This is a genomic window from Pandoraea sp. (genome assembly GCF_004297875.1).
In the GTDB taxonomy this organism is placed as follows: Bacteria; Pseudomonadota; Gammaproteobacteria; order Burkholderiales; family Burkholderiaceae; genus Pandoraea.
In genome coordinates this window covers 113106-168079 of record NZ_SCSK01000001.1, presented here as the reverse complement: position 1 = coordinate 168079, position 54974 = coordinate 113106, and the positions used below count along the sequence as shown (strand labels likewise).

Genomic DNA, 54974 nt, shown 5'->3' with positions numbered 1-54974 from the left:
TTCCGAACGATGGGTGCTGAGCCTACCTGCTGGAGGCGACATCGGAATATGATCGCGATCATGTCGATTGGGCCTGAACTTCCCTTGTCGACGCGGAGCGGCCACCATGGATAGCCTGCGCAACCCGGACCCGTTTTCGCGGTCGACGGCGGACAATCCTATGGTGGGCTGGCCCTCAGATCTCGCCTGCCTCGGCGTGCGATCACGGCTTGGGGTGGGCGAAAACCTGTTTCTTCGGGGTCGCGTACCGACGCACGTCTTCTGGGTCGAGTCTGGCGAGGTCCAGTTGCAGCGGACATCGCCCCATGGTCACAACGTCATCCTGCAGCGCGTGCGCGAGGGGTTCGTGGCGGAGGCGAGCCTGCAGGCCACACGCTATCACTGCGATGCGGTCGCGGCAGAGCCGTCCACGGTCTGGAGTTTTCCCCGAGGGCGCGTTTTGAAGGCATTGCGCAGTTCCCCGGACCTGGCGCTATGGTGGGCAACCCGCCTGGCCGAGCAGCTTCGCTCCGCACGGCTACGCCTTGAGCGCCTCAGCCTCAAGGGCGCATGCGACCGCATCCTGCACGCGATCGAGACGGAGGGCTCCGACGGCCTACTGTCGCTGGCCTCTACCCGCCGGGAATGGGCAGCGGAGCTCGGGCTCACGCCAGAGGCGCTCTACCGCAGTCTCGCGCGGTTGCGGCGCAACGGCTTGGTGCAGATTTGTGGCGATGAACTGAAACTTCTCCCAAATCCCACCGTCCCTCCTAATGCCGGCAGCTTAGGCGAGACACCGAGAGGTGCCTGCCAGCTATAGGCAGCGGCCGCATCGCGCGGCATTGCGGCCATTGCCAAAATCTGTGCCCAATGCATGCTTCGGCCGAGGTGCCGACGCCCGCCAGTCGCCTTATCTCGTGTAGGACGGCGTTGGCGGACTGGACTCTTCACGCAAGGAGGACTGGCTTACGCCGAGGATCAACGCGTACACGGGCGCTGAGTGTTGCAGTCTGGCCAGCCGTGGCGGCACACGCGAGCGTGCCGCCCAGCAGGACGCACGGAACCTGCCTGGTAAGAGATTTTGTTTCCTTCCGGGCTCGGCCCGGTCAGCAACTATATTTCCCAGTCAGCGACTTTATTTTCAGTAAACGACTTTATTTCCCGCGCACACGTTACTTGACCGTTACTTCGCCGTCACTCCACCGTCACCGACTTCGCCAGGTTGCGTGGCTTGTCGACGTCGGTGCCGCGCGCGCAGGCGGTGTGGTAGGCCAGCAGCTGCAGCGGCACGACGTGCAGGATCGGCGAGAGCGGGCCGTAATGCTCGGGCATGCGGATGACATGGATGCCGTCGCCATTGCCGATGTGGGTGTCGGCGTCGGCGAATACGTAGAGCTGGCCGCCGCGCGCGCGCACTTCCTGCATGTTGGACTTGAGCTTTTCGACCAGCGCGTCGTTGGGCGCCACCGTGACCACCGGCATGGCTTCCGTGACCAGCGCCAGCGGACCGTGCTTGAGTTCGCCGGCCGGATAGGCCTCGGCGTGGATGTACGAGATTTCCTTGAGCTTGAGCGCGCCTTCGAGCGCGATCGGGTAGTGCAGCCCGCGGCCGAGGAACAGCGCGTTGTCCTTGCGGGCGAATTCGTCGGCCCAGGCGATGATTTGCGGCTCCAGCGCCAGCACGCTGTTGAGCGCCGCCGGCAGGTGGCGCAGCCGGGTCAGATAGCTTTCTTCCTGCGCCGCGTCGAGATGGCCGCGCAGCTTGGCCAGCGTGAGCGTGAGCAGGAACAGCGCCGCGAGTTGCGTGGTGAAGGCCTTGGTCGAAGCCACGCCGATTTCGGTGCCGGCGCGCGTCAGGTAGTGCAGCGCGGTTTGCCGCACCATCGCGCTGGTGGCCACGTTGCATACGGCCAGGGTGTGTTGGTGCCCGAGCGACTGCGCATGCTGCAGCGCGGCCATGGTGTCGGCGGTTTCGCCCGATTGCGAGATCACCACCACCAGCGCGTTGGGGTTCGGCACGCTGTCCCGATAGCGGTATTCGCTGGCGACTTCGACCTGCGTGGGAATCCGGGCGATCGATTCGAGCCAGTACTTGGCCGTCAGCCCGGAGTAGTAGCTGGTGCCGCAGGCGAGAATCAGCAGCGAGTCGACCCGCCCGAGGGTGCCGGCCGCGTTCGCGCCAAACAGCTCGGGCGTGATCGCGGCCACGCCCTCCATGGTGTCGGCGATGGCACGCGGTTGTTCGAAGATTTCCTTTTGCATGTAATGGCGGTACGGGCCGAGATCGACCGCGCCGCTGTAGGCGGTCACGGTGCGCACTTCGCGCTGGGCCGGGGCGTCGTCGCGATCGACGATATTCACGCCGTCCAGGGTCAGCTCGGCGACGTCGCCTTCTTCGAGGTAGATGAACTGGTCGGTCGTGCCCGCCAGCGCAAGCGCGTCGGAGGCGAGGAAGTTCTCGCCGTTGCCGAGCCCGACCACCAGCGGCGAGCCGACGCGCGCGCCGACCACGTGATGCGGCTCCTGCTTGCGGAACACGGCAATCGCGTACGCGCCGTGCAGACGCTTGGTGGCCAGGCGCACCGCCTTGAAGAGGTCGTCCGCGGCGTGGTTCTTGAGCAGCAGATGTACCAGGTGGGCGATCACCTCGGTGTCGGTCTGCGAGACGAACTCGTAACCCTGGCCGCGCAGCTCCTCGCGTAGCGCCTCGTGGTTCTCGATGATGCCGTTATGCACCAGCGCGATTTCGTCGCATGAAAAAATCGGGTGCGCGTTGACGGTCACGGGCGCGCCGTGCGTGGCCCAGCGGGTATGCGCGATAGCCGTCTCGCCGGCCAGCCCGCTCTGCTCGACTTGCGCAGCCAGGTCGGCCACGCGCGCCACGCTGCGCGCGCGCTCGAGCCGATCGCCGGCCAGCGCGGCGACGCCGCACGAATCGTAACCGCGGTATTCGAGGCGCCGCAGGCCTTCGACCAGAATCGATACGACGTTACGTTGCGCCACCGCGCCGACAATGCCACACATGATTTGTCCTTTTAAGTGTTCTCGGTAAGCCGCCTGCCCGGCAGCATCATTGCTTCTTGGCCGGGCGCGTGTAATCGGCCCGGCTGACCTGCCGCTTTTCGTTCAGGACCAGCGCGCCCGCCTCGACGTTCTGCCACACCGTCGTGCCGGCCGCGATGGTCGCGCCCTTGCCTACCGTGACGGGCGCCACCAGTTGGGTATCCGAACCAATGAAAACGTCGTCTTCGATGACCGTGCGATGCTTGTTGGCGCCATCGTAATTGCAGGTGATGGTGCCTGCGCCCACATTCACGCGCGCGCCGACCGTCGAGTCGCCCACATAGGCCAGATGGTTGGCCTTCGCGCCGGCGGCCAGCGTGCTGTTCTTGACTTCGACGAAGTTGCCGATGTGCACCTCGTCGGCCAGCGCCGCGCCCGGACGCAGACGGGCATACGGCCCGATGCGCGCCTGCGCGCCGATGCGCGCGCCGTCGAGATGGCTGAATGCATCGACGTGCGTACCGGCGCCGATCTCGCTGTCGCGGATCACGCAGTGCGGGCCGATCACCACGCCGTCGGCCAGGCTGACCTGCCCCTCGAACACGCAACCGACGTCGATCGTCACGTCGTTGCCGCAGGTGAGCGTGCCGCGCACGTCGAGCCGCGCCGGGTCGAGCACCGTCACGCCGGCGTCGGTCAGCGCCAATGCCACGTTGCGCTGATGAATGCGTTCGAGCTCGGCCAGTTGCGTCTTGCTGTTCACGCCCAGGGTTTCCCACGCGGCGTCCGGCTGCGCGGTGACCACGTCCATGCCGTCGGCGACGGCACGCTCGACCACGTCGGTCAGATAGTATTCGCCCTGCGCGTTGCTGTTGGACAACGTGCCGAGCCACGCCTTGAGCCGGCGCGTCGGAGCCACGATGATGCCGGTGTTGATCTCGTGAATCGCCAATTGCTCCGGAGTGGCGTCTTTCTGCTCGACGATGCGCTGCACGCGCCCGGCCGCGTCGCGCACGATGCGTCCGTAGCCGCTCGGGTCGTCGAGCGAGACGGTGAGCACGCCGAGCTTGCGGTCGCCGGCGGCCTGCACCAGTTGCCGCAGGGTTTGCGCGCGCGTGAGCGGCACATCCCCGTACAGCACCAGCGTCGGCACCGATTCGTCGAGCTGCGCCGCGGCCTGCTGCACCGCATGTCCGGTGCCGAGCTGTTCGGCCTGCTCGGCAAAAAGAATGTCGGGCGCGCCCAGCGCCTCGCGCACCCGGCCGGCGCCGTGACCGATCACCACCACCAGCCGGCCCGGCGACAGCGCGCGCGCGGTGTCGATCACGTGCCCCAGCAATGGCCGGCCAGCCAGCGGGTGCAGCACTTTGGGCAGCGAGGAGCGCATGCGCTTGCCGAGCCCCGCGGCGAGAATGACGATATTCATGGCAATACCTGAGTCACGATGAAAATAATTGTAGTCAGAACGCTCAGTCGTCGAAGTGAACAAATGTAACCGCCGTTTCTGACATTGCCGTGGCGCCGCAGGCTTCGTCGGGCGCTTCGTCGAACGCGATGTCGCCGTTCGGGTCGGCGCGGCCGGTGGCGCGCAGCCCCTTGAAGTCATGCAACTGCGGATCCATCAGGTGCGACGGCACGACATTGCCCAGCGCGTTGAAGATCGACTCGATGCGCCCGGGAAACCTGCGCTCCCAGTCGCGGATCATCGCCTTCATCTCGGCGCGCTTGAGATTGGGCTGGCTGCCGCACAGGTTGCACGGGATGATCGGGAACGCCTTGAACTCCGCGTAGCGCTCCAGATCGCGCTCCTTCACGTAGGCCAGCGGGCGAATCACGATGTGGCGGCCGTCGTCCGATTGCAGCTTGGGCGGCATACCCTTGAATTTGCCGCCGTAGAACATGTTCAGGAACAGTGTCTCGAGGATGTCGTCGCGGTGGTGGCCCAGCGCGATCCTGGTCGCACCCAGCTCGCCCGCCACACGGTACAGGATGCCGCGCCGCAGTCGCGAGCACAGCGAGCAGGTGGTCTTGCCCTCGGGCACCAGTCGCTTGACGATGCTGTAGGTATCCTGCGTTTCGATATGAAACGGCACGCCCAGGCCGCTCAGGTAATCGGGCAGCACATGCGCGGGAAAGCCCGGCTGCTTCTGGTCGAGATTGACGGCCACCAGATCGAAGTGGATCGGCGCGCGCTCGCGCAGCTTGAGCAGGATGTCGAGCAGCGCATAGCTGTCCTTGCCGCCGGACAGGCATACCATGACCTTGTCGCCGTCCTCGATCATGTTGTAGTCGCCGATCGCCTTGCCGACCAGGCGCGCCAGCCGCTTCTCGAGCTTGTTGTTCTCGAAGGCGAGCTTTTGCGCCGCCTTGGTGTCCGGCGCGCTCGCCGCGTCATGCATGACCGCGCTCATGCTCAGGCATCCTTGATGAGAAACACTTCGATGCCGACCGATTCGCAGTCCGGATACACATCGGGCTTTTCGGTCGAAACCCGTACCGCGCGCACGCGGGGGTGCGCCAGCATGATTTTGGCGACGTCGTCGCACAGCGTTTCCTGCAGGTGGATATGGCCCTGGGCGACGCGGTTGGCAATGGTCTCGCGCATGAAGTCGTAATCGACGACTTCATCGAGCTTGTCCTGCTGCGGCGTCGATTGCGCCAGCGGAACGAATAATTCGACGTTGATCAGCACGCGCTGCTCGCCGCGTTTTTCGAACTCGTGCACGCCGATATTGATGTTCACCTCATAGTCGCGCAAAAACATGCGGCGGCAATCGGCGAGGCGGGAGTGAAACAGGGCGCTATACATGGTGGGGGTTCTCTTATGGGGATTCGATCGCGAACATCACGTCGCGCAGCGAGGGTTGCAGGTGCTGGCCGCCGTCGACCATCAGCACCGTGCCGGTCACGGCCGGCGCCTGTGCCAGATAAGCCACCGCCTGGGCAATGTCGTCCGGCGTGGAAGAGCGGCCCAGCGGCGTTTGCCGGTGAGCCACGGCGAAGTTCTCGGCGCTCTGGCTGCCCGAGACCAGCGTGATGCCCGGCGCCACCCCCACCACCCGCAGCTTCGGCGCGAAGGCCTGGGCCAGCGCTACCGTCGCGGCCTGCAGGGCGGCTTTCGACAGGGTGTACGACAGATAGTCGGGATTCATGTTGACCAGTTTCTGGTCGAGCAGGTTGATGATCACCGCGCGGCCGTCGTCGGGCAGCGCCCGGTGCAGTTCGCGGGCCAGCACCAGCGGGGCGCCGGTGTTGATCGCGGCATGCCGCGCCAGTGCCGCGTAGCCGAAGGTCTCGGGCGTGTCATAGGCGAACAGCGAGGCGTTGTTGACCACGCAATCGGGCAGCCCCAGCGCCTGCCGGCAGCGCTCGATCAGGCCGGCGGCGGCGGCCTCGTCGGCCAGATCGGCGGGCAGCACCGCGGCGCGGCGCCCCAGCGCCTCGATCTCGCCGGCCACCGCCCGCGCCTCGTCCAGCGAGGCGCCGCAATGCACGGCGATGTCCCAGCCGCCGCGCGCCAGGGCGAGCGCGATGCTGCGCCCGATGCGCCGCGCCGCGCCCGTCACCAGGGCAATGCGCGGCCCGGCACCGGCTTGCGCCGGCTCGGCCGGCAAGGGGGTCAGGGGGGAAGAAGAATCAGTCATGTGCTTTACTTGCGCCCATCAGGCACCACATCGCGCACCGCGCCCGAGCCACTCCGCTACAATGCCGGGATGAATCAGGCCGCACCAAAACCCCCTAGTTTACCCGTTCCGGAGCCCGTCGCGCTGGAACATTCGCGCCAATTGTCGCGCCACATCGCGTCGGCCATCGCCGCCGCGCGCGGCTGGGTGCCGTTCGATCGCTATATGGCGCTGGCGCTCTACGCGCCCGGCCTGGGCTATTACAGCGCCGGCGCGGCCAAGTTCGGCAAGCTGGCCAGCGACGGCAGCGATTTCGTCACCGCGCCGGAGCTCACGCCGCTGTTCGCCCGCACGCTGGCGCGCCAGGCCGCCGAGGTTTTCGAGGCCAGCGGCGCGGCGCACATCCTGGAGTTCGGCGCCGGCTCCGGGCGTCTGGCCGCCGACCTGCTGCTCGAACTCGAGGCGCTCGGCCGGCCCTGCGCCCAGTACGCGATCCTGGAATTGTCGGGCGAGCTGCGCGAGCGGCAACGCGCGACGCTGAGCGCCGCCGCGCCGCACCTGGTCGATCGCGTGATCTGGCTGGACGCCCTGCCGGCCGCTTTCAGCGGCCTGATGATCGGCAACGAAGTGCTCGACGCGATGCCGGTACGCCTGCACGTGCGGCGCGATGGGCAGTGGCTCGAGCGCGGCGTGACAGTGCGCGACGGCAGCTTCGCTTTCGTCGACCAGGCCGGCGCGACGCCCGCCGCGCTGCGCGATCTGGCGCCGGACGACGGCTATGTGACCGAGAGCCACGAGGCGGCCCAGGCGTTCGTGCGCAGCGTCGCGCCGGTGCTGGTGCGCGGCGCGCTGCTGTTGATCGACTATGGCTTTCCGGCACGCGAGTACTACCACCCGCAGCGAGCGCAAGGCACGCTGATGTGCCACTACCGGCACCATGCGCACGACGACCCGTTCTACTACCCGGGCCTGCAGGACATCACCGCGCACGTCGAATTCACCGGCATTGCCGAGGCCGGGATCGAGGCCGGCCTCGAGTTGCTCGGCTTTACCTCGCAGGCGCGCTTTCTGCTCAACGGCGGCCTGCTCGACCTGGTAGGCACGCTCGACGCGACCGACCCGCTGACCTACCTGCCCGCCGTCAACGGCGTGCAGAAGCTGCTCTCGGAAGCGGAAATGGGCGAGCTGTTCAAGGTCATCGGCTTCGCCAGACAGATCGACGGCACGCTCTCCGGTTTCGCCGGCGGCGACCGCTCCCATACGCTGTAACGCCATGTTCCGCTGGATGTTTACCGTCTTCGTGGCCGTCACGATCCTGTCGTCGGCCCAGCCCTGGCTGAGCCGCCTGGGCGTCGGCCGCCTGCCGGGCGACCTGCGCCTGCGCTGGCGCGGCAAGGAATACGTCTTTCCGTTTGCCTCGACGGTGGTGCTGTCGGTACTGGGCATGCTGTTGATGCGCTTTCTGTAAATTCCCACGCGACGCCGTCACAAACCCGCGCAGCGGCTCAAATAAGCCCGGCTCTTGGGTTAACCCCAGATGACTCAATTGTTTCATTTTTAATATTATGAAACAATTGAGTCAATTCGGATGCTCGCCCCCGTGATGAATTACGACCAGCTGATCGCGCTGCTGCGCGACAAAGCCGCTACGCTGTCGCCCCAGTTGCGCCGCGCCGCGATGGCGCTCGAGGCGCATCGGGACGATGTCGCTCTATTGTCGATGCGCGAACTGGCCAGGCAGTGCGAGCTGCCGCCCGCCACCTTCTCCCGCCTGGCCCGCACGCTGGGCTTCGACGACTTCGCGGCAGTGCGCGCGATTTGCGTCGAACACGTACGGGCCCAGGCCGACGGCTTTGCGCAGCGCGCCAGCACGCTCGCGCCGGGCGATGCCAACACACCCGACGAGGTCGAGCCGGCTGGCGACATGCGCCGCATCGGTCAGGCCATCGCCGCTCATCTCGATGCGGCATTCTCGGCCGACCATGCGCCGTCGCTCGAGCGGGCCGCCCAGGCGCTGCATGGGGCCCGCCGCGTGGTGCTGCTGGGCGCGCGCAGTTGCCTGGCGCTGACGCACTTCCTGGGCTACGCGACGCATTTGTTCGACGACAAGGTGATCGTGTCGTATGGCGCGGGGCACACGATGGCCGATCCGCTGCGCTTTGTCGAAGCGGGCGACGCAGTGCTGGCCGTGACCTTCGACCCTTACACGCGAGAAATCATCGAGAGCATGGCCTATGCGCGAGCGCGCGGCGCCACGCTGATTTTTCTGACCGACAGCACCCTGGCGCCCGGTGCCGACGCAGCCGACGTCGTACTGCTCGCGCCGGTGGCGATTCCATCGTTCTTTCATTCACTGGCCGCGCCGCTGGCATTGCTCGACGCGCTTGTGCTGCGCTGGTTCCGGCTGGCCGGTCCGGCCGCGCTCGAGCGGCTGGCGCAGACCGATATGCAACTCCGGCAGGCGCGCGCCTACGTGCGCGCGCCCCGGCGTGGCGCGCTCAGTGACTGATATGACCGCACGCTCTCCCGGAACCCCGACATGACGCATGTATTTCATCGCAACCCGCGCCTGCCGCTGCCCACGGCCATCGGCGGCGAGGGTATCTATCTGATCGACAGCGAGGGCAAGCGCTATCTCGATGCCTCGGGCGGCGCCGCGGTGTCGTGCCTGGGGCACGGCCACGCGCGCGTCATCGCGGCGATCCAGCGCCAGGCACAGTCGCTGGCCTATGCGCACACCTCGTTCTTCACCAGCGAGCCGGCCGAGGCGCTTGCCACGCGCCTGGTACAAAGCGCGCCGGCCGGACTCAATCACGTGTACTTCGTCTCGGGCGGCTCGGAAGCCATCGAAGCCGCGCTGAAGCTGGCGCGCCAGTATTTCGTCGAAAGCGGCGCGCCGCAACGGCAGTATTTCATCGCTCGGCGCCAGAGCTACCACGGCAATACGCTGGGCGCACTGGCCATCGGCGGCAACGCCTGGCGGCGCGAACCATTCCTGCCGATCCTCGTGCCGGCGCACCATGTATCACCCTGCTACGCTTACCGCGACCAATTACCCGGCGAGACCGAGCAACAGTATGCGCAGCGGCTGGCCGACGAGCTTGAAGCGAAGATCGTCGAGCTGGGTGCCGAGCGCGTGGCGGCGTTCGTGGCCGAGACAGTGGTCGGCGCCACCGCCGGCGCGGTCCCGCCCGTGGCGCAATATCTGAAGAAGATTCGGGCCGTGTGCGACAAATACGGCGTGCTGCTGATTCTCGACGAAATCATGTCGGGCATGGGGCGCACCGGTCATTTGTTCGCCTGCAACGAAGACGGCGTGGTGCCCGACATTCTCGCCATCGCCAAGGGACTCGGCGCCGGCTATCAGCCGATCGGCGCGACGCTCGCGCACGACAGGGTGTATGACGCGATCGTCGGCGGATCGGGTTTTTTCCAGCATGGCCACACCTATCTCGGGCACGCGACCGCTTGCGCGGCCGCGCTCGAAGTGCAGAACGTCATCGCCGAAGAGAAGCTGCTCGATAACGTGCTGGCGCGCGGCGAACAACTGCGCTCGCAACTGCGCACCCGCTTCGCCGAGCATCCGCATATCGGCGACGTGCGCGGACGCGGCCTGTTCGTCGGCGTGGAGCTGGTGGCCGAGCGCGCCAGCAAGGCGCCGTTCGACCCGGCGCGCCGGCTGCATGCCAGGATCAAGCGCGAGGCGATGCGCCTGGGCATGCTGACCTACCCGATGGGCGGCACCATCGACGGCGTAAGCGGCGACCACGTGCTGCTGGCGCCGCCATTCATTTGCGACGCTGCCGCCATCGAACAGATCGTCGAGCGCCTGGCGCTCGCCATCGACGCTGCCTTAACCCTTGAGTGAGACTGCCATGACCAGCACAGCCACCCCGCCCCTGCCCGAGCGCGCCCCCATCGCCGTGGCCAGCGCCCCCAACGGCGCGCGCAAGACCCACGCCGACCACCCGGCGCTGCCGATCACGCCCGACGAACTCGCGGCCACCGCGCGCGCCTGCCTGGACGCCGGCGCGGCGATGCTGCATCTGCATGTGCGACACGCCGATGGCACTCATAGCCTGGAAGCGGCCGACTATCGGCCGGCCATCGAGCGGGTGCGCCAGGCGGTCGGCCAGCGGCTGGTGCTGCAGGTGACGACCGAGGCGGTCGGCCGATATACGCCGGCCCAGCAAATGGCCGTGGTGCGGGAACTGCGGCCCGAGGCAGTGTCGGCCGCGCTACGCGAGCTGGTGCCCGATGCCGCGCATGAGAGCGAGGCCACCGCATTCTTCGGCTGGCTGGCGGCCGAGCACATCGTGCCGCAATACATCCTCTACGACGCGGCCGATGTCGGCCGCTACTTCGATTTGCGCCGGCGCGGCCTGATTCCCCCGGGCGGTCATTGGGTGCTGTTCGTGCTGGGACGCTACAGCGCGGGCCAAACCTCGTCGCCCGACGACCTGCTGCCGTTCCTGCACGCCTGGCACGCCGAGACCGCGCTCAGCGCCGGCGTGCGCTGGGCGGTTTGCGCGTTCGGCGCGCGCGAGGCCGAATGCGCGCTGGCCGCGGCGCTGCTCGGCGGTCATGCGCGGCTCGGTTTCGAAAACAATATGCTGCTGGCCCAGGGTGAGTTGGCGCCGGATAACGCGGCTCTGATCCGTCAATTCGCCAGCGCTGCCGGCGTGCTGCACCGGCCGCTTGCCGATGCCGAGCAATTGCGCAGCTGGTTCGCTTGAACCCTGCGGCAAGGCGACGCTAGACGCCAAGGCCGGCCACGGCGGCCGGCCTGTTCAATGACAAGCGTCATGCCGACGCACGTGAGCGCCGGGCCTGGCCAAGCGACTCGCCACGCGGCCGGCGCCAGGGTTGACGGCCAAACCATGCCGCACCGCCGGCCCACACCCACAGCAGCGCAACGCCACCGCCATTGACCAGCAGATTCGGCAGTACGCCCATGCCGAGACGGTCGAACACGATGCCGCCGATGAACGACATCATCACGCCCAGCACAAACACCGGCAGCGAGTGCTGGCCGATCAGCACGACCTGGCGCGCCAGGCCCGAAGCCGGGAAAGTCGGCACCAGCCTCAGCAGCGCCACCACGACGTAGGCCTGCGCGAAGAAATACAGCAGGCGCAGCACGCCCAGGTCGGTCTTGCGGGCCAGCACCGCCAGCATGTCGCGCGCATCGGCCAGCAGTCCGGGATGAAGCGGCCAGCGCATCGCGAACACCAGCCACGACCCCAGCGCAAGCACTGCCGCGGCCAGCGCCAGGCGCCTGACGGTAACCCGCGGTATGGCGAACCATCCGGCCCCGAAACCGTAACCGATCACGAACAGAATCTGCCACGCGAACGGATCGAAGAACCAGGGCCGGCCGGTGGTCGGGTCCGCCACCGGATTCCAGCGGTTCGCGGTGCCGACCACATACAGGGCGACCGACAGTGCGATGACCAGCCTGGGCGAGAGCCGCGCGCATAGCACCATCAGCGGTACGCCGGCCAGAAAAAACATGTAGAGCGGCAGGATATCGAACAGATTGGGCAAATATCCCAGCGACAGCAGCTTGACCAGCGAGGTGCCGGGGTCGGCCAGCACTTGGGTCAGATTGAGGCTGGCCACATAACGCCCGCCGCCAAAGTGCTGGTCGGCCGCCACCGCGATGGCAAACACCGCGACGAACAGGCCGATATGCGCGCGGTACAACTGCCAGACGCGCTGCGCCACGCGGCCCAGGCCGGCGAACCAGCCGGCCCGTTCGAAACTGCGGCCGAAGGCCAGTGCCGATGACACGCCGGCCAGAAAAATAAAGGTTTCCGCCGAGTCGCTCAGGCCGAACATGCGTGGCGTGAAATTGCCGAGCAGATTGTTCGGCGTATGGTCGATGAAGATGATGACAAGCGCCAGACCACGAAAAAAATCGATCCGCAGGTCGCGCGAGGAGGGGGGCTGATTCATGATGGCTCTCCTGCTACGCCAGGACGCGTAGAAATGGAGGCACAGAATACTCTGAAATCAAATCGTCCGTAATGTCCCAGATCACACCTTGCGGCTATGGCGCAGCGGACGGCCCGCCTGCCCCGAGCGCCGCATCCACCGCCTCGATGCGGGCGGCTTGCACGGCCTCGCGGATGGCGCCGGGCTGGCTGCAGGCTTGCGCCACGGCCCCGGCGTCGACGCCTTGCGCCGCGGCCAGCGCCGCCAGCAGTCGCTCGGCCTGCGGGTAGGGCGTATCCACCAGCCCCAGGCGGCCGCGCGCGTCGGCTTCGCACGCCTGCAGGATTTCCCTGAAGCGCGCCGGCTTGCGCAACGCGTCGCAACGCTCGAGCAGGCGCACCAGCGGCGCCGCGCCGAACTCGCCGCAGCGATGTATGTTGCCATGCTCGCGCGCGACGACCAGGGCCAGCTCACGGCAGTCGTTGGGCACGCGCAGCCGGCCGCACAGCGGTCCGAGCAAGTCGACGCTGCGCCCCTCGTGCCCGAGGTGGCGCGGCAGGATATCGGCCGGCGTGGTGCCCTTGCCCAGATCGTGCGTGAGCGCGGCGAATCGTACCGGCAGGCTGAAGCCTTGCGAGGCGGCGTAATCGAGCACCATCATGATGTGCAGGCCGGTGTCGATCTCCGGGTGATAATCGGCGCGCTGAGGCACTCCCCACAGGCGATTCACTTCGGGCAGCACAGGGGCCAGCGCGCCGCACTCGCGCAGCACCGCGAACATGCGCGACGGCCGGTGTTCCATCAGGCCGCGCGCGAGTTCCTGCCAGACGCGCTCGGGCACCAGTGCATCGACCTCGCCGTTGTCGACCATCTCTCGCATCAGGCCGAGCGTGGACGGCGCCACGGAAAACGTGTGAAAACGCGCGGCAAAACGGGCGCATCGCAGAATCCGTACCGGGTCCTCGGCGAATGCCGCGCCGACGTGCCGGAACACGCCCATGTGCAAATCGTCGCGCCCGCCGTATGGATCGATCACCAGGGCATCGATGGTGCCGTCGGGCAGCACCTCGCGCGCCATTGCATTGATGGTGAAGTCGCGCCGCGCGAGATCCTCTTCCAGCGTGACATCCGGTGCGTAATGGAAGTCGAAGCCGTGATAGCCGCGCGCGGTCTTGCGCTCGGTACGGGCCAGCGCATATTCGGCATGCGTGAGCGGATGCAGGAAGACCGGAAAATCGCGACCGACCGGGCGAAAGCCGCGCGCGACCATTTCTTCGGGCGTCGCGCCCACCACCACGAAATCGCGATCCTTGACCGTCAGGCCAAGCAGCTCATCGCGCACCGCGCCGCCCACTTCGTAGATTTTCATGAATGGCTGTCGTACTTGGAGATCGCCTCGGTTTCCTGGCGGGCTGCCCTCACCCAGTCCTGCACGGCGGGCAACGCGCCGAGGCGTTCGGCATAGGCCTGTGCGACGGCGGAAAGCGGCGGCCGGTAAGTGTTGAAGCGCATGACCACCGGCGCATACATCGCATCGGCGATCGTGAATTCGCCGAACAGGAACGGACCGCGGTAGCGCGTCAGGCAGTCTTCCCAGAGCGCGACGATGCGCTCGATGTCGGCCGCCACGCCGGGCGTGAGGCCCTTGCCGGAGAAATCGGCACGGATATTCATCCACATATGCGTGCGCAGCTCGCCAAACCCGGAATGCATCTCGGCGCTCACGCTGCGGGCGTGGGCGCGTGCGGCCACATCGCCCGGCCACAATGCCAGTGCCGGGAATTTTTCGGCGAGGTATTCGCAGATCGCCAGCGAATCCCACACCGTCACCGCGCCGTCGACCAGGCCGGGCACGCGCCCGGAGGGCGAGTAGCGCACGATGTTTTCATGGCTGTCGGGCTGGTCGAGCAGGATCCTGATTTCCTCGAACGGAATGCGGAAATGCTGCAGCACCAGCCACGGCCGCATCGACCAGGACGAATAGTTTTTGTTGGCAATCACCAGTTTCACGCGAACTCCATCGGACAAGGTTGAGAATCGAGGCCGGCCTGCGCCGGGTGAGGCCGCCCCTGGTCAATGCCACGCGGCTGGGTCGGTGCGCGAGCGGCGCGGCACAGGGGCCGCGCACGTTCGCCCGGTCGTCAACGACCGGCGTGAGTGCGATAGGCGGACAGGCGCTCCTGAAAAAGCCGACCGAGCAGATAGTCGATCGCGCTGTCGAGATGGCGCGGCACCAGCCCGAGCTCGGGCGAGATGGGGCCGCTGAGGACGTTGTCCACGCGCATCGAGTCGAGGTTGTCGCGAGTGAGGAGCGGTCCGCCCGGCGCGTGTTCGAGCATGGCCGCCTGCAAGCGGCCCAGGCCATCCGGCAGCGCAATGATCGGGCGCGGATGATCGCTGGCGAGACCGGCAATCCGCACCAACTCGGCCAGCGTATAGACTTGCGGCCCGCCCAGCTCATAAGTGCGTCCCACCGTGTCGGCCAGCGGCAGCGCGTTGACAAAGGCCTGCGCCACATCGGCGACATGAATCGGCTGGAAGCGCGCCCCGGCGCATGCCAGCGGCACGCACGGCAGGTGGCGCTGCATGCGCGCGAACATGTTGAGAAAATTGTCGCCGGGGCCGAACACCACCGACGGGCGAAACACGGTGACCGCCAGTCCGGGACGCGAGCGCACCGCCGCTTCGCCGTCCCCCTTGGAGCGCAGATACATGCTGGGGCCGTTCGGATCGGCCCCCAGCGCGCTCATGTGCAGCAAGCGCCCGATGCCGGCCGCCTCGCAGGCCGCCGCGATGGCGCCCGGCAGGCCCACGTGCGCGGCGGCGAATTCGGGGCCATACGGCGTGCCGCGCCGGCCGTGCAGAATGCCGACCAGATTGACCGCCGCGTCGCAGCCGCGCAGTGCGCGCGCCAAGCCGTCGGGCTGATTCACATTACATTCGATCAGCTCGACGCCCGGCAACATGGCGAGCGCCTTGGCCGCCTCGGCGCGCCGCGTCGGCACCCTGACGCGGTAACCCTGCTCGATGAGTTTATTGACGAGGCTGGCCCCGATGAACCCGGACCCGCCGATGACGCAAATTCCCGTATATCGCATCATTCGCTCCGTGCAATGAAAGACTCCAGACACGCCCCGGCGACAAGCGCGCACTTAGAAACGCCATCAAAATGCAGCGAAGCGGTTCTTACTGCGGGAAGATGATCCCCAGCCGCGCCTTGAGCGATTGCGGCTTGCCGCTGATCAGGGCGGCATAGTAAGTCGTGTTCGACAAAACGTTTTCCACATAGATGCGCGTCTCGTTGAACGGAATCGTCTCGGCGAAGATGGCCCCCTCGACCGGCCGCGTCAGCGAGGCTCGCCAATTGCGTGGCCGCCCTGGGCCGGCGTTGTAGCCGGCCGAAGCCAGCACCGCCGAGCCGTCGAATTGATTGTAGATCATCGACAGGTAATTCGTACCCAGCAGCAGATTCGTGTCGATGTCGTGAATTGCCGACGAATCGTAGTCGATGCCGATCTTGCGGGCAACCAGGCGTGCAGTGGCCGGCATCAATTGCATCAGCCCCGAGGCGCCAACCGCCGAATTGGCGTTGATGATGAAACGCGACTCCTGGCGTATCAGCCCATAGGCCCAGGCCGGGTCGAGGTCGACCGCCGCGGCGTTGCGCTCCATCGCGCTGCGAAACGGCATCAGGTAGCGCAGCGTGAAGTCCTCCTCGGTGCGGGTGCGGTCGGCGGTATTGACCGCACGATCGTACAGCTCGATGCTCTTGGCGTATTCGGCGGCCGCGAGCAGCTGGCGGTCATCCATGCGGCGCAGCTCCCAGTTCCACTCGCGGTTGCCTTCGAGGCGCAGATTCAGCGCATAGAGTTTTTCCGCACGCAGGAAACCGGGCACGTTGCGCATCGCGTCGACTTCGGCCGGGGTGACGGTCGTGCGGGGCGGAATCGTGATCTTGCCGCCCAGCGCCTCGAGCGCCAATTGCCCGTAGAAGTTGTACTGATTGCTGATGCGCTCGAATTGACGGCGCGCCGCCTCGGATTGGCCGGTCGCGCTCAGGGCGCGGCCGTACCAGTAGATCCAGACCGAATCACCGCGCAGCTCCGGAGCCAGCTGCTCGATGGCGCTGCGCACCGCCGGCCAGTCGCCGGCGCGCAGCGCCGCACGCACCTTCCATTGCTGGGCCGGAAACGACAGGCGCACGTCGCCGCTGCGGCCATACCAGTCGGATGCCTGGGGATCCAGTTGCAGCGCCGCCTGATAAGCGATCTCTCCCCAGCCCGCCTGCCGCTCCTGCGGCGACAGATAGGCGGAGATCTCGCTGAGCGAGGCCGAGGCCAGCGCGGGACTGTTGCGCGCCATGCGGGTAATGGCCAGCAGCGCCAGTTGGCGCGATGCGTCGGTATCCTGGATGCCGCGCGCGAGCAGTTGCGTCGGCCGATTCGCCGCCATGTCGAGCAGCGTGTCGTCGGGCCGCTGGTCGCCCAGCGCGTCGGCGATTTCCTTGCCCAGCGTCACGTAATTGCTCTCGTAGGCCTGTCGAATCTGGAACCAGACGTCGTCAGGCGTGAGCTGCTTCATCTGCGCGAGCATGTTGATCATGTCGACGCAGCCTTCGCCGAAATACCGCGGATGCACCAGCAGGTCGCGCGCCAGGACACCCACCTGCTCGCCACGGCTGGCGCGCGACATCAGCGCGTAGCACTTGACCTGGGTATCGTCGTTGAGCACGAACTTGGCGTACTGGGCGTCGAAGGTTTTCCAGTCGTGCCGCTTGCCCAGCACCAGCAGCCAGTCGTTGCGCAGGCGGTCGGCAATCGCCCGGCCGCGATATTTGTTCAGGAAGGCGCGGATGATGTCGTCGGGCGCATCGACCAGCGCCTTGCCCTGCGAGTCGAACATCTGCGGCCTGATCTGGAAATACTGGACGTAGGATTGGATCGGGTAATCGCGCAGATGCTCGGCCAATTCGGTGGCGCGCGCCACGTCGTTATCGAGCGCCGCATTGCGCAGCGCAACGAAAATCTCATCGGGGGTTTGCGGGATTGCCGTGGGCCGTTCGAGCCTGGCGTGGCGGAAGTGACTTGCCGCGCCGGTGGTAGTGCAGGCCACCAAACTGGCGGCTGTCAAAAAGGCCGCAACTACGCGATATACTCGAGTCAAACGCTTTGACATTATTAACAACTGCGGCAGGGACAGGATGGCAGCTAGCATAGCACGGGACCCCATCGGCGAGGAGCCGCCAACGCAGGCAAAAGCAACGAAAACAACACTGCGCTCCAATCTGTTGGCAGTACGGCGCGAGCTGCCCGATCGCCCGCGCCGCGATGCCATGTTGAGCGAGCGGCTGGCCGATCTGCTGGCGCGCGAAGCCCCCGCGTGCGTCGGTTTTTATTGGCCCATTCTTGACGAGTTCGATGCGCGCCCGGTGATCATCGAGTGGCTGGCGCAAGGCAGCGCCGGCCAGCGTCGGCTGGCCGCCCTGCCGGTGGTGACGGATCCGCGCGAACCGTTGGTGTTCCATGCCTGGACGCCCGACAGTCCGATGCTCGAGGGCTATTACCGGATTCCGGTTCCGGCCCACAACCAGCCGCTGGCGCCCGACCTGATTCTGATTCCTTGCGTGGGATTCAACCGGCAGGGTTACCGGCTGGGTTACGGCGGCGGCTTCTACGACCGCACCCTGGCGGCGCTCGATCCACGCCCGCGCGCGGTCGGCATCGCCTTCGAGGCCACCGAGACGCCCGCCCTGAAGGTCCAGCCGCATGACGTGCGCCTGGACATCGTGCTCACCGAATCGGCCACGCTCTACAGCGAAGCGGCCGAGCGCGAGGCTTGATCGTATAGCCCGGAGATGGTTCGCAACAGTTGCGCCGCATCGCCGATCGCCCGACTCTCCAGACCGCTCTCGGCCAGCGCCTCGATCAGGCACTGCTCGCGCACCTCGCGATAACGCAGGCACAGCGCACTGCCCTTGTCGGTCGCGGAGAAAAACACTTCCTTGCCGATCTTCTCGCTTTTGACGTAACCGGCCTTGACCAGCTTCTTCAGGCCGTAGGTGGCAATGTGCGTGTCTTCGATATTCAGCACGAAGCAGATGTCGGCGAGCTTTTTCTTGCGGTCGCGGTGATTCACATGATGCAGCAACGACACTTCGACCGGCGCCATGTCCTTGACCCCGGCGGCCGACATGCAGCGCGCCATCCAGCGATTGAACGCATTGCTGGCCACGATCAGGCCATATTCGAGCTCGGAGGTCTCGGCGCCCTTTTCCGACACCAGATGGGCCGAAGAAACGATTTGCGGTGTGGGCTGGCGCGGTTTCGCGGTCATACAATGGGTTCCAACTGTCGTCAACATGATACAAGTATAGCTGCGCGGAAGTAAAAACTGCGTGCCGTGTACGCGATTATCTATAATACATCGACAATTCGTTGATATTATGTAGCAAAAGACCAGCCTCCATGTCGACACTGAGCATCCTCCCGCTGGGCGAAGCCGCCCTGCTCTGCATTCCGCCGCCGCCCACCAGCCTGGTCACGCAGCGGCGCATCTGGTCGGTCGCCACCATGCTGCAGGCGCGCCCCGATGTGCTCGAGATGGTGCCTGGGATGAACAACTTCACGGTGATCTTCGACCCGCTGCACACCGATCCCGCGGTCCTCGAGAGCGCCCTGCTCGCGGCATGGGAGGGGGCCGACGACCAGGCCGAGGCGGGCCGCGAGATTGAAATTCCGGTGCGCTACGGCGGCGTGCACGGCCCCGACCTGGCCGAAGTCGCGCTGCGCACCGGTCTCTCGCCCGAGGCGGTGGTGCGGCGCCACGCCGACGGCGACTACGTGGTGTATTTCCTGGGCTTCCTGCCCGGCTTCGCCTATCTTGGCGGCCTCGACCCCAGCCTGGCCACACCACGCCGCGCCGAGCCGCGACTGGCGGTACCCGCTGGCTCGGTCGGCATCGGCGGCGCGCAAACCGCGATCTATCCGGTGGTCTCGCCCGGCGGCTGGCAACTGATCGGGCGCACCGACCTGCCGCTGTTCGATCCCGCGCAAATGCCGCCGACCCTGCTGAGTCCGGGCGACCATGTGCGCTTCATTATCGAAAGCGTCGAACTGTGATAGAGATCTTGCGCGCCGGTGTACTCAGCTCCGTCCAGGATCTCGGGCGGCACGGCTTTCGCCATCTCGGCATCGGCGCCTCCGGCGCGCTCGACCCACTCGCCATGCTGGTGGGCAATCGCCTGCTCGACAATCCGGTGGACGCGGCCGTGCTCGAATTCACGCTCGGCGCAAGCGCCGTGCGTTTTGCCTGCGACTGCCGGATCGCACTGACCGGCGCCGACTGCCGCGCCGAGCTCGACGGCCAGCCGGTGTGGTCGTGGTGGAGCTTCCCGGTCTCGCGGGGCCAGACCCTGACACTGCGCGGCCCGCGCCAGGGCATGCGCACCTATCTCGCCATCGCCGGCGGGATCGACGTGCCGGTGCTGCTGAATTCGCGCAGCACCCACTTGAGCGGCGGCTTCGGCGGCTGGCACGGTCGGGCGTTGCGCGACGGCGACCGTCTGCCGGTGGGCAACGCGAGCGCGGCGCTCGAGTCTCGCGGCGAACCTTGCGGCGTGCAACCGCCGGCCGGCTTCCCGGGCCTGGAAACCACCACGATCCGCGTGTTGAACGGCCCGGAGTATGAGGATTTCACGGTGGCCTCGCACAAGACGTTCTGGGACACGGACTGGCAAGTGACGCCGAACAGCAACCGCATGGGTTACCGGCTCGGCGGGCCGGAGCTGCACCGCAGGAAGCAACGGCACCACGACCTGCTCTCGCATGGCGTGGTGCCCGGCGTGGTGCAGGTGCCGCCCGCCGGCCAGCCGATCATCCTGATGGCCGACGGACAGACCACCGGCGGCTACCCCAAGATCGGCGTGGTGATTGGCGCGGACCTTTGGAAGCTCGCGCAAGTGCGGCTGGGTGCGGCCGTGCACTTTGTTCCGGTGTCGCGCACCGAGGCGCTGCAGGCGCTGCAAGACACGCGCCGCTATCTGGATCAGGTCGACCGGATCCTGGCCTGGCGGCACGCCGGCGTGGTCCAGGCCGGCCCGCGCCGCGCGATCACCCGCGCCCCTCAATCCACCCTCTCCCGGAGTCAATAATGCAGATCGATCTCAACGCCGATGTGGGCGAAGGCTGCGACAGCGACGAAGCCTTGCTGGCCCTGATCAGTTCCGCCAACATCGCCTGCGGCTGGCATGCGGGCGACGCCGCCACCATGCATCGCACTGTCGCCTGGGCCATCGAGCATAACGTCGCGATTGGTGCGCATCCGAGTTTTCCGGATCGCGAGAACTTCGGCCGCAGCGAAATGCATCTGCCTGCCGACGAAGTGTATGCCGGCATGCTCTACCAGATCGGCGCGCTGGCGGCCATCGCCCAGGCGCACGGCGGCGTGCTGGCGCATGTCAAGCCACATGGCGCGCTCTACAACCAGGCCGCGCGCGATCCGGCGCTGGCCCAGACCATTGCCAAGGCGGTGCGCGATTTCGATCCGGGCCTGGCGCTGTTCGGCCTGGCCGGCGGCGAGCTGGTGCGTGCGGCGCGCGATGCCGGCCTCACCGCCGTCGAGGAGGTGTTTGCCGATCGCGGCTATAACCCGGACGGCACGCTGGTCAAGCGCGGCACGCCCGGCGCCTTGATCGACGACGAAGAACAGGCGCTCGCGCAGACCCTCGAGATGATCGAGCGGCAGCGGGTGCGCGCCCGCGACGGCAGCTGGGTCGGCATCAATGCGCAAACCGTCTGCCTGCACGGCGACGGGCCGCATGCGCTGGCGTTTGCCCGGCGCATCGGCACGCGCCTGCGCGAGGCCGGCATCGAAATCCGCCCGGTCAACTGAGCGCGCCTATGGGCGCCTGATATACAGCAGCAGAATCGACAACGACACCAGCGAGCCCAGGGTCGACAGGAGAATCGTGCGCGAGGTGACGTGCGCCTCGCGCCGATAGAATTCGGCCAGCATGAACGGGCCGGTGCCGGTCGGCAGCGCGGCCAGCAGCACGGCGATTTCGACGAGTGTCAGCGGCAGCGCAAACACGCGCGCGGCAAGCCACCAGGTCAGGGCCGGCTGAAAAACCAGTTTGATGCCGGTGAGGTAAAGCGAGCTGCGCTCGCCCGGGGCGCCAGCGGGCCGCTTCTCGGCCAGGAACGCGCCCAGGCTCACCAGCGCGCACGGGCTGGCCGCGGCGCCCAGCAATTTCAGAAAGGTTTCGCCGCTTTGCGGCAGCGGCACATGCAGCGCCGAGACCGCCGCCCCCGCGATCGGCGCGACGATCAACGGATTGCGCGCCAACGCGCGCAATACTTTCCAGCCCAGCTTGTGCGGCGCCCGCTCGGTCTGCAGTCCCACCTCGATGAGCACGATCGCGCTGGCGAACAGTACGCAGGCGACCAGAATCGTGACGATGGTCGTCGGCGTCAGGCTGGCCGAGCCGAACACGATCATGCACAGCGGAAAGCCGATATAGCCGGTGTTCGGATAGGCGGCGGCAACCGCGTCGATACTCGCATCGGCCAAATGCCGGCCACCCGCCATGCGCAGCACCAGCGTGAGCACGAACACGCCCGCCAGGGCCAGCGCGAAGGCAGCGACGAATGCCGGCTGATATAGCTCGTGCCAGGTCGCGTGCGCCATGATGTCGAACAGCAGCGCCGGCAGCCCGAGCCAGATCACGAAGCGATTCAACTCCGATGCGGCGCTCGGCCCGAGCACGCCGCGCCGGCGGCACACAAAGCCGGCCAGCACCAGGCCGAACACGGGGAGCAGGATGGGAAGGGTCGAAAACACGATCGCGCGATGCCAGGGTCAACAAGTGAGGCGAGAGCTTAAAGGCTTTGATTGATATAATCCAATGCTAATTTCCGAACGCAAAAATACCTTTTTTGCATCATGCTCGATATCAAGCCACTGCGCTATTTCGTCACGCTGGCGGAAACCCGCCACTTCGGCCGGGCCGCGGCGCGCCTGAACCTGACTCAGCCGCCGCTAAGCCGGCAGCTGGCAGCGCTCGAAGCTGCGCTCGGAGTCACGCTGATCGAGCGCAGTCCGCGCAGCGTCACGCTGACCGTCGCCGGCGAGCAGTTCTACAACGACGCCCGGGCGATCCTCGCAGCGCTCGAGCAGTCCGCCAGGAACGTGCGCGCAGCCGCGCGCGGCGACGCCGGGCAGCTCAGCATCGGCTTTACCATGTGCGCGGCCTATAGCGTCGTGCCGGGTTATGCCAGGCGTTTCGGCGCGGCCTACCCGGCCGTCGCGCTGCATCTTCGCGAGGTCGTCTCGAACGATCTGGCGGCGCAGGTGGCAGCCGGGCAGATCGATGCCGCGATCATGTTTCCCGGGGCGCAAAAAAAGGGGCTGGCGATGCGCGAGATCGTCAGCGAACCGCTTTGCGTGGCACTCTCGCGCAACCATCCGCGCGCGCGTGCGCGTCAGTTGAGGATCTCCCAATTGGCGGGCGAGCCGTTCGTGCTGGCCACCGAGCAGGTCGCGCCGACACTGCGCGCGGCGATTGTCGAACACTGCCGCCAGGGCGGCTTCGAGCCAGATATCCGCTTCGAGGTGCAGTTGCAACAGACCGTGCTGAGCCTGGTCGACGAAGGCGTGGGTATCGCACTGGTGCCGGCGTCGATGCGCCGGGCCCAGCTGGCCGGCGTGGTATTCCGCCCGTTGCTCGATGCGCCGCAGATCGAGCAAGTGCTTGCATGGTCGCCGCTCAACCGCAACCCGTGCCTCGCGCATTTCCTGGCGCTCGTGTAACGCGCCGGCCCAACTCGTCTTAGAATGCGTGATGCGTCGAGCGCGCCGAGCGCTCGAAGAAGGCCCCGTTCACCCGAATCCGCGTGCCCCGCCGCGCGGTGCGCGCCCGAGGTTTGACCATGTCGACCATCCTGCTGACCGGCTTCGAGCCGTTCGAACAAGAGCCCGTGAATCCGTCCTGGGAGGCAGCGCAAGCCCTCGAAGGCGCGCAGATCGGCGGCGCCATGGTGGTCGCGCGCCAGGTACCCTGCGTGTTCGGCCGGGCACTCGAGGTGCTGGGCAGCGCCATCGCCGAGACCGATCCGGTACTGGTGGTATGCGTCGGGCAGGCTGGCGGGCGCGCGGAAATGTCGATCGAGCGGGTCGCCATCAATGTCGACGACGCGCGTATCGCCGACAACGCCGGACAACAGCCGATCGATGCGCCGATCGCCGCCGACGGGCCGGCCGCTTACTTCGCCCGTTTGCCGATCAAGGCCATCACGCATGCGCTGCGCGATGCGGGCATTCCCGCCGCGGTCTCGCAAACGGCGGGCACCTTCGTGTGCAACCACATTTTCTACGGGCTGCTGCATCACATCGCGCGGCATCGTCCGGCGCTGCGCGGCGGCTTTATCCACATTCCATATCTGCCGTCGCAGGCCGCGCGCCATCCGGGCCAGCCGAGCATGGCGCTGGACACCGTCGTCAAGGCCCTGCGCGTGGCCCTTCACACGGCGCTGAGCGTGAGCGAAGATCGTCGGGAAAGCGGCGGCCAGCTGCATTAGTGCGCCGGCGCGGCCGTTTTCAGGGCGCGTCCCAGCGCGCCTGCGCATCGAGCGGATACACCGGACGCCGCACCCGCTCAAAAGGAAACAGCGCGTAGTCGGAACTGGTCACGCCGGCGCTGTCGCACTCGACCAGCCCCCGCGCCAACGGCAGAAAAACCGGGCGGCAATACATGCGCGACTTCAGCAGCAAAAAACGCTGGCGGGCAGGGTCGATGCCGACGCTGGTAAGCACTCCCACATCCAGCGGCTCCTGGGTTCGCTCGGTCACCACGACCTGCGCCGCGCCGATGTCGAACACCGCGGTGCGGCCCATGTAGGCGCGCTGGCCCGTGTAGGTCGGGCCGGTGATCACATACTCGCCGTCGGTGATGGCGCGCACCACGCCGCTGAGCACCACCGGGGTCTTGGTCATGCCCAGTTTGGGTATCGCCCGTTTGTTGCCGAGCGCGAGCGCAACGCGCGCGCCGACGCCGGCCGCGCACAGCTCGCCGACCGCCTGCGGATCGCACAGCGGGCCCACCGCGATGCCGTCCAGCCCGTGCGCCAGGGCCGCTTGCAGTACGTCCATGGTGTCGCAGGTGCCGCCCGACATGACGTTGTCGCCGTGATCGAGCAGCAGCACCGGCCCGGGCCGCCCATCGCTTTGCGCCGCGAGTTGGGCGGCGCGCTCGATCGACGCGGCCAGCGGCTCGCTGCGATACACGAAGTCCTGCCGCTCGGCCCAGATCTGCCGCGCGATGCGCTCGGCCACCGCATCGGCCGCCGCCGCGTCGCCATTACCGACCACCACCACGCTCAGGCACGGCGCCGGGATATCGGCCAGCGAGAACCCCGCCAGAATCGACACGGCGGCCATGCCGTCGCGCTCGGCCGCCCGCGCCGCAGCCACCGCGCGCTGCATCGCGCCCTCGCCGGTGGCGCTGCGCAGGGTGTGCGTCATCAGAGGCGGGCGACGCCACGCCACCACCGGGCGCAGGCGTCCGGCCAACTGGTCGAACAACAGGCGCCCCGCATGCGCGCCGGTCTCGTACATGTCGACATGCGGGTAGGTTTTGAAACTGACGAGAATGTCGGCGTTGTCGATCATCTTCTGCGTTACGTTGCCGTGCAGGTCGAGCGCGACCGCCAGCGGCACGCCGGGCGCCGCGGCCCGCACGCGCGCCAGCAGGTCGCCCTCGCCGTCATCGCTGTTCTCGGCGACCATCGCGCCATGCAGATCCAGCAGGATGGCGTCGCAGCCACCGGCTACCGCCTCGACGATGCGCGCGCACATCGTGTCGTAGGCCTCGGCCGCCACCGGACCGCTCGGGTTGGCGGTGGCCGACAGCGGCGTGACGAGTTCCGCGCCGTGCTGTTCGGCCAGCTCGATGAACGCGCCCATCGCCGTGCGCGCGCCCCGGTTGGCGCGGTATGCGTCGTCGCCGTAGTCGGGCCCGCGCGGCCCGAATGCAGCCAGCGGTGTCGGCACGGGCGAGAACGTATTGGTCTCGTGGTTCATGCGGGCAATGACGATCTTCATGCGCGGACCTCGTGGACAGTGGCGGCCGATACCCCGCTCAGGCGGTCGTGCGGATGGCTTGCGCGACCACGTCGAACAATTGGGCGATTTGCGCCTGCTCGACGATCAGCGGCGGCGAAAACGCCAGAATATCGCCGGTATAGCGAATCAGCACGCCCTGCTCGAAGCATTTGACGAAAATCTCGTGCGCCCGCGCGCCCGGCGCACCGGCGCGCGGCTGCAGTTCGACGCCGCCGACCAGGCCCAGGTTGCGAATGTCGAGCACGCCGGGCAGGCCCTTGAGCGCGTGGATGGCATCCTCGAAATGGGGCGCCATTTGCGCGGCGCGGTTGAACAGATCCTCGCTGCGATACAGGTCGAGCGCCGCGCAGGCCGCCGCTGCGGCCAGCGGGTGGCCCGAATAGGTATAGCCGTGGAAGAATTCGATCGCCCCGGCCTGGCCGGCATTGACGATGGTGTCGTGAATCGATTGCCGGGCGGCCACCGCCCCCATCGGCACCGTCGCGTTGTTGATGCCCTTGGCCAGCGTCATCAGATCGGGCGTCACGCCGAAGTATTGAGAGGCGAATGGCGCGCCCAGCCGCCCCAGGCCGGTGATCACTTCGTCGAAAATCAGCAGGATGCCGTGCTTGTCGCAGATCTGCCGCAGCCGTTGCAGATAACCCTGCGGCGGCACCAGCACCCCGGTCGAGCCGGCCAGCGGCTCGACGATCACCGCGGCGATGGTCGAGGCGTCGTGCAGCGTCACCAGCCGCTCGAGTTCGTCGGCCAGATGCGCGCCCCATGCCGGTTGACCGCGCGTGAACGCGGCCTCGGCCAGGTTCAGGGTGTGCGGCAGGTGATCGACGGCCGGCAGCAGCGCGCCTGAATAGGTCTTGCGATTGGGTGCGATCCCGCCGACCGAAATGCCGCCGAAGCCCACCCCATGGTAGCCGCGCTCGCGGCCGATGAAGCGCGTGCGCTGGCCTTCGCCGCGCGCGCGGTGATACGCCAGCGCGATCTTCAGCGCGGTGTCGACCGACTCCGAGCCGGAGTTGGTGAAGAAAATCCGCTTCAGGTCGCCCGGCGTCAATTCGGCAAGCTTGGCGGCCGCCTCGAACGCCTTCGGATGCCCCATCTGGAAAGTCGGCGCGAAGTCCATCTCGCCGACCTGCGCCCGCACGGCCTCGACGATCTCGCGGCGGCAATGCCCCGCGTTGACGCACCACAGGCCCGCCGTGCCATCGAGCACCTGGCGGCCGTCGTGCGAGGTGTAGTACATGCCCTCGGCCTTGACCAGCAGGCGCGGCGCCCGCTTGAATTCCCGATTGGCGGTAAAGGGCATCCAGAATGCCGACATATCGAGCGGCACATCATGCAATTCCACGGCTCATCTCCTTCGATTTTCAAAGCGCGCCGCGGACCCTCGCCCGGCGCATCGAACACCATGTTAAGCATCGGCGACCAATACAGACATGTACAGTTCACCGGAAACTGCGTATTCTGTATCGGCACCATGCCATGAGTGTGCAGGCAACAGCCGATGTCCGGCCGGCCTGCGCTGCCGGAGTCCCCAACATGAGTCAACCGCTACGCCTGGCGCTCGATCGCGGCCAGCCCGCATCGCTGGTCGAACAGATCGTGCGCGAGATCGAGCGTGCGCGACACAGCGCCGTGCTGCACGGCGGCACGCGCATGCCATCGATCCGTCAGCTGGCGCAGGCACACGGCATCAGCACCTTCACGGTGGTCGAAGCCTACGACCGGCTGGTCGCCAAGGGCGTTCTGATCGCGCGGCGCGGCGCCGGCTTCTTCGTGGCCAGCGACGACCCCGTGCAGGACATGCCCAGGCCGTTGCCGCGCGCCGCCGCGCGCGAAGTCGGCAACGCCTGGCTGCTCTCGGAGGTGTTCGCCGACGATAGCATCGCGGTCAAGAGCGGCTGCGGCTGGCTGCCGGACGACTGGCTCGACGAAGACGGCCTGCAGGGCGCACTGCGGCAACTGGCCAAAGGGGCCGGCACGCGCTTTGTGCATTACGGCCACCCGCACGGATACGCGCCCCTGCGCCAGAGCATCGCGCGACGCCTGGCCGATATCGCGCTCGACGTGCATGCCGAGCAGATCGTCCTGACGCACGGCGCCACGCAAGGCCTCGACCTGATCGCACGCACGCTGCTGCACCCGGGCGACACGGTGCTGGTGGAGGAGCCCGCCTATTGCAATTTACTGGCGATCCTGCGCAGCGCCGGCCTGCACGTCGTGGGCGTGCCGCGCGACGCCGCCGGGCTCGACCTGGCCTATTTGGAGAGCGCGATCCAAACCCACCGGCCGCGCGCGCTGTTCCTCAACAGCGTGCTGCAAAACCCGCTTGGCACTTCGCTCTCGCCGGCCTGCGCGCACCGCATCCTGCAGTTTGCCGAGCAGTACGGCCTGTGGGTGGTGGACGACGACATCTACCGCGAGTTGGCGCCGGCCAACGCGCCGGCGCTGGCCGCCATGGACGGCTTGCACCGGGTCATTTACGTGGGCAGCTTCTCGAAGACCATCTCACCCTCGATCCGGGTCGGCTATGTCGCCTGCGCGCCGGCGCTGGCCGCCGAGCTCGCGCGCACCAAAATGATCGCCGGCCTGACCACCTCGGAAATCAACGAGCGCCTGGTGCATCTGGTGCTGACCGAAGGCGGTCACCGCAAGCACATCGAGCGGCTCACCGATCGACTGGCGCGGGCACGCAGCCGCCCGTGCTCTCAATTGACCGCCTGCGGCCTGAGCCTGCTGGCCAAACCCGACGGTGGCATGTTCGTGTGCGCGGCCCTCCCGGAGGGCACGCCCTCCTCGCGCGAGATCGCCGAGCACGCGCTCACGCAGGGGATCATGCTGGCGCCCGGCGAGTTCTTCGTCACGCAGTCCGAACCGTGTCACTGGTTCCGCTTCAATGCCGCCTATTCGGACGACGCGCGCCTGTACCGCTTTCTCGAGACCACACTGAGCGCGGCACACGCCTCGTGAGGGATGCGCCGTCCGGCGCCCACCCTGTCCCGCACTCCCTGCGCACGGCCCGCGCACTGCCATGACGCACGCGGCCGCGCGCCACCCCCAGCCTGCACTGATGCGATGCAAATGCGCACCGCCGCGAGGCGCGGCATGGCACTCGTCGTGGCATCGAGGGATTGGCACGACTATTGCCTGTTGAGTCTGCGTAGTCCAATCACTTACGAAGGGAAATCAAATGAAACGACGCACGCTGTTAAACATGGCGGCCATGTCGGGGGCGCTTGCCATTCCGGGTTTGTCCTCAAAAGTTTGGGCGCAGGGCAAGAAGCCGATCAAGATCGGCATTCTGCATTCCCTGTCCGGCACGATGGCGATTTCCGAAACGTCGCTCAAGGACGTGGCGCTGATGACGGTCGACGAGATCAACCGCGCCGGCGGGGTGATGGGGCACCCGATCGAGCCGGTGGTGGTGGATCCGGCATCGAACTGGCCGCTGTTCGCCGAAAAGGCGCGGCAGTTGCTGACCCAGGACAAGGTGGCCGTGGTGTTCGGCTGCTGGACCTCGGTGTCGCGCAAATCGGTGTTGCCGGTTTTCGAAGAACTCAATGGCCTGCTGTTCTACCCCGTGCAGTATGAAGGCGAGGAAATGTCGCGCAATGTGTTCTACACCGGTGCGGCGCCGAACCAGCAGGCGATTCCGGCGGTGGAATATCTGATGAGCGCCGAAGGCGGCGGCGCCAGGCGCTTCTTCCTGCTCGGCACGGACTACGTCTATCCGCGTACCACCAATCAGATCCTGCGCGGCTTCCTGCATTCGAAGGGCGTGCAGGACAAGGATATTCAGGAGGTCTATACACCGTTCGGCTACAGCGATTACCAGACGATCGTCGCCAATATCAAGCAGTTCGCCCAAGGCGGCAAGACCGCCGTGATCTCGACCATCAATGGCGACTCCAACGTGCCTTTCTACAAGGAACTCGGCAATCAGGGCCTGAAGGCGACCGACGTGCCCGTCATGGCGTTCTCGGTCGGCGAGGAAGAGTTGCGCGGCATGGACACCAAGCCGCTGGTGGGCAACCTGGCCGCGTGGAATTACTTCATGTCGCTCAGGAACAAGGAGAACACCGCATTCAAGAAAGAGTGGTTCGAGTACGTCAAGCGCAAGAATCTGCCGGGCGGCAGCAAGCGCGTGACCAACGATCCGATGGAGGCGACCTACGTCGGCATGCATATGTGGAAGCAGGCGGTAGAGAAAGCCGGCACCACCAGCGTCGACAAGGTGAGAACGGCAATGATCGGCCAGACCTTTAACGCGCCCGACGGCTTCAAGCTCATGATGGACGGCAACCACCACCTGCACAAACCCGTGATGATCGGCGAGATTCGCGCCGACGGGCAGTTCAACGTGGTGTGGGAAACCAAGACGACCATCCGCGCACAGCCGTGGAGCCCCTACATCCCGGGCAATCAGGGCAAGCCCGACACGGTGAGCTGATCGTTTTCGGCAACTTTCGGCGCCGCCGACTGCCGGCGGCGCCCAGGATTCTTCCATGTCACGCCTGATCAAAATATTCGCACTACTGATCGTCCTGTTACTGGGTCAGACCTCTGCAATGGCACTGACCGAGACCGACATCGCACCGCTGGGCGGCATGGATTTCGACGCCAAGTCTCAGGCGATCCATCACCTGGTGGACGACGGCACCGAGGCCAGCCAAACGCTGCTGAAGGCGCTGGCCGCCGGCGACGTGCTGGTCGGCGACGACAACCGGATCCTGGTCCAGGACGGCGACACCCTGCGCGATGTGCTCAGCGGCCAGCCGGTCAAGGACGACAATGCGCAACCGGTGGTGCTCAACAATGTGCTGCGCGCGCGCGTCGACGACGCCGCGGCCGCTCTGAATCTGCAATCGCTGAAGCCGGCGGTGCGCGCCAAGGCAATCCGCACCCTGTTGCAGTCGGGCAGCACCGATTTCCGCGCGCAGGTCGAACAGGCCCGCGACCGGGAGACCGACCCCGACCTGAAGCGCAAGCTCGATCAGCTATGGGCCGTGACTGCGCTGCACGATGCCGACCCGCTCAAGCGGCGCGAGGCGATCGCGATTATCGTGGCACGCGCGGATCCGCAAATGCGCGGACTGCTGCTGCCGCTGGTGGCGCGCAAGCCCGACGGCACGTTCGACGAACCCGACACGGGCGTGCGCGTCGCGGCCCAGGCCGGCCTGGCGCAACTCGAGAACGACCAACGCAAGAGCGAGCTGCTTGGCATGCTGTTCGCGGGCCTGAGCCTGGGCAGCGTGCTGCTGCTGGCGGCGCTGGGGCTGGCCATCACGTATGGCCTGCTCGGCATCATCAACATGGCGCACGGCGAATTCCTGATGATCGGCGCCTACGCCACGTACGTCGTGCAAACCCTGTTCCAGCACTACCTGCCGCACGCCTTCAATTGGTATCTGGTGGCCGCCGTCCCCGCCTCGTTCCTGGCCGCCGCGATCGTGGGGCTGATGCTCGAGCGCACCGTGCTGCGCTTTCTCTATGGCCGGCCGCTCGAGACGCTGCTGACCACCTTCGGCATCAGTCTGCTGCTCATGCAAATCGTGCGTACGCTGTTCGGCGCACAGAACGTCGATGTCGCCAACCCGTCGTGGATGAGCGGCGGGGTGAGCGTGCTGCCCAACCTGATTCTGCCTTACAACCGACTGGTCATCATCGGCTTCTCGGTGGTCGTGGTGGCACTGACCTGGGCGCTGCTGAACCTGACCCGGCTGGGCCTGTTCATCCGGGCCGTCACACAGAACCGCAACATGGCCGCCTGCGTCGGCGTGCGCACCCGGCGCGTGGACGCCTACGCGTTCGCCCTCGGCGCGGGCATCGCCGGGCTGGGTGGCTGCGCGCTGTCGCAGATCGGCAACGTCGGGCCGGATCTCGGTCAGGGCTACATCATCGACTCATTCCTCGTGGTGGTGCTGGGCGGCGTCGGCCAGTTGGCCGGCACGGTGTTCGGCGCTTTCGGACTGGGGCTGCTCAACAAGCTGCTCGAGCCGGCCTGGGGTGCGGTGCTGGCGAAAATTGCCGTGCTGGTGCTGATCGTGCTGTTCATCCAAAAGCGTCCCCAAGGACTTTTCGCTCTCAAAGGGCGCAGTGCGGAGGCTTGAATGAATTCCCCCGTTTCGTTTGACGTGCCGCCCACCGGTCTGTCGCCGCAGCGCGGGTCTGCCGCGTCCACCGTCGGCGGCGTGCCCGACCGGCCCCGGCTGCTGCCCAAATACACGGCCGCACCGCTGGCCGCGCTGGTGCTCACCGTGCTGATCGTCGTGCCGCTGTGCTCGCTGGTATTGCCGGCTTCGCACCCGCTGCACCTGTCCGCCTACACCATGACATTGATCGGCAAGATCATGTGCTACGCGATCGCCGCACTGGCGCTGGACCTGGTGTGGGGCTACTGCGGCATCCTCAGCCTGGGCCATGGACTGTTCTTCGCGCTGGGCGGCTACGCGATGGGCATGTACCTGATGCGTGCGATCGGTCGCGACGGCGTCTACCACAGCAACCTGCCGGATTTCATGGTGTTCCTCGGCTGGAAGCACCTGCCTTGGTTCTGGCATGGCACCGGCAGCTTCGCTTTCACTTTGCTGCTGATCGTACTGGTGCCCGGCGTGCTGGCGTGGCTGTTCGGCTTTTTTGCCTTTCGCTCGCGCGTCAAGGGCGTCTATCTGTCGATTACCACGCAGGCCATGACGTATGCGGCGATGCTGCTTTTCTATCGCAACGAGACCGGCTTCGGCGGCAACAACGGCTTCACCGACTTCAAGCGCCTGCTGGGTTTTTCGATCGTCGCGCCGGGCACCCGCACGGCGCTGTTCCTGGTGACCTTCCTGGTGCTGGTGCTGGCCTTGCTGGTGTGCCGCGCGCTCGTCATCTCGAAGTTCGGGCGGGTGGTCACGGCGATGCGCGACGCCGAATCGCGCGCGATGTTCCTTGGTTATCGGCCGCTGGGCTACAAGCTGTTCGTGTGGACCTTCTCGGCGGTACTGTGCGGCATTGCCGGGGCACTCTACGTGCCGCAGGTCGGCATCATCAATCCGAGCGAGATGTCGCCGGTCAACTCGATCGAAATGGCCATCTGGGTTGCCATCGGCGGGCGTGGCAGCCTGCTGGGCGCGGTGCTCGGCGCCTTCCTGGTCAATGGGGCGAAGAGCGTCTTCACGGCCTACTTCGCGGAGTATTGGCTATTTTTTCTGGGCGCCATGTTCGTGCTGGTGCCGCTGCTGCTGCCGCACGGTGTCATGGGATTGCTGCGCGGCCTGGCCAGGAAGCCCCGCACGGGAGACGAAGCATGAATCGGCTGACTCGCGACACCGAAGGCATCAGCGTGAGCGGCAGCATCACCGGACTGGATCACTTGCTGGTGCCGGGCCAGATCGATATCTCGCACGGGCTGATCCTGTACCTCGAGAATATCAGCGTGAGCTTCGACGGGTTTCGCGCGCTCAACGATCTGTCACTCTCGCTCAAGCCGGGCGAGCTGCGCTGTGTGATCGGCCCGAACGGCGCCGGCAAGACCACCATGATGGACGTCATCACCGGCAAGACGCGGCCCGACAGCGGACAGGCGTTTCTCGGCCAGACCATCGATCTGACCCGGCTCGATGAACCGGCCATCGCGCACGCCGGTGTCGGCCGCAAATTCCAGAAACCAACCGTGTTCGAGCAGCATACGGTTTGGGAAAATCTCGAACTTGCGTGCGACAACGACAAGCGCTGGTTTGCCGCCTTTCATGCCGGGCTCGATCGGCGCACGCGCGAGCGCATCGAGCAGACGTTGTCGCTGATCGATCTGGAACGGCAAGCGGGACGCCGTGCCGGCACGCTCTCGCACGGTCAGAAACAGCGGCTGGAAATCGGCATGCTGCTGATGCAGCAGCCGCAGTTGCTGCTGCTCGACGAGCCGGCCGCGGGCATGACCGACGAAGAGACGGTGCAACTGGCGAGGCTGCTGCAGACGCTGCGCGGCCAATGCTCGATGATGGTCGTGGAGCATGACATGTCGTTCGTCGCATCGCTGGCAGGCGACACCGGGCGGGTGACCGTGATGGCGCAGGGCCGGGTGCTGGCCGAGGGTACGCTCGACGCGGTGCAGCGCGACGAGCGGGTGATCGAATCTTATCTTGGACGCTAGCAATCATGCTGGAAATCAAGGGCGTCAACCAATATTACGGCGGCAGCCACATCCTCCGTGAGGTCAATCTGCAAGTGCCCGAGAAGCAGCTGACGGTGCTGCTGGGCCGCAACGGCGTGGGCAAGACGACCTTGCTCAAATGCCTGATGGGAACCGTGCCGATCCGCACCGGTGAATTTCTGTGGCAGAACCGGCCGCTGAATCATCTGGCGCCTTATGCACGCGTGACCAGCGGCCTGGCTTACGTGCCGCAGGGGCGCGAGATTTTCCCGCGCCTGACGGTCGAGGAGAACCTGCTGATCGGCGCGGCCAGCTTGCCGGCAGCCGAAGCGGCCAAGGGCGTGCCCGAGCACATCTATGCGCTGTTCCCGGTGTTGCGTGACATGCGCGCGCGGCGCGGCGGCGATCTCTCGGGCGGGCAGCAGCAACAATTGGCGATCGGCCGAGCCTTGATGAGCAAACCACGGGTGCTGATTCTGGACGAGCCGACCGAAGGCATCCAGCCTTCCATCATCAAGCAGATCGGCGTGACGCTGCGCCAACTGGTCGACGAGTTCGGCTTGACGGTGCTGCTGGTCGAGCAATACTACGATTTCGCCCGCGCGCTGGCCGATCATTACGGCGTCATGAGTCGCGGCACCATCGTCGCCAGCGGGCTGGGCGTCGACATGGAGCAGCACGGCGTGCGGGAGCTGGTCGCCGTGTGAGCGTGCTACATTCGGCGCATCGCGCGCGCAACTATTTCCTCGATGCACAACGATCTTCCTGAATCGCCGGCCGGCCCGAGCGCCGCCGAGCCATTTGCCGGCCCAGGCTGGCGCGCCCATCTCCAGCTCGACTACGAGCGCCGCGACGCCGGCACGGTGTTGGCGCGGCGACATCACAGCGGGCCGCTGGTGGTGCAAAAGGCGCTGTATCCGGAAGGCCCCGGCATATGCCACACCGTGATCGTGCACCCGCCGGGGGGAATTGCCGGCGGCGACGACCTGCGGCTGGACATCGGGCTCGGCGCCGGCACGCACGCGGTGTTCGCCACGCCGGGCGCGACCAAGTGGTACAAGGCGCCGCATGCCGGCGCGCGCCAGACGATTCAATTAACGCTGGGGGCACAGGCCCGGCTCGACTGGCTGCCGCTGGAGAATATCGTGTTCGATGCCGCTCGCGCCGAGCAGCGGATCGATGTCACGCTGGATACCGGCGCCACCGCGATCGGCTGGGACGCGATACTGCTGGGCCGCCAGGCCTCGGGCGAGCGCTGGACATCGGGGCAGTGGCGCTCGCTGATGCGCCTGCACGATGCGCGGGGCGAACTGCAGTGGGTTGAGCAGACCGTGCTGGATGCGGCCGACACGCTGCGCATGGCGCCGGCCGGCCTGGACGGCTTTGCGGTGTTCGCCACCCTGTGGGCCGTGGGACCCGCCTGCACCGCCGAGCTTGCCGAGACCATGGCGCCGGCCCTGCCGTATGGCCCCGAACTGCGTGCGGGCGCGACCTGCCTGCCGGGCAACCTGTTGTTGTTGCGCGTGCTCGGACGCAGCATGGAGCCCGTGCGGCAATTGCTGATCGAGCAATGGCTGCGCTTGCGGCCGCTGGTGCATGGCACGCCGGGCGTGCCGCTGCGGCTGTGGGCGACCTAGCACCATGGTGGAGCATCGCGCCCGGAATCGGTGCATGCCTCCTTGCGGTGCATGGCACGGCACCTGAACAAGCCGGCCGACGGCGCATCCGCGCTGGTACGCTTCGTGCATGATCCGAGATCAGGCGCGCGCCTGGCGAAATCCTCAACACCACGACGAACCGATGAAACTGACCCCCCGCGAAAAAGACAAGCTGCTGATCTTTACCGCCGCGCTGCTCGCCGAGCGCCGCCGCGCGCGCGGCCTCAAGCTCAATTACCCGGAAGCGGTCGCCTTTATCACCGCCGCGCTGATGGAGGCCGCCCGTGACGGCCGCACGGTAGCCGACCTGATGCATTACGGCACCACCTTGCTCGGCCGCGACGATGTGATGGACGGCGTGCCGGAGATGATCCCGGATATTCAGGTCGAGGCGACCTTCCCCGACGGCACGAAGCTGGTCACCGTGCATCACCCGATCCCCTAGGCGGCGTCCCCGCAACGGCATGCAGAAAAAGGAAGACACATGATCCCGGGAGAACTCATTGCCGCCGACGGCGAGCTCGAGCTCAATGTCGGCCGCGCGACCCTCGCCATCACGGTGGCCAACACCGGCGACCGGCCGGTGCAGGTCGGTTCGCATTTTCATTTTGCCGAAGTCAACGATGCACTGCACTTCGACCGCGCGGCCGCCCGCGGCTTTCGCCTGAATATCGCCGCGGGCACCGCCGTGCGCTTCGAGCCGGGCCAGGAACGCACCGTGGAGTTGGTCGAGCTCGCGGGCGAGCGCGTCGTGTTCGGCTTTAACGCTCAAGTGATGGGGAGACTCTGAGATGACTGTGCGCATGACGCGCCGCGCCTACGCGGAGATGTTCGGCCCGACCACGGGCGACCGGCTGCGCCTGGCCGACACCGAACTGTTCATCGAAATCGAGTGCGATCACACGATTTACGGCGAGGAAGTGAAGTTTGGCGGCGGCAAGGTAATTCGCGACGGCATGGGCCAATCGCAACGCACCCACGCCGAGGTGGCAGACACGGTGATCACCAATGCGGTGATCGTCGACCATTGGGGTATCGTCAAGGCCGACATCGGTCTGAAGGCGGGCCGTATCTGGGCGATCGGCAAGGCCGGCAATCCGGACATTCAGCCCGGCGTGACGATCCCGCTGGGCGCGGCCACCGAAGTGATCGCCGGAGAAGGCATGATCGTGACCGCCGGCGGCATCGATTCGCACATCCATTTCATTTGCCCGCAGCAAATCGAGGAGGCCCTGGCCTCGGGCGTGACCTCCATGCTCGGCGGCGGCACCGGCCCGGCGACCGGCACCAACGCGACCACCTGCACGCCCGGGCCGTGGCATATGGAACGCATGCTGCAGGCTGCGGACGGCTGGCCGATCAATCTTGGGTTTCTCGGCAAGGGCAACGCCAGCCAGGGCGCGCCGTTGCTCGAGCAGATCGAGGCCGGTGCGATCGGCCTGAAGCTGCATGAAGACTGGGGCTCCACGCCGGCGGCGATCGACACCTGCCTGACGGTGGCCGAGGCCACCGATACGCAGGTCGCCATTCATACCGATACGCTCAACGAGGGCGGCTTCGTGGAAGCCACCGTGGCGGCCATCAAGGGTCGCACCATACACACCTACCATACCGAAGGGGCCGGCGGCGGTCACGCACCCGACATCCTGAAGGTGTGCGGCGAACCGAACGTGCTGCCGTCGTCGACCAATCCGACGCGGCCCTATACGGTGAACACGCTCGACGAGCACCTCGACATGCTGATGGTGTGCCACCACCTCGATCCGTCGATCGCCGAGGATATTGCATTCGCGGAATCGCGCATTCGGCGCGAAACCATCGCCGCCGAGGATATCCTGCACGACCTGGGTGCGCTGTCGATGATCTCGTCCGACTCGCAGGCCATGGGGCGGGTCGGCGAAGTGGTGATGCGCACCTGGCAGACCGCGCACAAGATGAAGGTGCAGCGCGGCGTGCTCGGCGGCCCGCAGGCCGCGCCCGCGGACAACTTCCGCGTCAAGCGCTACATCGCCAAGTACACGATCAACCCGGCCATCACGCATGGCATGGCGCATGAAATCGGGTCGATCGAAGTCGGCAAATGGGCCGATCTGGTGCTGTGGGAGCCGGCGTTCTTCGGCGTCAAGCCGAGCCTGGTGCTCAAGGGCGGCATGATCTCGATGGCGCTCATGGGCGATCCGAACGCATCGATCCCGACGCCGCAACCGGTGCACTACCGCGAGATGTTCGGCAGCCGCGCGGGTGCGCTGGCCCGCACGTCGCTGACCTTCGTCTCGCAGTCCGCGTTCGATGCCGACATTGCCGGCCGCTATGGCCTGAGCAAGCGAATCGTGCCGGTGCATGGCATTCGCGGCGTGCGCAAGGCACAGATGATCCACAATGATTGGCTGCCCGCCATCAGCGTCGATCCGGAAACCTACCAGGTGATCGCCAATGGCGAGCTGCTCACGTGCGAGCCGGCCACGGTATTGCCGATGGCACAGCGCTACTTTCTCTTTTGAATGTGAATGACCTTATGACCGATCTCGAGCCGCCGTCAGGCCCCGCGCTGCGGCGCATCGCAAAACGGCTGGATGCCTCCACCCGCCTGGCCGCGCCGCTGGTCGCGCGCGCCGCGGTCCTGGTGTTGCCGTTCGAGGCGCGCTGCAGGAGCCGGCTGCGCGCGGCGCTCGTCGGCGGCGAGGAAGTCGCGCTGTTCCTGCCGCGTGGCACCGTGCTGCGCCATGGCGACCTGTTGGTGGCCGATGACGGCGGGCTGGTGCGCGTCGAGGCCGCGCCACAGGACGTGCTGCGCGTTACCGCGCCCAGTGCACAGGCGCTGGCGCGCGCGGCCTACCATCTGGGGAACCGGCACACCCCGGTCGAAGTCGGCGACGGCTTCCTGAAGCTCGAAGCCGACCCGGTGTTGCGCGACATGCTCGAGCGCCTGGGCATGCGGGTCGAAGCCGCCAGCCAGCCGTTCGATCCGGAGGCCGGCGCTTATGGCGGCGGCCACCGGCACGGGCACGATGCCTCTTTCGAGGAAGACCATGCGTTGGCCCAGCAGGTGTTCCGCGCACATGACCATACCGCTGCCGGCCACGAGCACGAGCATGGCCATACGCACCCGCACGATCATCCGCACGATCACCTGCATGAACACGACCACCGCCACGGCCATTGACCTGCACGAGCTGAGCGCGCTGCTGCACCTGGCCTCGCCGGCGCTGCCGATCGGCGCATTCAGCTATTCGCAGGGACTGGAGGCGGCCGTCGAGTGCAGCCTGATTACCGACGCGGCCACCGCCGGCGAGTGGATCGGCAGCCAGTTGCATTGCGTTTTCGCGCGCGGCGAAGCACCGTTGCTGGCGATGCAGTGGCGTCGCTGGCGCAGCGACGATTTCGCTGCCGTGACACGGGGTAACGCGTGGTTGCTTGCCAGCCGCGAAAGCGCCGAATTGCGCGCCGAAACCGAGCAGATGGGCTGGTCGCTCGCGCAACTGGCTTTGGCCCTTGGCTGGGGCGGCTCCGCGCAGCAGGCGGCGCTGGCCGCCCTCAGGCCGGTCGCGCTGCCGACCGTGTTCGCCTACGCGGCAATCGCACACGACATCGGCCTCGCGCCGTGCCTGAACGCGTATGCGTTCAGCTGGCTGGAAAACCAGGTAGCCGCCGCGCTCAAAGCGGTGCCGCTCGGACAGTTGGCCGCGCAAAAATTGATCGTCGCGCTGCGGGCCGAGCTGCCGGCGATCGTGGCGCGCGCGGTCGACACCCCGGTCGAGGCCGTATCGACCTTTGCCCCGCATCTGGCGATTCTGTCGGCCCGGCACGAGAGCCAGTATTCCCGTTTATTTCGTTCGTAATGCAAGCCATCATGAGCCAATCCTCCACAAGCCGCAGCAAGCCCAATCCCCCATTACGCGTCGGCATCGGCGGCCCGGTCGGTTCGGGCAAGACCACCCTGGTGGAAATGCTGTGCAAGGCAATGCGCGAGCGCTATGACCTGGTGGTGATCACCAATGACATCTACACCAAGGAAGACCAGCGGCTGCTGACCGTTGCCGGCGCGCTGCCGGCCGAGCGCATCCTGGGGGTCGAGACCGGCGGCTGCCCGCACACGGCGATCCGGGAAGACGCGTCGATCAATCTGGAGGCGGTCGACCGCATGCTGGGGCGCTTTCCCGAAGCCGACGTGGTTTTCATCGAGTCCGGCGGGGATAACCTGGCGGCCACCTTCAGCCCGGAACTGTCGGATCTGACGATTTACGTGATCGACGTGGCCGGTGGCGAGAAAATTCCGCGCAAGGGCGGACCGGGCATCACCAAGTCGGATCTGCTGATCATCAACAAGACCGATCTGGCACCCTACGTTGGCGCGTCGCTCGAGATCATGCGCAGCGACGCCGAAAAAATGCGGGGCGCACGGCCGTTCGTGATGTGCGACCTGAAGACCGGCAGCGGCCTGGAGACCGTCGTCGCTTTCATCGAGCAACGCGGCATGCTTGCCTGAGCAGGGCGGCCGGGTTCGTCGCGGCCGCGCTTAGCGCTGACTGACGATGAAGCCCTGCCCGCGCAGCAGGCTGAGCACGCCGCGCGGGCCACCCAGGTGCAGCGCGCCGATGGCGACGAACACCGGCTTGTTCGGATCGGCGATGAACAACAGGCGCGTCACGAACCGGCGATTGCGTGCGTACAGGATGCGCTCGTCGATTTCCCGGGCCAGGCGGGGCGACTGCCGCACCTGGCGGGCCTCGCTTTGCGACCAATCGTAGATCATCTCGGCGTCGCCCGCGCGCCACAGGCGGTGCAGTTCGTGGAGCTGCTCGATGCCGGCCGAGGGCGGCAGCGCGAGCTCCTCGGCGACCATCTCATCCTGCTCGGCGCGACTGAGCCCGGTAAAGGCCGACATTTGCTCGTCGATCGTCTCGAGACCGAGAATACGGCCCGGGTAAAGGTTTTCCAGCTGGTTTTCGGTGCCGTACTCGGTCTGCAGGTCGGCCGACATCGAATTGAGGGTATCGAGCAGCAACGCCGCCAGCCAGGGCCGCATATGCTCGATCTCGCGCAGCATGGCCGGATTGCCATGCAGGCGCCGCACGATCTTGCGCCACAGGGGCGCGGGCAGCAGATGGGGCAGGCACGCGTGCGAGCACATGCCGTAGCGCTGCACGGCGTCCTGCGACATCACGACATCATCGGGGGAGAGCTCGAACGCCACTTTGCTGGCACCGCGCAAGGCGTCGACGACGACCGGGCGGAACGGATAATCGGTGGGTTTGCCCACATGCAGCGTGCCCAGCAGGAAAATCGTCAGGGCTCCCTTGCGGGCTTCGTAGAACGGCAGATTGGCGCCCGGGGGCGCGGCCTGCGGGGCGGTCGAAACGGGCCGAGGCCACCCTTGATTGGCCACTGCCGGCGCGCTACACAGCACCAGTAAGCAGCACAGCAGCCACCCGCCGACACAGCGTTGCCCTACCCTCAAACGTGCCTCCGTACGTCGAAATCCCTGCCAGTGCTGTCCGCCCGGCGATGGCGGCCCGCGGCCGCTTCCAAGTGTACGCAGTTTCCGCGCTGTTTGGGCGACTTCTTGCACGCCGCACAAGCCCCGGGTGTTGCTTTGACGCACCACGCGGGCGAGCCGACTCACGGGTGTCACAAAGCAGGCATGGGCCTGTAGACCGGCCGGGCGGTGAAAATATCCCGGCCGGCCGGCTTTTTCTCCGGCTGCGTGAGAACGGAGCCCGGCTTCAGGACAAGCCCAGCCGCTGCCAGATCGCCTTGGTCGCGGCGGCGCCGTTGAGCGTGTAGAAGTGAAGGCCCGGCGCATCGGCCGCGAGCAGGCGCTCGCACAGGGCGGTCACGACGTCCAGGCCAAAGGCGCGGATCGCATCGCGGTCATCGCCGAAACTCTCGAGCCGCTTGGCGATCCAGCGCGGCACTTCGGCGCCGCACATCTCGGAAAAGCGCATCAGCTGCGAATAATTGGTGATCGGCATGATGCCCGGCACGATCGGCACGTCGACGCCGAGCTTGCGGGTATCGTCGACGAAGCGGAAATACGCGTCGGCGTTGAAGAAATATTGGGTAATCGCCGAGTTGGCGCCAGCCTTGACCTTGCGGGCGAAGTTCTCGAGATCGTGGCGCGGCGACCTGGCCTGCGGGTGGTATTCGGGATAGCCGGCCACTTCGATATGAAACCAGTCGCCGGTCTCGGCACGGATGAACTCCACCAGTTCGGAGGCAAAGCGGAACTCGCCGATCTCGCCCATGCCGGACGGCATGTCGCCACGCAGCGCGACGATATGGCGGATGCCATGATTGCGGTAAGTGTCGAGAATGGCGCGAATGCCCTCGCGCGACGATCCCACGCACGACAGATGCGGCGCGGCCTCGGTGCCCTCGCGCTGGATCTCGACCACGGTGTCGAGCGTGCCCTGCTGGGTCGAGCCGCCGGCGCCGAACGTCACCGAGACGAAGCGGGGTTTGAGCGGCGCCAGTTGCATGCGGGTAGCGCGCAGCTTGTCGCTTCCCTCGGCCGTCTTGGGGGGAAAAAATTCAAAACTGAAAGAGCGCTGCGTCATGATGTGAATAATCGATAGGCACCCCGCCGCCAGGCGGCGGCAGGGCGAGCGGGCCGCGCCGGGGCGGCCCGGGTTTAACGCAGGCGATCGCCGCCGAACACCAGCGCCGACAGGATCCAGGAGATCACGCTATACAGAATGGAGCCGAAGAAGGCGGGCCAGAAGCCGCCCACTTCGAAGCCTTTCAGGATGTGGCCTGCGAGCTGGAACAACAGCGCGTTGATGACCAGAATGAACAGGCCCAGCGTCAGCACCGTCACCGGCAGGGTGAGGATGACCAGGATCGGACGCAGCACCGCGTTGATCAGTCCCAGGATCACCGCGACCATCAAGGCCGTGCCGAAACTGCGCAACTGGATCGATGGAATGATGTAGGGCAACAGAAACAAAGCCAGTGCGTTGATCAACCAGATCAGCAGCAAACGCATAGAATTCTCCTTGGAAGGTCAGCGGCAATCGCGGCGAGCGGTGCGATCAATAGCGATAGTGCGCCGGTTTGTAGGGCCCCGCCTTGTCCACGCCGATGTAGCTTGCCTGCGCGTCGCTCAGGGTGGTGAGCTGCGCGCCGATGCGCTCGAGGTGCAGGCGTGCGACCTTTTCGTCGAGATGCTTGGGCAGCACGTACACCTTGTTCTGGTATTGGCTGCCGTGCTTGAACAATTCGATCTGCGCCAGGGTCTGGTTGGTGAACGAGTTGCTCATCACGAACGACGGGTGGCCGGTGCCGCAGCCCAGATTGACCAGGCGCCCCTCGGCCAGCAGGATGATGCGCTTGCCATCGGGAAACTCGATGTGATCGACTTGCGGCTTGATGTTTTCCCACCGGTACTGGCGCAGCGACGCGACGTCGATTTCCGAATCGAAGTGGCCGATGTTGCAGACGATGGCCTGGTGGCGCATCGCTTTCATATGATCGTGGCCGATCACGTGGTAGTTGCCGGTGGCCGTGACGAAAATGTCGGCCTTGTCGGCGGCGTATTCCATGGTCACCACGCGGTAGCCTTCCATGGCCGCCTGCAGTGCGCAGATCGGATCGACTTCGGTGACCCATACCGTCGCGCCCAGGCCGCGCAGGCTCTGCGCGCAACCCTTGCCGACGTCGCCATAGCCGGCCACCACGGCGACCTTGCCGGCGATCATCACGTCGGTCGCGCGCTTGATCCCGTCAACCAGCGATTCGCGGCAACCATACAGGTTATCGAACTTCGATTTGGTGACCGAATCATTGACGTTGATGGCGGGAAACGGCAGGCGGCCGTCCTTTTCCATTTGATACAGGCGATGCACGCCGGTCGTGGTTTCCTCGGTCACGCCCTTGATCTGGGCAAGCCGCTTGCTGTACCAGTGCGGGTCGATGGCCAGGTGGCGCGCGATGGCCGCATACAGTGCCTGTTCTTCTTCGTTGGTCGGCTTGGCGATGGCGCTGCGATCCTGCTCGGCCTTGCTGCCCAGGATCAGCAGCAGCGTGGCGTCGCCGCCGTCGTCGAGAATCATGTTGGCATGCTGCTCGCCCGGCCATTCGAAAATGCGGTGGGTAAATTCCCAGTATTCGTCGAGCGTCTCGCCCTTGTAGGCGAACACCGGCGTGCCGGACGCGGCGATCGCGGCGGCGGCGTGGTCCTGCGTCGAGAAGATGTTGCACGAGGCCCAGCGCACTTCGGCGCCCAGGGCGGTGAGCGTCTCGATCAGCACGGCGGTCTGGATCGTCATGTGCAGCGATCCGGCCACACGCGCGCCCTTGAGCGGCAGGGTGCTCTTGTATTCGGCGCGCAGCGCCATCAGGCCGGGCATTTCGGTCTCGGCAATGGCGATTTCCTTGCGGCCCCAATCGGCCAGCTTGAGATCGGCGACGATGTAATTGGCTTGCGATTTGCTATCGACTACGGCGTTCATCACGCCTCCTTTCTATGAAGTCTAGAAATTAAAGACGTGAGCGCCGTTGCGGTGTACGGCCGCGCAGGCGGCCGACGGGAACACTGCCTTGAGCCTGGCGGCGCGGGGGCCGTTGCAACGCTCCTCAAGACAGAGATTCGCCGAACGAGCGGCGAATCGCGGTATTGTAGCAGGGATGAAATGAATCGGTTGTCCAGCGACGAATCGGCCGGACCGCCGTGCCGCGGCCATTGTCTTGCGGTATCCTTGGCGCGGTTCATGCCTCCATTTCGCCCACCGCCATGCTACGTATCGTCACCGCAAATCTGAACGGCGTGCGCTCCGCCGCCAAAAAAGGCTTCTTCGACTGGTTCGGCAAACAGGACGCCGACCTGGTCTGTGTGCAGGAACTCAAGGCGCAAGCTCCCGACATGACATCGGAGTTCCTCGCGCCACACGGCTTTCAGGGCTTTTTCCATTACGCGCAGAAAAAGGGCTACAGCGGCGCCGGCCTATACACCCGGCACGCGCCCGACGATGTGCTGATCGGTTTCGGCAACGAGGAATTCGACAACGAGGGGCGTTACGTCGAGGCGCGTTTCGGCGACCTGTCGGTGATTTCGGTCTACGTGCCGTCCGGCTCCAGCTCGGAGGACCGGCAGCAGGCAAAGTATCGCTTCATGGAAGTGTTCATGCCGCACCTGAAGGCGCTCAAGGCGGCCGGACGCGAAGTGGTGCTGTGCGGCGATGTCAACATCGCCCACCACGAAATCGATATCAAGAACTGGAAGGGCAATCTGAAGAACTCCGGCTTCCTGCCGGAGGAACGCGCCTGGCTCACGCATCTGTTCGACGAGGCAGGCTACGTCGACGTATTCCGCACGCTCGACACGCGCGCCGAGCAGTACACATGGTGGAGCAATCGCGGCCAGGCCTATGCGAAGAACGTCGGGTGGCGCATCGACTATCAGATCGCCACCCCCGGCATTGCGCAGACGGCCCACGCCACCGCGATCTACAAGGATCAGAAGTTCAGCGATCACGCTCCCCTGACGATGGACTATCGCTGGGAGCTGTAGGCGGCGGGCACCGCACGCGCCATGCCCGCCGCATTTGCCGGCGCCTTAGTGCGTGCCTTCCGGATAATCGGCGCCGATGGTGGTCGCCTCCCACGCATCGAAGTCGCCGCGCAGCTTGTCGAGCTTCTCGCGCGCCAGTCCCAGGGCGGCCTTGCCCAGCAACAGTCGCAGCGGCGGCGTGTCCGACAGCGCCGCGTCGATGATGGCTTGCGCGGCGCGCACCGGGTCGCCCACCTGCTTGCCGCTGCGCGCTTCGGTCTGCTTGCGGCGCTCGCCAGCCGTTTCGGCATAGTCGTCGATGCGCACCGCCGATTGCTGGATCGAGGGGCCCGCCCAGTTGGTGCGGAACGGCCCCGGCTCGACGATCAGCACGCCGATGCCCAGCGGCTTGAGCTCGATCGCGAGCGACTCGGAAATGCCCTCGACCGCGTACTTGGTGCCATGGTAGTAGCCGGTCGCGGCAAAGCTGGTCAGTCCGCCGATCGACGACACGTTGACGATCAGGCCGCTGCGCTGCGCGCGCAGGATTGGCAACACCGCCTTGGTCATGTCGACCAGCCCGAACACATTGGTTTCGAACATCGCGCGCACCGCGGCGTCCTCGCCTTCCTCGATCGCGGCCAGATAGCCATAGCCGGCGTTGTTGACCAGCACGTCGATGCGGCCGAATTTCGCCTTGGCCTGAGCCACCGCCGACTCGATCTGATCGGGCCGGGTCACGTCCAGCGCCAGCGCCAGCGCACGATCCTCATGGCCGGCGACGATGTCGGCCACCTTGGCCGGATCGCGCGCGCTCACGACCGCGCGCCAGCCGCGCGCGAGCACCAGTTTGGCCAGTTCGCGGCCAAAGCCGGTGGAGCAGCCGGTGATCAGCCACACCGGGTTGTCTCGATTCATCATTTGCACATCTCCTGTTGACATTGCATCAATCAAAAAGGGAGCGCGCACCGAGTGGGCGCGCGCATTCGGTCAAGTCCGCGTCGTGCCGATACGGGCACGGCTAGCGCAGCGGCGGCGCCATGAATTCCGGCCCGACCGGACTGGTAATGTGCCTGGCCAGCAACGCATCGATATCGGCCAGATCCTCGGGGCTCAGACGCCAGCCAAAGGCGTCGTCGATGCCGCGCAACTGGTCGGGTCGCCGCGCGCCCCACAGCGCGATGGTCGGGCCCTGATCGAGAATCCACCGAATCGCCAGCGCCAGCACCGACTTGCCGTGCCGATCATGCGACAGTTGCGCGAGCGCGCCGACCGCAGCCAGGTATTGCGCGAAGCGCGGCGGCTGGAATTTCGGGTCATGGTTGCGCAGGTCGTCGCCGTCGAATCGGGTCGAAGCGCTCATGCGGCCCGAGAGCAGCCCACGGCACAGCGCGCCGTAGGCAAGCACGGTCAAGCCATGCGATTTGGCATAGGGCAGCACATCCGCCTCGATCGCCCGTTCGAACAGATTGTACGGCGGCTGCACGGCGGCCAGCCTGGCCGCGCGGCCGAACACGTCCATTTGCTCGGGCGAAAAATTGCTCACGCCGATGGCGAGAATTTTCCCCTCCTCGCGCAGCTTCTCCAACTCGGCCGCGGTTTCCTCGAACGGCACGCGGGGGTCGGGCCAGTGCACCTGGTACAAATCGATGCGATCGGTGCGCAGGCGGCGCAGCGAGTCTTCGATTTCGGTGCGAATGCGGGCCGGTGTCGAATTGCGCCTGATGCCGTCGTCGCCCCACTCGAGCGCCACTTTGGTGGCGATCACGGCCTGCTCGCGCCGGCCTTCCAGCGCCTTGCCGACCACCTCCTCGGCGTGGCCGAAGCCATATACGGGAGCGGTATCGATCAGATTGATGCCTTGATCGATCGCGTTGCGGATCGTCGCGATCGATGCGGTATCGTCGGCGCCGCCCCACATCCAGCCGCCGATGGCCCAGGTACCCAGGCCGATGCGCGAGACCGGCGTGGCGATGCCGTCGATGCGCGTGGTTTCCACTGTCATGCTGATTGACTCCCATGCTGAAACGGCGCTTGCGCTTGCCGGCCAATAGCCACCGGACATGCTGCGAGGCGCCAACGGCATTTAATTTAACTCATGTAAAATTGAAATAAATTCAATGCCGCGTTGAACGCGCATTGCAGCAACCCGTTCGTTGCCGTCGTTGGCATACTCCGACTCCCTCACATGCCCGTTTTCAATCGCTCCGATCTGGCGGATCTCAACGTCTTCGTCACCATTTGCCGTCGCCGCAGCTTTCGACTGTCTGCCGCCGAACTCGGTGTCTCGACATCGGCGCTCAGCCACGCGATGCGCAACCTGGAGACGCGCCTGGGCGTCAAGCTGCTGAACCGCACCAGCCGCTCGGTGGTGCCGACGGCCGCGGGCATGGCACTCGCGGAACAACTTGAGCGCGGTTTTCACACGATCGGCGAGGCGCTCGATCAACTCGAGCGCTATCGCGGCTCGCCTGCCGGGCGCTTGCGCCTGAATGTGCCGCGCGATGCGTCGCGCCTGCTGCTCAGCCCGGTGCTGCCGGCCTTCTTCAGCGCCTACCCGGACATCCAACTCGATATCACCGTGGACGATCACCTGGTCGACATCATTGCCGAGGGATATGACGCCGGCATTCGCTATGGAGACACCGTGCCGCGCGACATGATCGCTACTCCGCTGAGCGGGCCGTTGCGCTGGGTCGTGGTGGGCTCGCCGGCGTATCTGGCGCGGCACGGGCGGCCAGCCAGGCCGGAAGATCTGATGCATCACGCCTGCGTGCGCATGCGCATCGGCGACAATTCACTGTACAAATGGGAGCTGAGCAACGGCGAACAGGCGCTGGCGCTGGATGTGCCGGGTGCGATCAGCGCCAACGAAACCGATGTGGCAGTCGATGCGGCGCTCGGCGGTTTGGCACTTGCCTACTGCCTGGAGCGGCGCGTTGCACCCGATCTGCAGGCCGGGCGGCTGGAGATCGTGCTGCCCGATTGGGCCGTCGCCGGCCCGCCGATGGTGATGTACTACCCGAGCCGCCGGCAGACACTGCCCGGGCTGCGGCAGCTCATCGAAATGATTCGCGCGGCCGACCGAACCTGAGCACCGCGCGATGCCGTCCGCGCCGCCGGGACTAGTGCTCGGCCCTGGCGAAAGCGTAGTCCCGCTCGACCCGGCAGATCCGCACCTTGAATGTCTCGTACCAGGTGTCGCGGCCGCGCTGCTGAGCCACCAGATGCGCGGTATTTTGCTTCCATGCGGCGATCGCCTCCAGGCTCTCCCAGTAGGACACCGTAATGCCCAGGCCGTCACGGGCGGACTCGACGCCGAGGAAGCCCGGTTGCTGAGCGGCCAGCTGCACCATTGCATTCGACATCTTTTCGTAACCGTTGTCGCCGTCGGTGCGGATCGAGGTGAAAATCACGGCGTAGTAAGGGACGGTGGGCGTAGCTGCTGCTGTCATGGTCAACTCCTGTTGGATGGTATACCATTATGCCATCCAAGCCAGATTAATTCGATGGAAAAATCAATCGACTCAACCGCCGATGCCGTCGCAGCGCGTTTGCGCCAGGCGATTGCCGAGGGCGATTTGCCGGACGGCACGCGCCTGGTCGAGCGCGACCTCGCCAGCCGCTTCGCGGTCAGCCGTATCCCGTTGCGCGAAGCGCTGCAAAAACTCGCATTCGAGGGGCTGGTGGAGATTCACAAGAACCGGGGCGCGGTGGTGCGCACGCTCGACGCGGCCGACCTCGATGAAATCTACCGGTTGCGCATGCTGCTCGAAGGCGATGCAATCTACCGCGCGGTGCCCAACCTGAGCGCCGAGACGCTGGCCCGCGCCGAACTGGTTCACCGGCTGCTGGGCGAGGCCGGCACACGCGAGAAGCAGGGCGAGCTCAATCGCGAGTTCCACGCGCTGCTGTACGCACCTTGCGGCAACCGCCAACAACTGAAGGTCATCTGGGAATTGCGCAATCAGGTGGAACGTTACGAGCGTCTGCAGGAGACGCTGCTGGCGCAGACCCAGGCCTTTCAATTGGAGCATGCGCAAATTCTCGCCGCATGCCAGGCCGGCAACGCGCGGCTGGCGCGTGCGGCCACCGTGGCGCACCTCAGATCGGCACGGCGCCTGGTGGCAGGCGCGAGCGCCCCACGCACGCCCGGCCAACCCGTGGCACCATAGGCGATGCGCGTGCCGCCGGCCACCCCGCATGTCCGGCAACACCGCACTCCCCACACACAAGGTACGCATCATGTCCGCTTCGCCCGCGCAAGCCACTGAATACTTGTTTTCTTACGGCACGCTCCAGTTGGAAGCCGTGCAGCTCGCCACTTTCGGGCGGCTGCTGGCCGGCCAGGCCGATCGGTTGCCCGGCTACCGGCTGACCCTGCTGGAAATACGCGACGCGGCGGTGCTCGCCACCAGCGGCAAGACCCACCACCCGATCGCCAGTTTCACGGGGCTGGCGGCCGACGGCGTCCCCGGCACGGTGTTCGCCATTACCGCGGCGGAGCTGGCCCATGCCGATGCCTACGAGGTGTCGGACTACCGGCGCGAACGCGTCAGGCTCGACTCGGGCCAGGATGCCTGGGTGTACGTCGATGCCCGTGACGGCGCATCGGACTGAGCCACTGGCCGGTTGCGCCACACAGGCGGTGCCCTTTACCCGACGAAGCGGGTATCTTGTCGGCAGCCGCTCCGATCGAAAGCGGCCCTTTGACCCCGAGAACTGCGAGCCCACACCATGAGCACCTTACTGCCCTGCATCGAAATCGAAACCGAGCCAAACCCGGCTTTCGCGGTAATCTGGCTGCATGGCCTGGGCGCCGACGGCAACGACTTCGTGCCGCTCGTGCCGGAGCTGGCGCTGGACGACGCGCCAGCGGTGCGCTTCGTGTTTCCGCATGCGCCGCAGATTCCGGTTACAGGCAATGGCGGCTACGTGATGCGCGCATGGTATGACATTCTGTCGTTCGAGGGCCTGAACCGGCGGGTCGACGAGGCCGGCATTCTGGCCTCGCGTGCTGCCGTTGGCCGCCTGATCGAGCGCGAGAACGAGCGCGGCATCCCGAGCCACAGGATCTTCCTGGCCGGCTTCTCGCAGGGCGGCGCGATGGCCTATACGACGGGGCTCACCTATGCGGCGACGCTGGCCGGCATTATCGCGCTGTCGGCTTACCTGCCGGCGCCGCATCTGATCACCGAGGCGCTGAGCGAGGCCAATCGCGGCACGCCGATTTTCGCCGCGCATGGCACGCAGGACGAGATATTGCCGCTGCCGCTGGGCGAGCAGGCCGCCGCGTTTGCCCGCCAATGCGGCAATCCGCTGACGTGGCACGCCTACTCGATGCCGCATGCGGTGTGCGCCGAGGAGATCGCGGCGCTGGCCGTTTGGCTCAAAGCGCGCCTGCGCGCGCAGTGAGCGCGGCATGGCCCGCTAGCCGTCGATATCGGGATCCTTGCCCCACGGCGCGATCTTGGGCAGCAGCAGCATGCCGGGCAACGCCAGCACGGCGCAAATCAGGAAGAAGTGAGTCCAGCCGGTGACATCGACGATGTAACCGGTGCCGGCGTTGGCAAACGTGCGCGGCACCGATGCCAGGCTCGTGAAAAGGGCAAACTGCGTGGCCGTGTAGCGCGGATCGGTAGTGCGCGCAATATAGGCGGTGAAAGCGGCCGTGCCCAGCCCGGCGCAAAAGGCCTCGAGAGCGATGACCACACCCAGGCCGAACAGATCCGGACCGGTATGCGCGAGCCATGCGAACCCCAGCGTGGAAATCATTTGGGCCACGCCAAATACCCACAGGCCGCGATGGATACCGAGCTTGAACAGCCAGGCGCCGCCGATCAGGCCGCCGGCCACGCTCGCCCACAGGCCGGTCGCTTTGGCAATCACGCCGATCTCGGTGCGCGTGAAGCCGATGTCGAGATAGAACGACGTCGATAGCGACGTCGCCATGCTGTCGCCGAGCTTGTACAGAAAAATGAAGCCCAGGATATATAGCGCCTGCCGCCAGCCGGCGCGGCCGATGAATTCGTTGAACGGCAAAATCACCGCCTCGCGCAGCGTGCGCGGCGGCGCCCCCTGGATCTTCGGCTCGGCCACCAGCAGCGTCATGATGATGCCCGGCACCATGAACAGCGCGGTAATCAGAAACACCTGCGACCACGGCAGATGATCGGACAGAATCAGCGCGAGCGAGCCTGGTATCAGCCCGGCGACCTTGTAGGCATTGACGTGCACGGCGGTGCCCAACCCTTGCTCGAGGTCGGGCAGCAATTCTCGCCGGTAGGCATCGATCGAGATATCGGCGCTGGCGCTGAAAAAGGCGAGCGCCGCCGCCAGTGCGGCGACCGTCCAGATGTTCTGCTGTGGCGAGAACAGCCCCATGACGGCAATCGTGCCGGCCACCAGCAGCTGTGTGAGCAACATCCAGCCGCGCCGCCTGCCGGGCCGCCAGCCGAGATAATTCGGCATGAAGCGGTCCATCAGCGGCGACCAGAGGAACTTCCACGTATAGGGAAACTGAATCAGCGCGAACAGGCCGATCGCCTCGAGGTTGACTCCTTCCGAACGCAGCCACGCCTGCACCAGGCTGATCAGGGTAAACAGCGGCAGGCCGGAGGTAAATCCCAGCACCACGCAAATCAGCATGCGGATGTTGAAATAGGCGCGCCAGCCGCTGGGCGTGAGCGAATCAGATGTGGGTGTCGACATGAAGACGGCTCGTGGATGAGGCGTGCGCGGCGGCGCCGGCCGGGCCGCCCGCCCGATGCTCAGCTGCGCTTGACGCGATAGACCGCAAGACTACCACGCCAATTGGCACCCCAATTCACCGACTGCCCATCATGCAGCACCGCGCGGTCGAGAATGCGAACGCCGACCTCGGGCGCCAGCGCCTCGAAATCGCGAATCGTCAGCACCCGAACGTTGGGCGTGTTGTGCCACTGGAACGGCAGGCTTTTCGATACCGGCATACGCCCGCGCAGCACGGCGAGGCGATGCGGCCAGTAGCCGAAGTTCGGGAACGAGACGATCGCCTCGCGCCCGACGCGCACCGTCTCGCGCAGGATATCGGCGGTGCGGTGAATGGTTTGCAGCGTTTGCGACAGGATCACCATGTCGAAACTTTGGTCTTCGAACAAAGCAAGGCCGCCTTCCATGTCCTGCTGGATCACGTTGATACCCTTTTGCGCGCTGGCCAGCACGCCGGCATCGTTGATCTCGACGCCGTAGCCGCTGACATCGAGTTCGTCGGTCAGAAAACGCAGCAGCGAGCCGTCGCCGCAGCCCAGATCGAGCACTTGCGAGCCGGGCTGGATCCAGCGCGCGATGACGCGAAAGTCGTTACGCGGCGTGAGCCCTTGCAGGCTGCTGTGCGGCGCCAGGTTAGTAGCGATTGCATTCATGCGCCGACCTCCGTGGCGATGCGTTCGTAATAGGCGCGCACGAGGTTGTGGTAGCGCGGATCGGTCAGCAGGAAGGCGTCGTGGCCATGGGGCGCGTCGATCTCGGCATAGCTCACCTGGTGCCGATGGTCGAGCAGCGCCTTGACGATTTCGCGCGAGCGCGCGGGAGCAAAACGCCAATCGGTGGCGAACGACACCACCAGATATTTGGCGGTGGTATGCGCCAGCGCGCGCGACAGGTCGCCGCCGTAGGCGCGTGCCGGATCGAAGTAATCGAGCGCGCGGGTGATCAGCAAATAGGTGTTGGCATCGAAATACTCGGCAAACTTGTCGCCCTGGTAGCGCAGGTACGACTCCACTTCGAACTCGACGTCGAAACTGAACTTGTAGCCGTCGCGCTCGACCGCGGCGCCGTCGGCCAGCGCTTCGGCGCGCTGCAGCGAGCGGCCGAATTTGACCGCCATGTCTTCATCGGACAGATAGGTGATGTGCCCGATCATGCGCGCCACGCGCAGGCCGCGGCGCGGCACCACGCCATGGGCATAGTAGTCGCCGCCGTGAAAGTCCGGATCGGACAGAATCGCCGAACGCGCGACTTCATTGAAGGCGATGTTCTGCGCCGAGAGTTTGGGCGTCGAGGCGATCACCAGGCAGTGCCCGACCCGCTCCGGGTACATGATGCTCCACGCCATCGCCTGCATGCCCCCGAGGCTGCCGCCCATGACCGCGGCAAAGCGCTCGATGCCGAACGCGTCGGCCACGCGCGCCTGCGCGTTGACCCAGTCCTCCACGGTCACCAGCGGGAAACTCGCGCCATAGGGCTTGCCGGTCGTCGGGTCCAGGCTCATCGGGCCGGTCGAGCCGAAGCACGAACCCAGGTTGTTGACCCCGATGACGAAGAAACGATTGGTGTCGAGCGGCTTGCCGGGGCCGACCATGTTGTCCCACCAGCCAGCCGTTTTGGGGTCATCGCTATAGCGCCCGGCGACGTGATGGGAGGCATTGAGCGCATGGCATACCAGCACGGCATTGCTGCGCGCGGCGTTGAGTTCGCCGTAGGTTTCCACGGTAAGGTCGTAGCCGGCCAGCGTGCTGCCGTTCTGCAACGGCAGGGGCTCGGCGAAATGCATGCTTTGCGGCGTAACGATGCCGATCGACGATTCCATAAATGCTTGTCCGAAGGGCGGCACAAAGGGGTCGATCGACTGGCGACATCGGGAATGAGCGCCGGCAACCTCTTTAGCCGCATTTATATGAAATCCGGTCTTGCGACAGGAGTCCGCGCGCCCGCAAGCGAGTCACCAAATCGGCGCGCAATCCGTGAAATGCCGGCCAGGCGTCGAACCATCGTGCCGCGACGCCGGCATAACCCGCGGCAAGTATAACGCGTCGTCGGGGCGCTTGCAGCGCCGCACACTCAGCGCAACAGGATCGCGACCTGCGCCTCGGCCGATTCGCTGGGCGCACGCTTGAAGCCGCTCTTGGCGTAGCGGTGCCAGCGCCCCAGCGCGTAGCTGACCAGCAAATTGGCGCGCGAGGCCGCGTCGCCGTCGTCGGGCGTGCCCGCCTGAGCGGCTGCCAGGCGCAGCACCTGCTTGAGCGACGTCTCGATGCGATCGAGCAATTGATTGATGCGCTCCTGCAGCCGCTCGTGTTCTCCGACCAGCGCCTCGCCGGTCAGCACCCGCGTCATGCCGGGATTTTTCTCGGCAAAACCGAGCAGCATCAGCACGATGGCGTGCGCCTGCTCGGCGCCCGCCTCACGTTGCGTCGAGATCTGATTGATGAGACTGAAAATCGACTGCTCGATGAATTCGATCAGGCCCTCGAACATCTGCGCCTTGCTGGCGAAGTGCCGATACAGCGCGGCCTCGGACACCTCGAGCCGGGCCGCCAGCGCGGCCGTGGTGATTTTCTCGCTCTTGGGCTGCTCGAGCATGGCCGCGAGCGTTTGCAATACTTTGACGCGTCGCTCTCCCGGTTTGGGGCGCGGCACCTTGGCGGGCATGGGAACGGAGGGTGAAGCGGCTTCGGTGGGCGTGACTTCCGGTGGCATTGGCTGGTCTGGATAAAGTAACAATTTTTGTCGATGCCCCTGCGCTGTCCGCCCTGATGCCGCGCCGCCCCTCGGCGGACGGATGGCACTACATCAGCGGGCGACGCGAATCGGGCATTTTTTCAATGTTTTGAGTGATTGTACTTTGATATCCACATAATGTGGGCGCCCACTGCGCCGGTTAGTCGCACCAAGACCGCTCTTTTCCGGCAGGTAGCCGGTCACCCAGACCGTGCGCAAGCCCTGCGCCCGGTAATTCTTCAGATGGGAGCGTGTGTCTTCGACCAGCCAGACATGCGCGGCGCGCAGCCGTTCGCGCGCCAGCAGGCGGCGCATCATTTTCGGGTCGGGCTTGGCTCGCCAGGCGCTGCGATCGCGCATCTGCTCGATGCTGATGCAGCGTTCGAACACATGGCTGATGCCGATTTCCCGCAGTATGGCTTCGGCATAGTCCCGCGGACCATTGGTGAGCACATACTTACGCCCGGGTAGCGCACGCAGGTGGCGTACCAACCCGCGCTCGGCACGCAGCAGCGCGCTCAGATCGGGAAAATCGTGAACTGCCGCGAGAAAATCGTGCG

Annotated in this window: 56 protein-coding genes and 1 riboswitch (1 of these 57 only partly in view); of the genes, 30 read left to right on the top strand and 26 right to left on the bottom strand. The window is 66.1% G+C overall.

Translation table 11 applies throughout. The features are described 5' to 3' along the window. The first annotated feature begins 106 nt into the window (after positions 1 to 106). Entirely contained in the window at positions 107 to 799 is a 693-nt protein-coding gene (locus tag EPN80_RS00830) for a Crp/Fnr family transcriptional regulator (RefSeq protein WP_293022383.1), read from the top strand. A gap of 374 nt (positions 800 to 1173) precedes the next feature. On the opposite strand, the gene glmS is transcribed toward EPN80_RS00830, so the two are convergent. Genes glmS through EPN80_RS00805 form a run of 5 tightly spaced genes read right to left on the bottom strand, consistent with a single transcriptional unit; the run spans position 1174 to position 6626 of the window. Next, complete coding sequence (glmS, locus tag EPN80_RS00825) at positions 1174 to 3003, bottom strand: glutamine--fructose-6-phosphate transaminase (isomerizing) (RefSeq protein WP_293022381.1); 1830 nt, start codon at positions 3001 to 3003, stop codon at positions 1174 to 1176. Positions 3004 to 3049: 46 nt separating this feature from the next. Further along, on the bottom strand, positions 3050 to 4408 hold the full coding sequence (gene glmU / locus EPN80_RS00820) for a bifunctional UDP-N-acetylglucosamine diphosphorylase/glucosamine-1-phosphate N-acetyltransferase GlmU (protein WP_293022378.1): 1359 nt from the start codon (positions 4406 to 4408) through the stop codon (positions 3050 to 3052). A gap of 43 nt (positions 4409 to 4451) precedes the next feature. Further along, a complete protein-coding gene (gene ttcA / locus EPN80_RS00815; RefSeq protein WP_366469127.1) occupies positions 4452 to 5381 on the bottom strand; it encodes a tRNA 2-thiocytidine(32) synthetase TtcA in 930 nt (309 codons plus the stop codon). Positions 5382 to 5395: 14 nt separating this feature from the next. Continuing rightward, the gene (locus EPN80_RS00810) at positions 5396 to 5791 is read right to left on the bottom strand and encodes a dihydroneopterin aldolase (RefSeq protein WP_047215394.1); all 396 of its coding nucleotides are present in this window, start codon (positions 5789 to 5791) and stop codon (positions 5396 to 5398) included. Positions 5792 to 5804: 13 nt separating this feature from the next. Beyond that, positions 5805 to 6626 carry an SDR family oxidoreductase gene (locus tag EPN80_RS00805; RefSeq protein WP_293022368.1) on the bottom strand — a complete coding sequence of 274 codons (822 nt, stop codon included), beginning with the start codon at positions 6624 to 6626 and terminating at the stop codon, positions 5805 to 5807. A 69-nt stretch (positions 6627 to 6695) separates the two neighbouring features. Here EPN80_RS00805 and EPN80_RS00800 point away from each other — a divergent pair, with 69 nt between their 5' ends. The 5 genes from EPN80_RS00800 (at position 6696) to EPN80_RS00780 (ending at position 11341) form a co-directional block, all read left to right on the top strand. After that, positions 6696 to 7874 (top strand): SAM-dependent methyltransferase, encoded by a 1179-nt coding sequence (locus tag EPN80_RS00800; protein WP_293022365.1) that lies wholly within the window; start codon positions 6696 to 6698, stop codon positions 7872 to 7874. Between the two features lie 4 nt (positions 7875 to 7878). Further along, positions 7879 to 8073 carry a DUF2905 domain-containing protein gene (locus EPN80_RS00795; protein ID WP_293022362.1) on the top strand — a complete coding sequence of 65 codons (195 nt, stop codon included), beginning with the start codon at positions 7879 to 7881 and terminating at the stop codon, positions 8071 to 8073. A 135-nt stretch (positions 8074 to 8208) separates the two neighbouring features. Beyond that, a complete protein-coding gene (locus EPN80_RS00790) occupies positions 8209 to 9114 on the top strand; it encodes a MurR/RpiR family transcriptional regulator (protein ID WP_366469129.1) in 906 nt (301 codons plus the stop codon). Between the two features lie 30 nt (positions 9115 to 9144). Beyond that, entirely contained in the window at positions 9145 to 10473 is a 1329-nt protein-coding gene (locus EPN80_RS00785; RefSeq protein WP_293022356.1) for an aspartate aminotransferase family protein, read from the top strand. Positions 10474 to 10480: 7 nt separating this feature from the next. Beyond that, the gene (locus tag EPN80_RS00780) at positions 10481 to 11341 is read left to right on the top strand and encodes a 3-keto-5-aminohexanoate cleavage protein (RefSeq protein ID WP_293022354.1); all 861 of its coding nucleotides are present in this window, start codon (positions 10481 to 10483) and stop codon (positions 11339 to 11341) included. 67 nt (positions 11342 to 11408) lie between these two features. On the opposite strand, the gene EPN80_RS00775 is transcribed toward EPN80_RS00780, so the two are convergent. The 5 genes from EPN80_RS00775 to EPN80_RS00755 all read right to left on the bottom strand — a co-directional run bounded on the left by EPN80_RS00775 (position 11409) and on the right by EPN80_RS00755 (position 17717). Continuing rightward, complete coding sequence (locus tag EPN80_RS00775) at positions 11409 to 12563, bottom strand: OpgC family protein (protein ID WP_293022351.1); 1155 nt, start codon at positions 12561 to 12563, stop codon at positions 11409 to 11411. Positions 12564 to 12657: 94 nt separating this feature from the next. Continuing rightward, on the bottom strand, positions 12658 to 13911 hold the full coding sequence (locus EPN80_RS00770; RefSeq protein ID WP_293022348.1) for a multifunctional CCA addition/repair protein: 1254 nt from the start codon (positions 13909 to 13911) through the stop codon (positions 12658 to 12660). Beyond that, positions 13908 to 14552, bottom strand: a complete 645-nt coding sequence (locus EPN80_RS00765; protein WP_293022345.1) for a glutathione S-transferase family protein — start codon at positions 14550 to 14552, stop codon at positions 13908 to 13910. Before EPN80_RS00765 ends, EPN80_RS00770 begins: the two co-directional genes overlap by 4 nt. A 131-nt stretch (positions 14553 to 14683) precedes the next feature. After that, a complete protein-coding gene (locus EPN80_RS00760; RefSeq protein WP_293022421.1) occupies positions 14684 to 15640 on the bottom strand; it encodes a complex I NDUFA9 subunit family protein in 957 nt (318 codons plus the stop codon). 88 nt (positions 15641 to 15728) lie between these two features. Continuing rightward, the gene (locus tag EPN80_RS00755) at positions 15729 to 17717 is read right to left on the bottom strand and encodes a lytic transglycosylase domain-containing protein (protein ID WP_293022343.1); all 1989 of its coding nucleotides are present in this window, start codon (positions 17715 to 17717) and stop codon (positions 15729 to 15731) included. A gap of 25 nt (positions 17718 to 17742) precedes the next feature. On the opposite strand from EPN80_RS00755, the gene EPN80_RS00750 reads away from it, so the two are divergent. Continuing rightward, a complete protein-coding gene (locus tag EPN80_RS00750) occupies positions 17743 to 18381 on the top strand; it encodes a 5-formyltetrahydrofolate cyclo-ligase (protein WP_293022340.1) in 639 nt (212 codons plus the stop codon). On the opposite strand, the gene EPN80_RS00745 is transcribed toward EPN80_RS00750, so the two are convergent. Then, positions 18351 to 18875, bottom strand: coding sequence for a winged helix DNA-binding protein (locus EPN80_RS00745; RefSeq protein ID WP_293022338.1), 525 nt, complete (start codon positions 18873 to 18875; stop codon positions 18351 to 18353). The genes EPN80_RS00750 and EPN80_RS00745 overlap by 31 nt on opposite strands. 131 nt (positions 18876 to 19006) lie before the next feature. Between EPN80_RS00745 and pxpB the strand changes: the two genes are divergently transcribed. From pxpB to pxpA, 3 genes are read left to right on the top strand one after another with little or no spacing between them, the layout of a single operon-like run. Then, positions 19007 to 19660 (top strand): 5-oxoprolinase subunit PxpB, encoded by a 654-nt coding sequence (pxpB, locus tag EPN80_RS00740; protein WP_293022335.1) that lies wholly within the window; start codon positions 19007 to 19009, stop codon positions 19658 to 19660. Further along, on the top strand, positions 19657 to 20691 hold the full coding sequence (locus EPN80_RS00735) for a biotin-dependent carboxyltransferase family protein (protein WP_293022332.1): 1035 nt from the start codon (positions 19657 to 19659) through the stop codon (positions 20689 to 20691). The genes pxpB and EPN80_RS00735 overlap by 4 nt, the downstream gene beginning before the upstream one ends. Beyond that, a complete protein-coding gene (gene pxpA / locus EPN80_RS00730; RefSeq protein ID WP_293022330.1) occupies positions 20691 to 21431 on the top strand; it encodes a 5-oxoprolinase subunit PxpA in 741 nt (246 codons plus the stop codon). Before EPN80_RS00735 ends, pxpA begins: the two co-directional genes overlap by 1 nt. 6 nt (positions 21432 to 21437) lie before the next feature. Here the strand turns inward: pxpA and EPN80_RS00725 are convergent, their stop codons facing one another. After that, on the bottom strand, positions 21438 to 22379 hold the full coding sequence (locus EPN80_RS00725) for an AEC family transporter (RefSeq protein ID WP_293022329.1): 942 nt from the start codon (positions 22377 to 22379) through the stop codon (positions 21438 to 21440). Between the two features lie 102 nt (positions 22380 to 22481). On the opposite strand from EPN80_RS00725, the gene EPN80_RS00720 reads away from it, so the two are divergent. Both EPN80_RS00720 and pcp read left to right on the top strand, forming a co-directional pair. Further along, positions 22482 to 23348 (top strand): LysR family transcriptional regulator, encoded by an 867-nt coding sequence (locus tag EPN80_RS00720; RefSeq protein WP_293022327.1) that lies wholly within the window; start codon positions 22482 to 22484, stop codon positions 23346 to 23348. 119 nt (positions 23349 to 23467) lie between these two features. Beyond that, the gene (gene pcp, locus EPN80_RS00715) at positions 23468 to 24115 is read left to right on the top strand and encodes a pyroglutamyl-peptidase I (RefSeq protein ID WP_293022325.1); all 648 of its coding nucleotides are present in this window, start codon (positions 23468 to 23470) and stop codon (positions 24113 to 24115) included. Positions 24116 to 24134: 19 nt separating this feature from the next. On the opposite strand, the gene EPN80_RS00710 is transcribed toward pcp, so the two are convergent. Both EPN80_RS00710 and EPN80_RS00705 read right to left on the bottom strand, forming a co-directional pair. Then, positions 24135 to 25637, bottom strand: coding sequence for a M81 family metallopeptidase (locus EPN80_RS00710; RefSeq protein ID WP_293022324.1), 1503 nt, complete (start codon positions 25635 to 25637; stop codon positions 24135 to 24137). 37 nt (positions 25638 to 25674) lie between these two features. After that, the gene (locus tag EPN80_RS00705; protein WP_293022419.1) at positions 25675 to 26976 is read right to left on the bottom strand and encodes an aspartate aminotransferase family protein; all 1302 of its coding nucleotides are present in this window, start codon (positions 26974 to 26976) and stop codon (positions 25675 to 25677) included. Positions 26977 to 27194: 218 nt separating this feature from the next. Between EPN80_RS00705 and EPN80_RS00700 the strand changes: the two genes are divergently transcribed. The 13 genes from EPN80_RS00700 (at position 27195) to ureG (ending at position 39933) form a co-directional block, all read left to right on the top strand. Further along, positions 27195 to 28625, top strand: coding sequence for a PLP-dependent aminotransferase family protein (locus tag EPN80_RS00700; protein WP_293022322.1), 1431 nt, complete (start codon positions 27195 to 27197; stop codon positions 28623 to 28625). 220 nt (positions 28626 to 28845) lie between these two features. Continuing rightward, the gene (urtA, locus tag EPN80_RS00695) at positions 28846 to 30105 is read left to right on the top strand and encodes an urea ABC transporter substrate-binding protein (RefSeq protein WP_293022320.1); all 1260 of its coding nucleotides are present in this window, start codon (positions 28846 to 28848) and stop codon (positions 30103 to 30105) included. A 55-nt stretch (positions 30106 to 30160) separates the two neighbouring features. Next, positions 30161 to 31765 (top strand): urea ABC transporter permease subunit UrtB, encoded by a 1605-nt coding sequence (gene urtB / locus EPN80_RS00690; protein WP_293022318.1) that lies wholly within the window; start codon positions 30161 to 30163, stop codon positions 31763 to 31765. Further along, positions 31766 to 32950, top strand: coding sequence for an urea ABC transporter permease subunit UrtC (urtC, locus tag EPN80_RS00685; RefSeq protein WP_293022316.1), 1185 nt, complete (start codon positions 31766 to 31768; stop codon positions 32948 to 32950). It begins immediately after the preceding gene. Continuing rightward, positions 32947 to 33789, top strand: a complete 843-nt coding sequence (urtD, locus tag EPN80_RS00680; RefSeq protein ID WP_293022314.1) for an urea ABC transporter ATP-binding protein UrtD — start codon at positions 32947 to 32949, stop codon at positions 33787 to 33789. The genes urtC and urtD overlap by 4 nt, the downstream gene beginning before the upstream one ends. 5 nt (positions 33790 to 33794) lie before the next feature. Next, positions 33795 to 34496, top strand: a complete 702-nt coding sequence (gene urtE, locus EPN80_RS00675) for an urea ABC transporter ATP-binding subunit UrtE (protein ID WP_293022312.1) — start codon at positions 33795 to 33797, stop codon at positions 34494 to 34496. A 42-nt stretch (positions 34497 to 34538) separates the two neighbouring features. After that, positions 34539 to 35426, top strand: coding sequence for an urease accessory protein UreD (locus EPN80_RS00670; RefSeq protein ID WP_293022310.1), 888 nt, complete (start codon positions 34539 to 34541; stop codon positions 35424 to 35426). 163 nt (positions 35427 to 35589) lie between these two features. Beyond that, positions 35590 to 35892, top strand: coding sequence for an urease subunit gamma (locus EPN80_RS00665; RefSeq protein ID WP_047215419.1), 303 nt, complete (start codon positions 35590 to 35592; stop codon positions 35890 to 35892). 39 nt (positions 35893 to 35931) lie between these two features. After that, positions 35932 to 36237, top strand: coding sequence for an urease subunit beta (locus EPN80_RS00660; protein WP_293022308.1), 306 nt, complete (start codon positions 35932 to 35934; stop codon positions 36235 to 36237). A 1-nt stretch (position 36238) separates the two neighbouring features. Continuing rightward, the gene (gene ureC, locus EPN80_RS00655) at positions 36239 to 37948 is read left to right on the top strand and encodes an urease subunit alpha (RefSeq protein WP_293022306.1); all 1710 of its coding nucleotides are present in this window, start codon (positions 36239 to 36241) and stop codon (positions 37946 to 37948) included. A 47-nt stretch (positions 37949 to 37995) separates the two neighbouring features. Then, positions 37996 to 38610 (top strand): urease accessory protein UreE, encoded by a 615-nt coding sequence (ureE, locus tag EPN80_RS00650; protein WP_293022415.1) that lies wholly within the window; start codon positions 37996 to 37998, stop codon positions 38608 to 38610. Next, on the top strand, positions 38606 to 39286 hold the full coding sequence (locus tag EPN80_RS00645) for an urease accessory protein UreF (protein WP_293022412.1): 681 nt from the start codon (positions 38606 to 38608) through the stop codon (positions 39284 to 39286). The genes ureE and EPN80_RS00645 overlap by 5 nt, the downstream gene beginning before the upstream one ends. An 11-nt stretch (positions 39287 to 39297) precedes the next feature. After that, entirely contained in the window at positions 39298 to 39933 is a 636-nt protein-coding gene (ureG, locus tag EPN80_RS00640) for an urease accessory protein UreG (RefSeq protein ID WP_293022304.1), read from the top strand. 30 nt (positions 39934 to 39963) lie between these two features. On the opposite strand, the gene EPN80_RS00635 is transcribed toward ureG, so the two are convergent. From EPN80_RS00635 to ahcY, 4 genes are all read right to left on the bottom strand, one after another. Further along, on the bottom strand, positions 39964 to 40905 hold the full coding sequence (locus tag EPN80_RS00635; protein WP_293022302.1) for a TraB/GumN family protein: 942 nt from the start codon (positions 40903 to 40905) through the stop codon (positions 39964 to 39966). 265 nt (positions 40906 to 41170) lie between these two features. Then, positions 41171 to 42004 carry a methylenetetrahydrofolate reductase [NAD(P)H] gene (gene metF, locus EPN80_RS00630; RefSeq protein ID WP_293022300.1) on the bottom strand — a complete coding sequence of 278 codons (834 nt, stop codon included), beginning with the start codon at positions 42002 to 42004 and terminating at the stop codon, positions 41171 to 41173. A gap of 74 nt (positions 42005 to 42078) precedes the next feature. Beyond that, complete coding sequence (locus EPN80_RS00625) at positions 42079 to 42432, bottom strand: phage holin family protein (protein ID WP_047215425.1); 354 nt, start codon at positions 42430 to 42432, stop codon at positions 42079 to 42081. 46 nt (positions 42433 to 42478) lie between these two features. After that, positions 42479 to 43897: an adenosylhomocysteinase gene (ahcY, locus tag EPN80_RS00620; RefSeq protein ID WP_293022298.1), complete on the bottom strand. Its 1419-nt coding sequence runs from the start codon at positions 43895 to 43897 to the stop codon at positions 42479 to 42481. A 31-nt stretch (positions 43898 to 43928) separates the two neighbouring features. Continuing rightward, a riboswitch (S-adenosyl-L-homocysteine riboswitch) is annotated at positions 43929 to 44029 on the bottom strand. A 149-nt stretch (positions 44030 to 44178) separates the two neighbouring features. Here ahcY and EPN80_RS00615 point away from each other — a divergent pair. Then, positions 44179 to 44955, top strand: a complete 777-nt coding sequence (locus EPN80_RS00615) for an exodeoxyribonuclease III (RefSeq protein ID WP_047215427.1) — start codon at positions 44179 to 44181, stop codon at positions 44953 to 44955. 45 nt (positions 44956 to 45000) lie between these two features. Here the strand turns inward: EPN80_RS00615 and EPN80_RS00610 are convergent, their stop codons facing one another. Together EPN80_RS00610 and EPN80_RS00605 are read right to left on the bottom strand one after the other, a co-directional pair. Beyond that, positions 45001 to 45855, bottom strand: coding sequence for an oxidoreductase (locus EPN80_RS00610; RefSeq protein WP_293022295.1), 855 nt, complete (start codon positions 45853 to 45855; stop codon positions 45001 to 45003). A gap of 100 nt (positions 45856 to 45955) precedes the next feature. Beyond that, positions 45956 to 46939, bottom strand: a complete 984-nt coding sequence (locus EPN80_RS00605; RefSeq protein WP_293022293.1) for an aldo/keto reductase — start codon at positions 46937 to 46939, stop codon at positions 45956 to 45958. Between the two features lie 183 nt (positions 46940 to 47122). Between EPN80_RS00605 and EPN80_RS00600 the strand changes: the two genes are divergently transcribed. Further along, entirely contained in the window at positions 47123 to 48028 is a 906-nt protein-coding gene (locus EPN80_RS00600) for a LysR family transcriptional regulator (RefSeq protein WP_293022290.1), read from the top strand. 31 nt (positions 48029 to 48059) lie between these two features. On the opposite strand, the gene EPN80_RS00595 is transcribed toward EPN80_RS00600, so the two are convergent. Further along, positions 48060 to 48389: an antibiotic biosynthesis monooxygenase gene (locus EPN80_RS00595; RefSeq protein ID WP_293022289.1), complete on the bottom strand. Its 330-nt coding sequence runs from the start codon at positions 48387 to 48389 to the stop codon at positions 48060 to 48062. Positions 48390 to 48443: 54 nt separating this feature from the next. Here EPN80_RS00595 and EPN80_RS00590 point away from each other — a divergent pair, with 54 nt between their 5' ends. The 3 genes from EPN80_RS00590 (at position 48444) to EPN80_RS00580 (ending at position 50349) form a co-directional block, all read left to right on the top strand. After that, on the top strand, positions 48444 to 49109 hold the full coding sequence (locus tag EPN80_RS00590; RefSeq protein WP_047215432.1) for a GntR family transcriptional regulator: 666 nt from the start codon (positions 48444 to 48446) through the stop codon (positions 49107 to 49109). Positions 49110 to 49179: 70 nt separating this feature from the next. After that, positions 49180 to 49554, top strand: coding sequence for a gamma-glutamylcyclotransferase family protein (locus EPN80_RS00585; RefSeq protein ID WP_047216728.1), 375 nt, complete (start codon positions 49180 to 49182; stop codon positions 49552 to 49554). Positions 49555 to 49671: 117 nt separating this feature from the next. Beyond that, entirely contained in the window at positions 49672 to 50349 is a 678-nt protein-coding gene (locus EPN80_RS00580) for an alpha/beta hydrolase (RefSeq protein ID WP_293022285.1), read from the top strand. A 15-nt stretch (positions 50350 to 50364) separates the two neighbouring features. Here EPN80_RS00580 and EPN80_RS00575 read toward each other — a convergent pair whose 3' ends face one another. From EPN80_RS00575 to EPN80_RS00555, 5 genes are all read right to left on the bottom strand, one after another. Continuing rightward, entirely contained in the window at positions 50365 to 51645 is a 1281-nt protein-coding gene (locus EPN80_RS00575; RefSeq protein WP_293022283.1) for an AmpG family muropeptide MFS transporter, read from the bottom strand. A gap of 59 nt (positions 51646 to 51704) precedes the next feature. Then, positions 51705 to 52337, bottom strand: coding sequence for a methionine biosynthesis protein MetW (metW, locus tag EPN80_RS00570; RefSeq protein ID WP_293022281.1), 633 nt, complete (start codon positions 52335 to 52337; stop codon positions 51705 to 51707). Further along, positions 52334 to 53503: a homoserine O-acetyltransferase gene (locus tag EPN80_RS00565; protein WP_293022279.1), complete on the bottom strand. Its 1170-nt coding sequence runs from the start codon at positions 53501 to 53503 to the stop codon at positions 52334 to 52336. Before EPN80_RS00565 ends, metW begins: the two co-directional genes overlap by 4 nt. Positions 53504 to 53754: 251 nt before the next feature. Beyond that, the gene (slmA, locus tag EPN80_RS00560) at positions 53755 to 54345 is read right to left on the bottom strand and encodes a nucleoid occlusion factor SlmA (protein ID WP_237170378.1); all 591 of its coding nucleotides are present in this window, start codon (positions 54343 to 54345) and stop codon (positions 53755 to 53757) included. A gap of 141 nt (positions 54346 to 54486) precedes the next feature. Continuing rightward, positions 54487 to 54974 carry the 3' portion of a pyrimidine 5'-nucleotidase gene (locus EPN80_RS00555; protein WP_062551242.1) on the bottom strand. Its footprint extends 262 nt past the window's final position, so 488 of the gene's 750 nt are visible here — the last part of the coding sequence; the start codon falls outside the window, past its right edge; its stop codon occupies positions 54487 to 54489.

What these genes read in the sequence shown, in the direction of transcription:
- EPN80_RS00750 (WP_293022340.1), top strand. Translation starts at nt 17,743, where the DNA reads ATGGCAGCTAGCATAGCACGGGACCCCATCGGCGAGGAGCCGCCAACG.
- urtD (WP_293022314.1), top strand. Translation starts at nt 32,947, where the DNA reads ATGAATCGGCTGACTCGCGACACCGAAGGCATCAGCGTGAGCGGCAGC.
- metF (WP_293022300.1), bottom strand. Translation starts at nt 42,004, where the DNA reads ATGACGCAGCGCTCTTTCAGTTTTGAATTTTTTCCCCCCAAGACGGCC.
- EPN80_RS00780 (WP_293022354.1), top strand. Translation starts at nt 10,481, where the DNA reads ATGACCAGCACAGCCACCCCGCCCCTGCCCGAGCGCGCCCCCATCGCC.
- EPN80_RS00600 (WP_293022290.1), top strand. Translation starts at nt 47,123, where the DNA reads ATGCCCGTTTTCAATCGCTCCGATCTGGCGGATCTCAACGTCTTCGTC.
- EPN80_RS00745 (WP_293022338.1), bottom strand. Translation starts at nt 18,875, where the DNA reads ATGACCGCGAAACCGCGCCAGCCCACACCGCAAATCGTTTCTTCGGCC.
- EPN80_RS00610 (WP_293022295.1), bottom strand. Translation starts at nt 45,855, where the DNA reads ATGATGAATCGAGACAACCCGGTGTGGCTGATCACCGGCTGCTCCACC.
- pcp (WP_293022325.1), top strand. Translation starts at nt 23,468, where the DNA reads ATGTCGACCATCCTGCTGACCGGCTTCGAGCCGTTCGAACAAGAGCCC.
- EPN80_RS00810 (WP_047215394.1), bottom strand. Translation starts at nt 5,791, where the DNA reads ATGTATAGCGCCCTGTTTCACTCCCGCCTCGCCGATTGCCGCCGCATG.
- ureG (WP_293022304.1), top strand. Translation starts at nt 39,298, where the DNA reads ATGAGCCAATCCTCCACAAGCCGCAGCAAGCCCAATCCCCCATTACGC.
- EPN80_RS00585 (WP_047216728.1), top strand. Translation starts at nt 49,180, where the DNA reads ATGTCCGCTTCGCCCGCGCAAGCCACTGAATACTTGTTTTCTTACGGC.
- EPN80_RS00595 (WP_293022289.1), bottom strand. Translation starts at nt 48,389, where the DNA reads ATGACAGCAGCAGCTACGCCCACCGTCCCTTACTACGCCGTGATTTTC.
- EPN80_RS00660 (WP_293022308.1), top strand. Translation starts at nt 35,932, where the DNA reads ATGATCCCGGGAGAACTCATTGCCGCCGACGGCGAGCTCGAGCTCAAT.
- ahcY (WP_293022298.1), bottom strand. Translation starts at nt 43,897, where the DNA reads ATGAACGCCGTAGTCGATAGCAAATCGCAAGCCAATTACATCGTCGCC.
- EPN80_RS00705 (WP_293022419.1), bottom strand. Translation starts at nt 26,976, where the DNA reads ATGTCGGCATTCTGGATGCCCTTTACCGCCAATCGGGAATTCAAGCGG.
- EPN80_RS00710 (WP_293022324.1), bottom strand. Translation starts at nt 25,637, where the DNA reads ATGAAGATCGTCATTGCCCGCATGAACCACGAGACCAATACGTTCTCG.
- ureC (WP_293022306.1), top strand. Translation starts at nt 36,239, where the DNA reads ATGACTGTGCGCATGACGCGCCGCGCCTACGCGGAGATGTTCGGCCCG.
- urtA (WP_293022320.1), top strand. Translation starts at nt 28,846, where the DNA reads ATGAAACGACGCACGCTGTTAAACATGGCGGCCATGTCGGGGGCGCTT.
- glmS (WP_293022381.1), bottom strand. Translation starts at nt 3,003, where the DNA reads ATGTGTGGCATTGTCGGCGCGGTGGCGCAACGTAACGTCGTATCGATT.
- EPN80_RS00590 (WP_047215432.1), top strand. Translation starts at nt 48,444, where the DNA reads ATGGAAAAATCAATCGACTCAACCGCCGATGCCGTCGCAGCGCGTTTG.
- EPN80_RS00785 (WP_293022356.1), top strand. Translation starts at nt 9,145, where the DNA reads ATGACGCATGTATTTCATCGCAACCCGCGCCTGCCGCTGCCCACGGCC.
- EPN80_RS00790 (WP_366469129.1), top strand. Translation starts at nt 8,209, where the DNA reads ATGAATTACGACCAGCTGATCGCGCTGCTGCGCGACAAAGCCGCTACG.
- EPN80_RS00565 (WP_293022279.1), bottom strand. Translation starts at nt 53,503, where the DNA reads ATGGAATCGTCGATCGGCATCGTTACGCCGCAAAGCATGCATTTCGCC.
- EPN80_RS00720 (WP_293022327.1), top strand. Translation starts at nt 22,482, where the DNA reads ATGCTCGATATCAAGCCACTGCGCTATTTCGTCACGCTGGCGGAAACC.
- urtE (WP_293022312.1), top strand. Translation starts at nt 33,795, where the DNA reads ATGCTGGAAATCAAGGGCGTCAACCAATATTACGGCGGCAGCCACATC.
- EPN80_RS00615 (WP_047215427.1), top strand. Translation starts at nt 44,179, where the DNA reads ATGCTACGTATCGTCACCGCAAATCTGAACGGCGTGCGCTCCGCCGCC.
- EPN80_RS00670 (WP_293022310.1), top strand. Translation starts at nt 34,539, where the DNA reads ATGCACAACGATCTTCCTGAATCGCCGGCCGGCCCGAGCGCCGCCGAG.
- EPN80_RS00770 (WP_293022348.1), bottom strand. Translation starts at nt 13,911, where the DNA reads ATGAAAATCTACGAAGTGGGCGGCGCGGTGCGCGATGAGCTGCTTGGC.
- EPN80_RS00795 (WP_293022362.1), top strand. Translation starts at nt 7,879, where the DNA reads ATGTTCCGCTGGATGTTTACCGTCTTCGTGGCCGTCACGATCCTGTCG.
- metW (WP_293022281.1), bottom strand. Translation starts at nt 52,337, where the DNA reads ATGAATGCAATCGCTACTAACCTGGCGCCGCACAGCAGCCTGCAAGGG.
- ttcA (WP_366469127.1), bottom strand. Translation starts at nt 5,381, where the DNA reads ATGCATGACGCGGCGAGCGCGCCGGACACCAAGGCGGCGCAAAAGCTC.
- EPN80_RS00665 (WP_047215419.1), top strand. Translation starts at nt 35,590, where the DNA reads ATGAAACTGACCCCCCGCGAAAAAGACAAGCTGCTGATCTTTACCGCC.
- EPN80_RS00575 (WP_293022283.1), bottom strand. Translation starts at nt 51,645, where the DNA reads ATGTCGACACCCACATCTGATTCGCTCACGCCCAGCGGCTGGCGCGCC.
- EPN80_RS00625 (WP_047215425.1), bottom strand. Translation starts at nt 42,432, where the DNA reads ATGCGTTTGCTGCTGATCTGGTTGATCAACGCACTGGCTTTGTTTCTG.
- EPN80_RS00800 (WP_293022365.1), top strand. Translation starts at nt 6,696, where the DNA reads ATGAATCAGGCCGCACCAAAACCCCCTAGTTTACCCGTTCCGGAGCCC.
- EPN80_RS00805 (WP_293022368.1), bottom strand. Translation starts at nt 6,626, where the DNA reads ATGACTGATTCTTCTTCCCCCCTGACCCCCTTGCCGGCCGAGCCGGCG.
- urtC (WP_293022316.1), top strand. Translation starts at nt 31,766, where the DNA reads ATGAATTCCCCCGTTTCGTTTGACGTGCCGCCCACCGGTCTGTCGCCG.
- urtB (WP_293022318.1), top strand. Translation starts at nt 30,161, where the DNA reads ATGTCACGCCTGATCAAAATATTCGCACTACTGATCGTCCTGTTACTG.
- pxpA (WP_293022330.1), top strand. Translation starts at nt 20,691, where the DNA reads ATGCAGATCGATCTCAACGCCGATGTGGGCGAAGGCTGCGACAGCGAC.
- pxpB (WP_293022335.1), top strand. Translation starts at nt 19,007, where the DNA reads ATGTCGACACTGAGCATCCTCCCGCTGGGCGAAGCCGCCCTGCTCTGC.
- EPN80_RS00755 (WP_293022343.1), bottom strand. Translation starts at nt 17,717, where the DNA reads ATGTCAAAGCGTTTGACTCGAGTATATCGCGTAGTTGCGGCCTTTTTG.
- glmU (WP_293022378.1), bottom strand. Translation starts at nt 4,408, where the DNA reads ATGAATATCGTCATTCTCGCCGCGGGGCTCGGCAAGCGCATGCGCTCC.
- EPN80_RS00760 (WP_293022421.1), bottom strand. Translation starts at nt 15,640, where the DNA reads ATGCGATATACGGGAATTTGCGTCATCGGCGGGTCCGGGTTCATCGGG.
- EPN80_RS00605 (WP_293022293.1), bottom strand. Translation starts at nt 46,939, where the DNA reads ATGACAGTGGAAACCACGCGCATCGACGGCATCGCCACGCCGGTCTCG.
- slmA (WP_237170378.1), bottom strand. Translation starts at nt 54,345, where the DNA reads ATGCCCGCCAAGGTGCCGCGCCCCAAACCGGGAGAGCGACGCGTCAAA.
- EPN80_RS00700 (WP_293022322.1), top strand. Translation starts at nt 27,195, where the DNA reads ATGAGTCAACCGCTACGCCTGGCGCTCGATCGCGGCCAGCCCGCATCG.
- EPN80_RS00775 (WP_293022351.1), bottom strand. Translation starts at nt 12,563, where the DNA reads ATGAATCAGCCCCCCTCCTCGCGCGACCTGCGGATCGATTTTTTTCGT.
- EPN80_RS00830 (WP_293022383.1), top strand. Translation starts at nt 107, where the DNA reads ATGGATAGCCTGCGCAACCCGGACCCGTTTTCGCGGTCGACGGCGGAC.
- EPN80_RS00580 (WP_293022285.1), top strand. Translation starts at nt 49,672, where the DNA reads ATGAGCACCTTACTGCCCTGCATCGAAATCGAAACCGAGCCAAACCCG.